The organism is Shimia marina, from assembly GCF_001458175.1.
In the GTDB taxonomy this organism is placed as follows: Bacteria; Pseudomonadota; Alphaproteobacteria; order Rhodobacterales; family Rhodobacteraceae; genus Shimia; species Shimia marina.
In genome coordinates this window covers 625554-682275 of the sequence record NZ_CYPW01000006.1, presented here as the reverse complement: position 1 = coordinate 682275, position 56722 = coordinate 625554, and the positions used below count along the sequence as shown (strand labels likewise).

Here is a 56722-nt window from a genome sequence, read left to right as displayed (position 1 = left end):
AGGACAGCCTTGGCGACTGGGCCCCGGCCAGCCCCACCGGCTGGCTGATCCACGACACATTGACGGGCCGTATGTTCCCGCGCCGCGCCTGTGCCGCGCTGGCCGCCGCGCTTATCGCCAAGGGTGCAGAGATCGTCCAAGACGGCATGCCGCAGGGCAAGGTGATCTGGGCCACGGGGTATGAAGGCTTGCTGGCGCTGTCAGACGAGATCGGCAAAGCGGTTGGCAATGGCGTGAAAGGTCAGGCGGCGCTGTTGCGGCTGGACCAATCAAAAGCGCCGCAGCTCTTTGCCGATGCGGTGCACATCGTACCCCATGCGGATGGCACGGTGGCGATTGGTTCCACCAGCGAGCGCGACTTTGCGGATGCCACCAGCACCGATGCGCAACTTGATGACGTGCTGGCGCGTGCCTATGCGGCGGTGCCAACACTGCGCGATGCCGAGGTGATTGAACGCTGGGCCGGGGTGCGCCCGCGTGCCAAAAGCCGCGCGCCGATGCTGGGGGACCACCCCACGCGCAGCGGAGACTTCATTGCCAATGGCGGCTTTAAAATCGGCTTTGGCATGGGGCCAAAAGCGGGGGAAGTGATGGCGGATCTGGTGCTGGAGGGCAAAGACGCCGTGCCCGACGCCTTCCGCCCTGAAGCCTCGCTCTGAGCTTTACTGGTTCTGCCCGACGTCTTCTTTGAGCGCCTCCATCAAGGCGGTCAGGGAGGCGGTGTAATGCGCGCTGGTCAGGCGACCCTCCGCATCAAACTCGTTGCTGCTGTTGGCCAGCCCAAATTCAGAGCCAAGGGCGATGCGCGGCCGGAAAGCCACCAAGCAGCTGCGCAGCATCATCTGCGCCCGCACGCCGCCTGCGCGGCCCGCCGCCGCGCTCATCAGCGCCGTGGATTTGCCCACCATTGGTTTCTCAGAGTGGCGACTGATCCAATCCAAGGCGTTTTTCAAAACACCGGTGACACCCGCGTTATATTCCGGTGTGGAGATCAGCAGCGCATCCGCCTCCGCAATCTGTGCCACAAGGGTGTTCACAGCTTCGGGCAGGCCGCTTTCGCTTTCCAGATCCCCGTCATAGAGGGGCAGATTCAGATCCGCCTCCACATAGTCCGCAGCCCCATAGAGCCGCGCCGCTTCACGCAGCAGCATCTTGTTGGTGGAGCCCGCGCGCAATGCGCCGGAAATACCAAGCAGTTTATGGGGCATGATCACATCTCCTTGTTCGCCATACCCTCAAGCTAAAGCAAAAGGCGCCGCACACAAGCGACGCCTTTCCACAAGGTCTGTGCATCTACACAGATATTACGCGTTGGGCAGGATGACGATTTCCACCCGACGGTTCTGACGGCGGCCCTCTTCGTCGAGGTTGGAAGCAATTGGCTGATCCTCACCCCGACCGATGGCCTGAATGCGGCCAAAGGCGACGCCATTGTCCAAAAGCACATCCGCCACCGCATTGGCGCGGCGCTCTGACAGTGTCTGGTTGTAACTGGCGGCCCCGGTGTTGTCGGTATGGCCCAGCACCTGCACGGTGGTGTCGGGATAGGCGTCAAGGCTGCGCGCCACTTTGGCCAAATCATCTTTCAGGCTGGCGTTGACGGCAAAACTGTCCACATCAAACAAAATGTCCTGCGGCATGGTCAGGATCAGACGGTCACCAGTGTTTTCAATGCGCACATCCTCATCAAGCTGCGCACGCAACTCCGCTTCCTGTTTGTCCAACTCATTGCCAATCAGCGCGCCGGCACCGGCCCCGATGGCCGCTCCCGCCAGCGCATTGTTGTCAGTGGCCACAGCCAGACCCGCGCCGATGATGCCGCCAAGAACCGCACCGCCTTTGGTCTGGCGATAGGCATCACGCTCCTCAGAGGATCCCGCCACATAGGCCGGATCGGTACAGGCGGTCAGCGCAAGGGTCGACAGCGCGCAGATGGACAGGGTGATTTTTTTCATGGTCTCGCCTCAAATCTCTATGCCGGTGGTCCGGCTTTTGTCTGATTTATACGCCAAGCACGGCATGCGCCCAAGTCACAGCCCCTCACAAATCGGCAATTTGACGCCGAAACGGGGGCTCAGGCCTCTGCGCGGGCCGATTCATAGGCCAACATCGCGCGTTTGACCGGCACGCCCCAGTGATAGCCCCCCAGCCCCCCGGATTTGCGCATGGCCCGGTGACAGGGAATCAGCCAGCTCACAGGGTTGCGCCCCACCGCTGTGCCCACCGCCCGCACCGCGCGCGGGTTGCCGATGACACGGGCAATCTCCGAATAGGTGGTGACCTCTCCCGAGGGGATCCGCATCAAGGCTTCCCAGACTTTGATCTGCAACGCCGAGCCGATCATATAGACCGGCACCTTGCTGTGATCCACCTGCTGCGCCTGATAGGCGGCCAACACCCAAGGGCGCAGAAACATGGGATCTTCGACAAAATTTGCCTGCGGCCAGCGCGACATGAGGTCTTCAAAGGCGGCGGCCTCCCCTGTTTCCGCCGCGAAGGCAATGCCGCAGATGCCCTTCTCCGTGCCAGTCACAAGCGACAGGCCAAAGGGGCTGTCAAACCACCCCCAATAGATGGTGAGCCCGGCGCCACGTTTGGCATAGTCTCCCGGGCTCATGGCCTCCCAGCGCAGGAACAGATCATGCAGCCGCCCGGAACCCGACAGGCCCACCGCATTGGCCGTATCCAGCGTGGTAAACCGCTCCTGCAAAAGCGCCTTGGCATGGCCCAGCGTCAGATATTGCTGAAAGCGTTTGGGCGACACCCCAGCCCAGCGGGTGAAGAGCCTTTGAAAATGCGCCGGGCTCATCTCCATGGCGCTGGCCAGATCCTGAAGAGAGAGGGTCGCACCCTCTGCCTCGTCAATCAAAGCAATCGCACGCCGCATCACGTGATAATGGTAGCCTTCAGTCATATCGGTCATTTGGGGCTCCTGTGTTGCGGGCACAGTAGGCACGAGGCACCGCCCCGGCGACCCGAAAATTGCGCTTTCTCGCGACCGCCTCTTGATTCTGCGCAAAAATGAGACATCTTTGTCTCATGATGAGAAAAACACATAACCGTATTTTAGAGGCCGGCTTCCGCGTTTTCGCCGCAACCCCCACTGCAACCCTGCAAGACGTGGCAGATGAAGCCGGCATCGGTCGCGCGACGCTGCACCGTCACTTCAAGGGACGCGAGGAACTGATGGCTGCGTTGGCGCTCACCGCAATGAAAGAGCTGGATACGGCCATTGAGGCAGCCACGCAGGATGCCTCAAGCCACACAGAAGCCCTGCGGCGCAGTCTGGATGCGATGATTCCATTGGCCGACCGCCAGATGTTTCTGGCCAATGAGCCGCTGGATCATGTGCCCGAAGTGCTGGCCGCCTACACCCAACAACTTGACGAACTCGCCGAGGCCATCGAGGCCGCCAAAGACGAGGGCGGGTTTGACCGTGCCGTGCCCACCGCATGGATTGTGCAGGCTTATGAGACGCTCACCTACGCCGCCTGGGCCGTGGTGCGCGACGGCAATGTCACCGCCACGGAGGCTGCAGAGCTGATGTGGCGCACCCTGCAATCTGGACTGTCAGGAGGACAATCATGATACCGGAAAGCTTTATCACCCTGGCCATGCAAGTGGACGAAGTGTTCCTGCTGATCGGCGGGGCGATCCTTGTGATCGAAATCGCCGAAGCCTGGTTCAAGGGCAATCTGAAAGGCAAAACCTGGCTGGAGATGCTGGCCAGCGCCTCCACGCAGGTGCCCTATCTTTTGCTGGAAACCACGATGATGACGGCGCTCTACTTTGGGCTCTACATCTTCAGCGCAGAAATCGTCACATGGCATCTGCCCACAAGCTGGCCATGGCTGATCGCCGCTATTCTGCTGGCGGATCTGACCTACTACTGGGAACATCGCATCGCCCATCGTGTGCGCCTGTTGTGGACACAGCACGCTGTGCACCACTCCAGTCGGGACTATAACATTGTCACCGCCGTGCGCTTTGGCCCGCTCGAAAGCCTGTGGTCTTTCATCGCGCATCTGCCCATGGTGTTGGTCGGGTTCAGCCCGGATGTGGTGCTCGGGTCCGTCATTCTGGTGCAGGCCTATCAGACCTGGCTGCACACGGAACTGATCGGCAAGCTTGGCCCGCTGGAGTGGGTGCTCAACACCCCGAGCCACCACCGGGTCCACCATGGCTGTGACGCGAAATATCTGGATAAGAACTATGGCGGCATCCTGATCCTCTGGGACCGGCTCTTTGGCAGCTTTCAGGTGGAAGAGGAGCGCCCACGCTATGGGCTGACCACGGATTTTGACAGCCAGAACCCCGTCAAAGTCTGGTTTTCAGAAATGCCGGCTTTGTGGCGCGACATCAAACGGGCCAAATCCGCCCGCGAACTGCGCGGACGTCTGTTTGGACCACCCGGCTGGAAGCCCTAGGCTGATCCTTGCCGAATATGGGCCGCGGGTTGCGAAACACCGCGGCCCTCCCATATGAAGGCCCGTGAGCCACATTCCAACGCGCAACCGCGAGACATATTTCATGAGCCTTCGGGACAAAATTGGCGCCTTTATCGCGCGCCCGGCCTTTCGTAACTCCATTCTTGGCGTGATCCTGTTCAACGCCATCATTCTGGGTCTGGAAACTTCAAAGCCGCTGATGGAGGCCATGGGCCCGCTGCTGATCACATTGGACAGCCTGTGCCTTGCGGTTTTTGTCTTTGAGATCATCGCCAAGCTTTACGTGCAGCGCGGACGGTTTTTCAGCGATGGCTGGAACATCTTTGATTTTGTGATTGTCGGCATCGCGCTTGTGCCAGCAGCACAGGGGCTGGCAGTGCTCAGGGCGCTGCGTATCCTGCGCCTTTTGCGCGTGGTCTCTGTCGCGCCCTCGCTGCGGCGGGTGATCGAGGGGCTGATCAATGCCCTGCCCGGCATGGGCTCGGTTTTCCTGTTGATGGCGCTGGTGTTCTATATTGGAGCGGTGATGGCCACCAAACTCTTTGGCACTGCCTTTCCAGAGTGGTTCGGCACGCTGGGGAAATCCGGCTACTCGCTGTTCCAGATCATGACACTGGAAAGCTGGTCCATGGGCATCGTGCGCCCGGTGATGGAAGTGTTCCCTTATGCGTGGATGTTCTTTGTGCCGTTTATCCTGCTGACCACATTCGTTGTGCTCAATCTGGTGGTTGGTCTGGTGGTGAACTCCATGCAGGATGCACATCACGTCGAAGCGGAAGCCGAAACCGGCAACTATCGCGACGAAGTGCTGGCCCGGCTGGCGGATATCGAAAAGCTTCTGAAAGAGCAGACCCCGCGCTGACCCAACATCGGTGCCGCGCGCTGTCTTCAAGAAAAAAGCCCCGCAGACTGTTTCTGCGGGGCTTTGTTTTGCTCTGCTAAGTCTGGCTCACATCTTCAGATTGCGCGCCGAATCCTTGATGGCGTCATATTGGCCTGACGGGCGGAAGCGCCACAGGTAATCCGCCATGATCGCTTCAGGCGCCAAGGGACGAATGCCCAGCGCCTCAAAACCTTTGGCCGCGTCAGACACCACATTGTCGCTGCGCAGCAGGATCAGCTGATCGGAGGTGATCACAGAATTGTGCCACAACCCCAAGGTCAGCTTCTGCAAAAGGCCAAAGCCAAAGGCCATCAGACGCCCCACAAAGAACGGCAGATTGATCACAATCTTGCGGCGGTGGATCACTGTCAGCATTTCATCAATCCAGCCGCGCAGGGATTTCACCTCCGGACCACCCAGCTCATAAAGGCCGCTGGCCTCCCCCATGATGCCCATGACAGCAGCCTGCGCCACATCATCGACATAGACCGGCTGAAATTTGGTCTCGCCGCCCATGATCGGCAGGAACGGGCCAAGGCGCGCCATGCTGGCAAACCGATTGAAGAATTCATCATCCTGACCAAAAATCACCGAGGGGCGCAGGATCATCGCATTGGGCATATGCTGCAACACGGCGGCTTCGCCATGTGCCTTGGAGCGCGCATATTTGCTTTTACTCTCTTCAGAGGCGCCAAGTGCGGAGAGATGCACCATCGTGGCAACCCCTTCGGCTGCGGCGATCCGTGCGATCCGCTCTGCGCCTTCGTTCTGAACAGCCTCAAAGGTATTCTTGCCGCGATCCGCCAGAATGCCCACACAGTTCACCACCGCATCAGAGCCCTGCATCACCGCCTGTACCGAGGCATCATCGCGTATGTTGCAGAACACTGGCTCCACCTGACCGACAGCGCCATAGGGCTTTACGAACATCGCTTCATTGGGGCGCCGGACGGCCACCCGCACCAACCAGCCTTCTTTTGCCATGCGCCGCGCAATGTGACGCCCCACAAAACCGGATCCGCCAAAGATGGTGACGAGTTTGGACATGGGAAGCCTCCGCTGTTGCCTAGTCCCCGCTGAAATACCGCTCAGAGCCGCTCAGAACAAGCATCAAAGGTGCTTCCGCGACAAGAAAGCCCTGACAAATTGGTGGATTAGCGCCAACGCTGCGATCACCCCCACCGAGAGCCGCGAAAAAATTTTGAAAAAAATTCGGAATCGCGTTGACACCCCCCGCCCCTAGGCTTAAACGCCTGCCTCACCAACCCGTGCCCAGATGGCGGAATTGGTAGACGCGCTAGCTTCAGGTGCTAGTGTCCGTATGGACGTGGAGGTTCGAGTCCTCTTCTGGGCACCATTGGTTTTCCCCGAAAATCCCAGCATAAATTGTGGTTTAAACCGCTGATGTCGTGCTGCGCATGTGCTCTGTGATGCGCCGTGCAAGCCCCTGTTGCAGGCGCGCGTGGCGCTCCACAATCAGGCAGGCAGGGCTGTTTCACATCCTACCCACATGGTTGTGCTGGACATTTCCGGCCTCTGCCCCCTAGGTTTTGCCGCAAGACATCAACCTGGAGGGGGCCGCAATGTCCAAACACCTACTCGCCGCAACCGCAATCGCTGCACTGTCCGCAACCACCGCCTTTGCCGATGGCCATTGCGCCGATGGCAAAACCCTGACCGATGGCGCACTGACCATCGCCACCGGCAACCCCGCCTATTTCCCATGGGTGCTGGACAACGCACCGGAAAGCGGTGAGGGCTTTGAAGCCGCCGTGGCCTATGCCGTCGCCGCAGAAATGGGCTTTGCCGCAGAAAATGTCACCTGGGTGCGCTCATCCTTTGATCAGGCGATTCAGCCCGGTCCGAAAGATTTTGACCTGAACCTGCAGCAGTTCTCCATTACCGAAGACCGCGAGAAGATGGTGGATTTCTCCGCACCCTATTATGCCGCCCCCATGGCGATTCTCGCCGCCGGCTCTGTTGCCGATACTGACACCAGCATCGCCGCCCTGCAGGGGCTTGTCTGGGGCGCCATGGGCGGCACCACGGCGGTGCCCGTCCTGATGGAGACCATCGCCCCCAGCAGCCAGCCGCTTTTGTATGGAGACAACGCCGATGTGACAGCCGCCATGCAGGCCGGGCAGATCGACGCGGCGCTGTTTGACCTGCCCACCGCGCTTTATCTGAGTGCCGTGGTGGTGGAGGGCTCCAAGGTGATTGGCCAGTTCCCCGCAGACCGCACCGAAAACCCGGATCGTTTCGGCATGTTGATGGAAGAGGGCAACCCCTTGAAGGCCTGTGTGGATGCGGCTATCGACTCGCTGACGGAAACTGGGAAACTGGCGGAGATCGAAGCCCAGTGGTTGCAGCAGACCACAGGCGTTCCGCTCATTAAATAACATGACACACGACAAAGCGGCGGGCAAAACCCGCCGCCAGATCCACGAAGACCGCCTGCGCCGCCGCGCCCTGCGCGTGGCCGCCAGCAGCACTGCGGCGGTCTTTCTGGCGATTTTCCTGCTGGTGCCGATGGCCCCGGGCTGGGATCGGGTCAAAGCCAGCTTTTTCAACTGGGAGGTCTTTGTCAAAACCTTCCCAAAGCTGCTGGACGCCTTCAAACTCGACATCGCGATTTTCCTGTGGTGTGCGCCAGCCATCACCGTGCTGGGCCTGCTCATCGCGCTGGCACGGGACACGCGCAACCCCGCGCTGTTTCCGCTGCGCATTCTGGGGGCGGCCTATACCGATATCTTTCGCGGCGTGCCGGTTGTGCTGACCGTCTATCTCATCGGCTTTGGCGTGCCCGGCCTTGGCCTGCCTCGTCCCTGGAATTCGCCCTATATCTGGGGCTCGCTGGCGCTTATTCTGACCTATGCCGCCTATGTTGCGGAAATCTTCCGCTCCGGCATTGAAAGCGTACACAAAAGCCAGCGCGCCGCCGCCGCATCGCTGGGCCTGTCGGATGGCGACAGCATGCGCTTTGTGATCTTGCCGCAGGCGATCCGCCGCGTGATCCCGGCGCAGATGAACATGCTGATCGCGCTACAAAAAGACGTGGCCCTGCTGAGCTTCATCGGACCTGTGGAAATTTTCCGCCAAGCCGGGGTGTTCAAATCGCTGATGGCGAATTTCACCCCCTATGTGGGGGCGGCTGTGATCTTTCTTGCGGTCACCATCCCCGCGACCCGCTATGCGGATTACCTGATCGCCAAACAGAACCGGGAGCGTTCCTGATGCCCAAACTGGCTTTGCATGGCGTGGAGAAACGCTTTGGCGAGAACGTGGTCTGTGACGGCATCGACCTCACCATTGAAGAAGGGCAGATGGTCTGTCTGATCGGGGCCTCCGGCGCGGGCAAATCCACGCTCTTGCGCTGTATCAACCTGTTGGAACCCATCGAGGATGGCGAAATTCTGCTGGATGGCAAAGATATTTCGCTGCCCGGACTGGATCCACAGCCCGTGCGTCGCCGCATTGGCATGGTGTTTCAAAGCTTCAATCTGTTTCCGCATATGACCGCAGTGGAGAATGTGATGCTGGCCCCGCGGCGGCTCTATCGCAAAAGCCGCAGTGCGCTATTGCCGGAGGTGACGGAGCTGTTTGAGCGCTTTGGCCTCAAGGAGCGCATGGGGCACTACCCCGATCAGCTGTCAGGCGGCCAGCAACAGCGCGTCGCCATCGTGCGCGCCTTGGCCATGAAACCCGAAGTCATGCTGTTTGACGAAATCACCTCGGCGCTGGATCCGCAGCTGGTGGGCGAAGTGCTGGACGTGCTGCGCCTGCTGAAAGACAGCGGCATGACCATGGTTCTGGCAACCCATGAGATGGCGTTTGCCCGCGAAGCCGCAGATAAAGTCTGCTTCCTCAAGGACGGCAAAGTGATCGAAGAAGGTGCCCCGGAGGCACTTTTTGACGCGCCCCAACACCCAGACACGCAAGCCTTTCTGGCGCGCGCCCTCAAATAGCAGCCCCCCAATAACACTACAGCCCGCTCAGCGCGGCGTCAGGAAGAGATCCATCACCACAGGGATAGCGCTGAACTCTTTGGAGCGGCCATCCTTGCGGTTCTGAATGGGCTTGGTCAGCCAGTCCGCCCATTTCATACGACGGCACCAGCGCTGTGCCAGCGGCCAGATTCCCACTGGTGCACCATCCCGATAGACCCGCATGGCCTCATTCAGGCTGTCGCGCACTTTGGGAGAATGCGCCGCAACATTGAAGGCAAAGACCACCAGATCGCGCGCCTGCCCGTTGGGGGTGTTATTGCGCGGCATGTAGCGCTCAAAATCCAGCAAAAGCACATGCCCCTCCACAAGGCACATGTCCTTGGGGCTTGGCCGCCCATGGGCAAACCCAAGACGGTGAAACGCCCCCAAAGCACCACTGGCATTCATCAACAGGTCCCGAAGCTCCCCCGCCGCCCGGTCTTGATTGAGCTGGGCGCGCAGATCAGGACCACAATCCGGCAACACCAGAAAATCATCGCCATCCGCAACGACCTGTGGCACCGGGGCGCCCGCAGCGTTCATCTCCTGATAGGCCAGACGCTCGCGCGCAAAGGCTTTTTGGGGATCACCCTTTTGCAGGCGATATCGCAAACCAAGAATTTCAGGACGCTTAATCCAGAAGGTTTTGCCCTCCGCCTGCATCTTCTCCACACGCGGCCCCGCCTCACGCGCGCGGGTTTCCACAAGCATTTTCAGCTCATCATCAACGGAAAGGGGTGCTCGATAATCCATCTCAGCCATGTAAGATGTCACAAAACCTTCGTAAAGGCATCACCTGCCTCTCACGTTGGTCATTTGGCAGTCTTTGGCCGATATGGCTCAGAGACCCGCAAAACATTGAAACATCCCATGGAAGACCGTAAGTGCGTGTCATCCGGAAAGCTGAGGCAAAAATGGCGAATTTTCTCTATCAGAATGACCTGCCCGATGGGCTCGATCTGGGCCCGGTTGTGGCCATCGACTGTGAAACCATGGGGCTCAATCCGCATCGCGACCGGCTCTGCGTGATTCAGATGTCTGGCGGGGATGGCAACGCCCATATGGTGCAGGTGGCCAAAGGTCAGACCAGCGCGCCCAATCTGGAGAAAATGCTGACCGATCCGAATGTGTTGAAACTGTTCCACTTCGGCCGTTTTGACATTGCCGCAATGTTCAACGCCTTTGGCGCACTGACCGCACCGGTCTATTGCACCAAAATCGCGTCCAAACTGGTGCGCACCTATACCGATCGCCACGGGTTGAAAAACCTGCTGCAAGAGCTGGTCGGCGTGGATGTCTCCAAACAGCAGCAGATGAGCGACTGGGGGGCTGAAACCCTGACCGAGGCGCAGCTCGACTATGCCGCCTCCGATGTGCTCTACCTGCACGCGCTGAAGGAGAAACTTGATAGCCGCTTGGCGCGCGAAGGCCGCACCGACATGGCGCAGTCCTGTTTTGATTTCCTGCCCACACGCGCGCAGCTTGACCTTGCAGGCTGGCCTGAACAGGACATCTTTGCCCACTAACCCTCCCCCCCCACCGCTTTCTAAGTCAGAAAGACCACGGAAGACCTCATGACAGACGCAGACAAGCAGACCTTTCTCGAAACCGCTCGCCGGGTGATTTCCATTGAGCAAAACGCCCTCGGAGCGCTGGCAGACAGCCTCGGACAGAATATCGGCGAGGCGGTGTCGCTGCTGCTGCACGCCGAGGGCCGGGTGATTGTCTCTGGCATGGGGAAATCCGGGCATATTGCCCGCAAGATCGCCGCAACCTTCGCCTCCACCGGCACGCCGGCACAGTTTGTGCATCCCGCGGAGGCCAGCCACGGCGATCTGGGCATGGTGGCAAAGGGGGATGTGGCGCTGGTCCTGTCCAACAGCGGTGAAACCCCAGAGCTCGCCGATCTGATTGCGCATACGCGGCGCTTCAACATTCCGCTGATCGGTGTGGCAAGCCGCCCGGAAAGCACGCTCATCACCCAAAGTGATGTGGCCCTGATTCTGCCTCAGGCGGAAGAGGCCTGCGGCACCGGCGTGGTGCCCACCACCACCACCACCATGACGCTGGCCCTTGGGGATGCGCTGGCGGTGGCTCTTATGGAACATCGCCGTTTCACACCAGAGAACTTCCGCGCCTTCCACCCCGGTGGCAAACTTGGGGCACAGCTCACGCTGGTGCAAGATCTGATGCACACCGGTGCCAAAGTTCCGTTGATCGCAGAGAACACTGCGATGCCCGCTGCTCTCAATGAGATCAGTGATAAAGGATTTGGCGTGGTTGGCATCACCAATGCCAATGGCGCCCTGACCGGGATCATCACCGATGGGGATCTGCGCCGTAAGATGGACGGCATTCTGCAGCAGACCACAGATCAGGTCATGACGGCAGACCCAATGACCATTGCCCCCGGTGCCATGGCTGAGGAGGCTGTGGGCATCATGAACCAGCGTCAGATCACCTGTCTGTTTGTGGTGGATGCAGAGCAAGGCGGCAAGCCGGTGGGCCTGCTGCACATCCATGATTGCCTGCGGGCGGGTCTGGGCTGAGCGGGATGCGGCGGCGGCTGACATATTCCAATCTGGTCGCCGGGCTGAAGGTGATCCTGCCGCTGGCGGCGCTTGGCATTCTGTCGACCCTGTTTCTCGTCTCTCAGGAAGTGGATCTGGAAAGCGCCATTCCTTTTGCTGACGTGGAACTGGAAAAGCGTCTGCGCGACCGCCAGATCACCGCACCCTATTTTTCCGGCCGCACCGAACAGGGCCACGACATCACTGTGACCTCGGCCACGGCCCGGCCTGACCAAGAAGACTCATCGCGCATCATTGCCGATCAGATCGGCGCGCTACTGACAACGCAGGATGGCACCGAAGTGACCATCCGTGCCGAAGCAGGCGATATGGACGGCAGCTTTGAGGAGGTGATTCTGGAAGGGGATGTGGAAATCATCACCAGCAATGGCTTCACCATTCTGACCGACGAGATGACCTTCGGCCTGACCGATGCCCGCGCGGACACCGCAGGCGACGTGCGTGCCGAAAGCGCGCTGGGCACGCTGACGGCAGGGCGCATGGCGCTGCGGCCCTCCGGGGAAAACAATGAAATATATTTGTTTTTCACAAAAGGCGTGCAATTGGTATACACGCCCACAAAGACCAAGAGGTGACCTGTGCCATTGTTCCGACTGTTGATGATGATTTTGCTGGCCTTAACGCCGGTCGCAGGCACAGCCCAGGGTTTGCAGCTGGGCTTTGGCAAATCCGAACAGGACACGGGCCTGCCGGTGGAAGTCACCGCAGAAAGCCTGTCGGTCAACCAATCAGACGGCAGCGCCGTATTTGAGGGCAAGGTCGATATTTCTCAGGGCGACATGCGCATGACTGCGGATCAGGTCAATGTGCATTACACCGACGACAATCAGGCCATTGAACGGCTGGTGGCGGCCGGCAATGTGCTTTTGGTGCAGGGCACCGATGCGGCTGAAGCCGATGAGGCGGTGTATAGCATCGAAAGTGGCAATGTGGTGATGACAGGCAATGTGACTGTGCTTCAGGCTGCGACCACCATTTCCGCTGACAAAATGATCCTGAACCTCAACAATAACACCGCCCAGTTGGTCGGTCGTGTGAAAACCGTTCTGAAGTCTGAGTAACCATGTCCAAACCTGATCTCTCTGTCACAACAGGCAGCTCCGGCCTGCACGTGGAAAGCCTGCGCAAAGCCTATCGCAAGCGGGTTGTGATCCGGGATTTCAGCATGGAATTGCAACGCGGCGAAGTGGTCGCTCTGTTAGGCCCAAATGGTTCCGGCAAAACCACCACATTTTATGCCGTGGCGGGACTGCTGGTGCCCGAAGGCGGGCGCGTGTCCATTGATGGGCGCGATGTGACCACCCTGCCGATGTACCGCCGCGCCAAATTGGGCATTGGCTATCTACCGCAGGAAATGTCGATTTTCCGCGGCCTGTCGGTTGAAGACAACATCACCGCCATTCTCGACATCACCCACAGGGACCGCCACAAACGCCGTGAGCGCCTTGAAGAGTTGCTGTCAGAGTTCTCCATCGAACACCTGCGCCGCGCCCCTGCGCTGGCTCTTTCCGGTGGGGAGCGTCGTCGCGTGGAGATTGCACGGTGCCTCGCAGCAGATCCAAAATACCTGTTGCTGGATGAGCCTTTTGCCGGGGTGGATCCGATTTCGGTGGGCGATATCCGCCATCTGGTCGCGGATCTGAAGAAACGCGGCATCGGTGTTCTGATCACCGACCACAATGTGCGTGAGACCCTCGAAATCGTGGATCGCGCCTATATTCTGCATGACGGCAAAGTACTGATGTCGGGCACCCCTGAAGAGGTGGTGGAGAACGAAAATGTGCGGCGGGTTTATCTGGGCGAGAACTTTCGCATTTCCTGAACCGCGCCAAGCACGTTGGCAGCGCTTGTCTCTGTCTGCCAGTCTGCGGGCCATCTGCGGAAAATCGCACAAACTTACGCTCGGTCATTGACTCTTACCCCCTGTGCTACTCAAATACATGTATGACATTTGATCGACTCCCCGCTGTGATGATGGCGGCCTTCTTACCAAGGCCGGATCACTCGCAAGGAGCACAAATGTCCAATTCCAGCATTCGGACCTAACTGATAACGGGCAGTTCAAGCTCGTGGTCCGACATGTCATCGAAAAGGAGACAGGATGCGCTATCAGATTACCGGAAAACAGATTGACGTTGGCGACGCGTTGCAGACACATGTCAAAACAGAGCTTGGCAGTGTGTTGGAAAAATACGCAGGCCGCCCAACCGACGCGACCGTCACGTTTTCAAAACACGCCCATGAATACATGTGCGAAGCGACTGTCCACCTGTCCACCGGCCTGACCGCGCAAGCCAAAGCGCATTCTACTGAAATTTATGCCGCTTTTGACGGATGTGCAGAAAAAATGGACAAACAGCTGCGCCGTTACAAGCGTCGGCTTAAGGATCACCATAAGGAACGTCAGGATCCGGTTGAACTTTTGGGGGCATCCTCGTATATCCTCGCGCCTGAAGCTGAAGAACATGAGGCCGAGCCAGATACGCTGCAACCTGTCATCGTCGCTGAGATGGAAACCAAAATCCCATCTCTGAGCGTTGGTGAAGCGGTGATGCAGATGGAACTCGCGGGATCGCCGGTACTGGTCTTCAAGAATGAAAGTAAAAACGGATTGAACGTGGTCTATCGCCGGGAAGATGGCAACATAGGCTGGATTGATCCGCAGGCATAAGCGATTGCGCACAGACCGCGCACTCCGGAGACACAGGCAAGATGGACCTTTCTACGATCCTCAAGCCAGAGGCGGTACGTGTTATCACAGCCGCCTCAAGCAAGAAGCGTTTGCTTCAGGAATTTGGCGACCTGGCGGAATCCGCCTATGGGCTTCCTGCCCAACCGGTTGTGGAAGCCCTGCAAGAACGTGAAAATCTCGGCCCCACAGGTGTGGGGCACGGGGTGGCTTTGCCACATGCGCGGTTTGACGGGCTGGACCGGGTGGTCGGCGCGTTTATCCTGTTGGAAAAACCTGTGGATTTCAATTCTGTAGACCGTCAGCCAATCGATGTGGCTTTTGCGCTTTTTGCGCCAGAAGCCGCCGGTGTCGAACACCTCAAAGCCTTGGCCCGCGTGTCACGCCAACTGCGGGAGCCGGCCATCTGTGCCAAACTGCGAGCCAATCCGGATCCGGCCAAGCTGTTCATGATCCTGACAGAGGCCGACAAGGTTCAAGCTGCCTGAAACAGGCCGACTGAAATCAGGGCTCAGGTCAAAAATTACGCGCCGCAGGATCCCCCTCGCGGCGCGTTTTCATTTCCAGCGGTCATAGCCAAAGGCGATATAATCCCGTTTGTAGATGTCCTGCACCATGCGCTCGATCTCTTCATCGTAGATGGCCTCAAGCGAGACCGGATGCCGTGGTGCCACCTCCTCCGGATCCGGCGCATCCAGACGCCCCACCTGCATCGCCAAGGCCGGCAAATAGCTCACCAGTTCTTCTTCCCGCAGAATCATATCCGGCAAAGCCAGATCCGCGAATCCCTGCATGGCGGTGGATTGGCTCACCCAATGGGCATCTTGGCGAATGCTGGTTTGCCCCGCGAGATTCGCCTTCACAAATTCCAGATAGGCCACAAAGGCGGCGCGATGCTCCTCGACGCCATAGTCTGACCCCGGCAGATCTCTTGGCATGGGCATCTTGTAAATCCGCCGCAGCATTCGGCGGATCTTCTTATACACGCCCTCCTCTGCCGCCAGCAGACAGTCACAGAAAGCCGCATGGGCCCGCACCACTGGATGGCGCACAACGGTAAAGCTGCGATGCCCTTTATGCGCTTTTTTCCACTGGCGCAGGGTCTTCTGACTGAAATCATGGATCAGCCCGTCATGCGCCACATGGTCCAGCGCCGCCATCCACTGTGTCACCGTCTCCTGCGGGCCAGAGCGCATCGGCAGATACAGCAAAGGCGCAACGGCACAGGCCACATAGCTGGGCACAGCCGCGCCCCGACGTGGCTCAAAGTTCGGCGTGCGCGTCAGATTGAAACGATCCATATCTGCCAGCGCCAGAGAGATTTCGCCAAAATTGGACACTTTGTCTGACAGCGGGCTTGGGTTTTGCCGCTTCATCTTGTCATCCAGCGCATCAAGCGTACCGGAATGCCCCAGAAACCGCGCCAGCCCATTCATCACGTCCAGATCATGCAGATCTTCATAGGCCACATAGAACGCCGTCTGCCCGCTGATCTGCAGGGCCCGCATCAAGGTGACCTGAAAATCCTGCAACTCTTCGACATGCTGTTTGAACTCGGGCCCATCAAACCGCACCTTGCTGTCTTTGCGGCGACGCACGTCGGTCAATTTCCACTGGCCCGTAGCGCGTGCGATCTTCCAACTGACATAGCTGTCCAGCGGATTGCGCGTCAGTACGATCTTGGCGCAGCGTGGATCAGACAGGATGGTCTCCAACACGCGGGGTTCATGATCGTGAAAAAACCGAAAGCCTGACAGCCCCTCGGTGGCTTTCACCGCTGTGATCAGGCGATGAGGATCTTCTGTGCGCTGCTCAAGCGTGATGTCCAACAGCGCGTCTTTGTTTGGATAGCCGATGAAATAAGGGTTGAAGGCTTCACCGTGACAGCTGAGGCCATCAAACCGATTGATATTTGCCTCAAGAAAATTGGAACCGGTGCGCATCTCTGCAAACACCACAAAATAGTCAAACGCTTTGGTCATACGTAATTACTGCACCAAATAAGGTTTGCGGGGTGGTTTTTTCTGATCGGTCTCACCATGAGACACCGGAAAATCTCCCATCAAATAGGGATGCATCCCCTGATTTTTCAAATTCTGTAGAAACTGCCCAAAGCCGGTCAGATCTGTCATGCGCGGCGCCTCACCCAGTCGGCGGGCCTTATCCGGGCCGATCTCATCAATGATGGTCTGCAAAGGCTCCATCGGTGCTTCAATGAATTCCGCCAAGGTCCAGATACGCACCCGGGCCTTGGCATAGGGGCTGCGCAGGGCAAAGAGCTGATCATTCTCAAGCTTTTGAAGCCGCGCCGCCTCTTTACGAATATCCGCAAAATTGAGGTTGGATTTGAACAGGGGAATCGCCCAGGCACCGCTGATCACCGACACCTGCGCATTGGGATCTTTTGCGAAAAACCACACCGGCGCCCCTTCATCGCGCGGCCCCACCTGAAAGCACTGACGCTCACCACGCGTGTTCCAGATCAGATTGGTGAGAAAGGCAATCGAATTATAATCCCGGTTCTTGGGCGCATCGCTTAGCGCGCCATTGATCACCCGCTGCCCCCCCTCAAACTCCGCGCGCTCCGGTGCAAAAAGATGGCCATGCACCCGTGCCCCTGTGGCCCGCGACAGCCAGGGTTCGAAATCCTCAAACAGCTCAGCAAAGCCGTGAAACACGGAATAGCGCCCAAAGGTCATGCCGTTTTCCCAGCCTTCATTGGGGTGCCGGCTTTGCATATAGAGGCCCGTGCGCCCCTTGGTGCGCCGCTCCACCGCCTTGGCAAAGATCCGGTCGATCTTGGCCGGATTGGGCTCGCTCATCTTGATGGCCCCTTCGGGGCTGCGCAGGAAACCATTGTACAGCTTATTGGCATGGGGCCAGATCTTGCGCGCCACAAAACAATCGGATCGCCGCAGCAACTGCAGGTGATCGTCATAGAAAATATGGGGCTTGCCCTGAAAATCAAACTTGCTGAGCGTCAGCGAGCGACTCTCGATATTGCTGGAATACACCCGCACCAGCGTTTGAAAATAGCTTTCATCAGGAATCCACACGCGCTTGAAAAACGCGTCAAAACTCTCCCGCTCAGGGTCTTGGAGGATCGCGGAAAGGGTTTGGCGTGTCAGACACCACCACTGGCTGCCCATATGCGGCACGATCCCATTGGGAATGCGCCGCTTGACCCGGAAAAACCGCTGAATGTCGACCCATTTGTCAAAGAGATAGCGGTGCCGCTTCCACGAGAAGGGAAAGTGCAGCGTGAAGCGTTCATGATCCAATCCGCCCACTGTCCAGGGCACATCCGCCGTGGTCGCGCTCTCAATAAAATCCGTGCGCGGACGGGCGGCAAGATAATCTTTCAATTCCTGCACCGGGCGCAGTGGCAGACAGGAGCCTGAGGACAGGTAGACATGGCGCACCTGAGGGAAGTCCGCCAGCATCATCTCCCCTGCGGATTGTGAGGCGGCCACAAGCCCCCATCCGCCCCATTCACATTTGTGCCGCTTGCAGAAGCGCACGTCGGGCACATCCGCCAAAGCGCGTACAAATTTCTTGTATTGCTTGGACTTCACCGTGGCGTCCACATGGATCACAACAGGACAGCCATAGGCCACCCAGTGGCGCGCCACCTGTTCGGCCCGCCCAAAGGCCGTGTGCACCAGCATCAGGATCCCGACACTCATGCCCAGTTCCCCTTGGACATCAGGCCCAGAATCTCAAGCTGACGCCAGTTGATGTATTTCTCGCTCCATTTACACCACAGCTCCGGGCTATTGCGCAGGCGTTCGGCATAGGCCTTATATTCCACGCTGGCCGAATAGTGTTCGTTGCGCTGCAACTCTTCTTCTGCCTTTGCGGTGAACGTATCCAGAAACTTGGCATGCAGCAGCAGGCCGGAGGCTTTCTCACCGCCCCATTCATCAAAGACCTGATTGAGCCCCCGCGGCAGCAACATATGCGTCGAGCTGGCATAGCAATATCGCCGGTTCCATTTCACCAGCGGGATCTTATTGAGTGCGGGCGCAAGCTCCGGCTCATTGGGAAAGAACACCCGAGAGCGTGGCCCGCCCTGAATCCACAGGTTGCCATAAACCGGGTTCTTCGTGGCCGTATAGTTGCCCGCGTCAAACCAACAGGCAATCTCAAGCGGATCCTGCCCGGATTGATAGGGCTGTTCCGTGATCGGTCCGCGCGGATACATGTCCAACAGCATCGCACTGAACGATTTGATCGAACTGGCATCCAGCCAGTCCGTCAACGCGCGGATCGGGCGCGTGTCACAAAAGGGATAGATGAAGAACTCATCCGGATCGACCACCAGACACCAGTGATTGTGCCCATAGCGAAATTGCAGCCAATTGAGCCAATCCACCCCAAACTTGGAGCGCTTGTAGCTCTTGCGGGTGTGCCAGATCGACACATCCGGCTGTTCCATCAGATACTCAAGCGAACCATCATCACTGTCGTTGTCGACAATCAGGAAATGATTGATGCCCTTGTTGCGGTAATACTCCAGAAAATAAGGTAGCCGGATCAGCTCGTTGCGCAGCGTGGAAAACACCAGAAGATCGCTGGATCTGATCTGACCGGTGCGGTCAACCATATTGCGCAGCTCACGGCGCTTGCGGATCGCCCGCGCAAGCCGATGGCGGCGCCTGACCCGAAGCCGATATGATTGCAACGCGCTCACCTGGTGTCCTTGACCTTCTTGTATCCCCAAAGGCTCCGGACCAAAGAGGTATCACGTGACCCTTAAGACCGCGTTGAAATGGGCCTCCCACGTCGGAGGGCACACAGGCTTGCGCAGATCAGGATCCGTTGACCCTGCGGCGGGATCCGCCGCGACCAGAGACCAAACGATTGTTTCCCATGAATAAACATCTGAAACGCTTGCGTAAATGGGATAATCCGCAAGAACTTCCTGCATAACCGGAAGGTTATCGGAAACCACCGGAATCCCCAGTGCAGCGGCCTCCAGCGGGGGCAAACCAAAACCTTCCGCGCGACTGGGAAACAAAAGCCCCTGTGATCCGGCCAGCGTCGCCGCCAACGCCGAATCACTAAGCTCATTGAATTCCAAAACAAATTTCCCGCGCAACGGGGTGTTGTCCAACCGATCCAACACCCGCTGGCTTTCCCATCCACGTCGCCCACAGATCACCAGACGGGGCATCTTCTCCGGGTCTGCGCTGCGCGCCATCTGCTCCCAGAGCGTGAGCAGAAAAGGGATATTCTTGCGCGGCTCAATCGTACCAATGCAGACAAAGTAAGGCGCCGCGATTTCCAACCCCTGCGCATTGTCCACAAAATCGAAAAAGTCTGCCTCCAAGCCAAGATGCGCCACCGTGATCGGCGGCACCGGCCCCAGCTTGGCCATATGTTTGCGAATGCCAGCCGCAGAGGTCTCTGAATTGGTCAGGATCTGATCCGCCTGAGCACTGCACCGCCGCAGGATCGCGGCCAGCTTATCCACAGCCTCAGGCGTCTGGTAATGCGGATGGTCCAGCGGGATGGTGTCATGCAAAAACACCGACACGCGCGCCTCAGGCACGGATTTCACCGCCGCAAGCACACGATCTGTCAGCTGGGTCTGATCCACATTGATATAGGCCACCCCCGCGGGCAGGTGCCGCCGCAAGATATGCTTTAAAAACCGAGGACGCGCACGGGCGATTGCATGGCGTCGCACCAGTGTGTCTGTGACCTGTCGCCGATCTCCCGCACCGTGGCGCAGTCGGGAGAGGAGATCCGGTGCAGGCCAGGGTGCCTCCCCCTCCAGACAGGCCAGCACCGCCTGCATGCCCTTGCGATCAAGCAGGATATAGCCCAGCCACGTGCGCACCAGACCAAAGCAGGGCAGCTCATCGGCCACAATCGCGCGCAGATAGGCGAGACAGACCCGATCCACGCCAGAGGGGCGGCGTCCCTGCAAAGCAAGGACGCGGGTCATTTCCAACAGACGGGCCGTTGGGGGATTTTCGGTAAGGGCGTCGGGCCTACTTGTCGTAGTGCCCGTTCTGATGCCACTTCCATGCATCGGCAATCATCAGGTCCATAGTTGAGCGCTTTGGCTCCCACCCTAACTCTTTACTCGCCCGTGTCGAGCCTGAGACCAGTTTGGTGCAATCACCGGGCCGACGCTCGCCCTCATTATAGGGCACCTCACGGTTGGTAACCGCGCGGGACTGATCAATCACTTCGCGCACAGAGAAACCGGTGCCGGTGCCGAGATTGAAAATCCGGCTGCCACCACCATTCAGTAGGCGCTCCAGCCCCAACACATGTGCATCCACCAGATCGCAGACATGCACATAGTCGCGAATACAGGTGCCATCAGGCGTGTCGTAATCCGTGCCAAAAATGGTCAGCGCATCACGTTTGCCATCAATTGCATCCAGCATCAGCGGGATCAGATGGGTTTCCGGCCGGTGGAACTCGCCCACCTCTGCGTCTGGATCTCCGCCCGCCACATTGAAGTAGCGGAAGATCACCGACTGCAGGCCGCTTGCCCCTTCAAAATCGCGCAGCATATCCTCAATCGCCCGTTTGGACGCGCCATAGGCGTTGATCGGCAGCTGTTCGACCTCTTCATCAAGGGTCACATTGTCATGGTCGCCATAGGTGGCACAGGTGGAGGAAAACACAAAATTGCGCACCCCCGCATCCACCGTCGCTTCGATCAGGTTGAGTGAGCCACCCACATTGTTGAGCCAGTATTTGCCCGGCTCTTTCATGCTTTCACCCACCTGCGACAAGGCCGCAAAATGCATCACGGCGATGGGATCATATTTGGCAAAGACCTCATCCAGGCGGGCGCGATCGAGCAGATCGCCTTTCTCAAACGGGCCAAATTTGACCGCATCTTCCCAGCCCGTGACAAGGTTATCATAGGTAACCGGCACAAACCCGGCCTTGGCCAGCGCCTTGCAGGCATGCGAGCCAATATAGCCAGCGCCGCCGGTGACAATCACGTGTTGCACGTTGGTCTCTCCTAATGGGTTGCGTCTGGCGCTTATTCAGCGGCCCGTCGCGAGGCGACCAGCTCTTCAAGATAGGTGGACAGCTCATCACGCAGCTCATCACGCGCCAGGCCAAAGGCCACGGTCGCCTGCAGGAAGCCCGCTTTGGAGCCGCAATCATACCGCTGCCCTTGGAAGCGATAGCCATATACGCCATGCTCTTTGGCAATCTCGGTCGCAATCGCATCGGTCAGCTGAATTTCACCGCCTGCGCCTTCGCGCTGATCCGCGAGATTCTGGAAGATCTCCGGCGTCAGGATGTAACGGCCAATTACCGCCAGATTGGAGGGCGCCTCGCCTGCGGGTGGCTTCTCGACCATACCCTTTACCGAGACCAACGCGCCCATGTCTTCCTGCACATCCAGCACCCCGTAAGATGAGGCCTTCTCATGCGGCACTTCCATCGCTGCGACCATGCAGCCGCCAGTGTCCTGATAGGCATCCACCATCTGCTTCAGACAGCCGGGTTCACCGGCGATCACGTCATCCGGTAGAATCACCGCAAAAGGCTCATCCGCCACCAGACGGCTGGCACAGGCCACAGCATGGCCAAGCCCAAGCGCCCGGTGTTGACGGATATAAGCAATGGTGCCGCTTTCCATGTTGGTGGCTTCCAGCTCTTCCAACAGGGCCGTCTTACCCTTTTCGCGCAATGTCTGCTCAAGCTGAGGCGCGTGATCGAAGTAATCCTCCAGCGCGCTTTTGCCCCGCGACGTGACAAAAATAAACTCGGTGATCCCGGCCTCCCGGGCCTCATCAATCGCGTATTGGATCAACGGGCGATCCACCAATGTCATGATTTCCTTCGGCACCGATTTGGTGGCAGGCAAGAACCTTGTTCCCATCCCAGCAACCGGAAAAATGGCTTTGGTCACCTTTCGTTGCATGCGCAGCTCTCTTTCAATTTTTTCAACGCTTGTACCATCAACTTACAAAGAATGAAGGCAAATACTCTAAATCAAATTCACACTAGCGCGATACCATGATCGCTTTTCAAATACCACATGCGCTGGATGAAGAATTTGACAAGACTGCACATTCTCCATCCTTGCTGGGCATTCCCTAGGCAAACTTCCGCTGCATTGATCAGTTGAAGGCATTGGAAATCGCGAACAGTGATCCAACCAGTGCGATCACAGCTTGCGCCGGTTTGACCGCAGATTCACTGGCCACCACGATATCGCCGGGCTGAATCTCAAATTTGCTTGCGCCAAACAAGCTGTCAGCCTGCGTCAGGTCGAGCGCAAAGATCACATGCGACTGCTTGGGGCCAGTCCCATCGCTGCGAATCGCGTCCTGATCATAGCGCCGCAGAACGAACACCCCCTGCGGGTTCGCCCTTTGAGGATCCAATCCACCAAGCTGAGCCACAGCTTCGGTTGCCGTGATGGTCTCTTCATTGAAGTAGACCTGCTGTTCCTGCAACGTGGCGCCAAACGCGATGTAATAGCGCTCGTCCTCTTCGACGATAATCTGATCACCGCCGTTAACGATCACATTTTTCTTTGGGTCCTTCAGAAGGCTATCGAGCGGTATTTCATAAGACTTCCCATTGCGCTGCAGCCGCACCAGCGGGTTTTCCACACTGTCCTGAACGCCACCGACCTGCGCAATCACCGACAGAATCGACACATTCCGATCCGTCAGCTGCAAACGCCCCGGCTGGGCCACGCCTGTGACCACATCAACGGAGTTCTGAGGGCCGCTAGTCACGTCAATCTGCACCTGAGCAGAGGGCGCAATCGGCGACAATTGGCCCTGAATTTTCTCACGGGCCTGATAGGGCGTCAGCCCGGCCACCATGATGTCATTCACGTAAGGCACAAAAATCGTCCCGGCATCGGTCACCTCAACAGGGCGCAGCGGCACCGACCGATCCGTCGGACCCAGCAAAAGCGAGTTGTCCTGATTGTCCCACACCGTCAGCGTGACCTGATCACCGGGTTTGATCAGCCGGCTCTGAGGACCGGGCGTGCGCGCGAACCAGTGGTAATGCCCATGCCAGCCAGACTTCGGCCATTTGGAAATCTGTGCCACAGAGGCCCGCGTGACCGGCTGCACCATAATATCTTCGGGGACTTTCTGATCACCCACAATCTCAGAGGCAATCGGCCCACCGCGCGGCAAAGAGCAGGCCGCAACGCTCGCAAGTGCAAGCACTGCTACTATCCAAGTCAATCGAACCCGCATGTCAAATCTGCCTCATTGGTGTAATTAAGTTTGTAGTTGCGCGCACCCGGCATCAGCAACTGTCCCCCAAAAATTTCTTCCGGGACCGTGCACAATTAACCACATGACGGCCCCAAACTGTGTTAAATTTCAAAAATCGACTATAAAACACTCAATCACATTATAAAAATACGCAGGACCCTGCACCACGTTAACCAACATCTACGTTTTCTATACCAAGAACTGGAAAGCATTTAAAAACTGATTTTAATAGAATTGTGCCTGCGCTAACATATGCCCAGATGACCGTGCTCATGAACTGAGCATTCTTCGATTTCACTGTTAGGTCTCCTGGGCAAGAATGCCCGTTGTTTTAGAGCGCAGATAGTAACTGGTTTTGCCATTCCGGCGTTGTCTGGGTGAGAAAAGATTATGTTTTACAAATTATTAACTACGCTCTCTCATGAGCGCAAAGCTCTTGTCCTGCTGACTGTTGATCTGATGATGATCGCAGTCGCGCTCTTCTTGTCTCTCGGCCTCTCCAACGAATCGCACAGCTTCCTCACAGCCCTGTGGTATCTGCCCCCACTTCTTCTGGTGGCGGGCGGTGTGATCCATCTTCTGGGTCTCAATCGCATCAAACTGAACACCTACGGGATGGACGATATCACCAGCACGTTCATGGTGGCGGTGGCCTTTGTTCTGACAGGCCTCGCGCTTGGCGTGCTGTTGGGCGCACAGCAGATGCAGGCCTATACGCTGGTGCAAGCTGGCGGTCTGTTCATGCTGCTGTCCATCGCCAGCCGGATCGTGATGCTCAAAATCGTCCAGCGCACCTATGCCAAACAGGTGATGCGCCGCCGCGTTCTTATCTATGGGGCCGGACAGACTGGTCAGCAGTTGGCCGCCGCCCTGCAAACCGACGATGAATTTGCCGTCGCCTGCTTTGCAGATGATGATACCAATCTGCAAAAGCTCACCATTCTGGGGCTGCGCGTGCATTCCCCCAACAAAATTCCCATGCTGGTGCGCCGCATTGGCATTGAGCGCATCATTCTGGCGATGCCTTCGGCGGATCAATCCGTACGGATGCGACTGGCCAAACGGCTGTCTGGCCTGGGCTGTGAAGTGCTGGCCCTGCCCTCCTTTGCCGACATTGTGCTGCGCGGTGAAGAATCCACCGCTGCTGCCCCCGTGGCGCTCAACAGCCTGCTGGGCCGGGATGCCGTGAAAGACGAGCTGCCGGAAACGAAATCGACCTACCATGGCCGTCGCATTCTGGTGACCGGTGCAGGTGGCTCAATCGGGGGCGAGCTCTGCCGTCAGCTGGCGCGCTGCAAACCGGCGGAACTGGTGTTGCTCGATCACAGCGAATTTGCACTCTATCAGGTCTCCAAATCCCTGCGCGAAAGCCATCCCAACACGAAATTCTCTTCGGTTCTGGGCTCTGTGGAACACCCGGAACTCGTAGCAGACGCGCTGACCACCTATGACATCGACGTTGTGTTTCATGCCGCCGCCTACAAACATGTCGGCCTTGTGCAGGAAAACATGTTCGAAGGCGTGCGTAACAATGTGATCGGCACACGCGTGGTTGCCGAAGAGGCCCGCCGCGCCGGGGTAGAGCGTTTTATTCTGGTCTCCACCGACAAGGCCGTGCGCCCCACCTCCATGATGGGCAGCTCCAAACGTCTGGCAGAACTCTTGATTCAGGATCTCGCCACACGCTCGGAACACACCAAGTTCTCCATGGTGCGCTTTGGCAATGTGCTGGGCTCCTCAGGCTCTGTCATTCCTCTGTTTCAACAGCAGATCCGCGAAATGGGGCCTGTGACGGTGACCAACAAGGACGTCACCCGCTATTTTATGACCGTGGATGAGGCGGTGCGCCTTGTGCTGCTGGCCGGTACGTTTTCTCGTGGCGGCGACGTGTTTGTGTTGGATATGGGCCAGCCGGTGTCCATCTATGCCATGGCGCGCAAAATGATCGAAGCCGCCGGACACAGCGTGCGTGATGAGCAAAATCCAAACGGTGATATTGCCATTGTCTTCACCGGCCTGAAGGAAGGCGAGAAAATGCATGAAGAACTGCTGATTGGCAGTGACATGCTGACCACGCCCCACCCCAAAATCATGCGCGCACAGGAAAACCAGATCTCACGCCTTGCCGTCGCAGGTGCGCTTCAGGATCTGCGCCGCGCCATCGACACCCGCGATGAAGAGCTGCTCAACGCAACCCTGACACGCTGTATCGCGGCGGATGCAGTCTCCTATCCTGATGTCAATAAACCGACACTCAGCGTGGTGGGCGAAGGTTAACCCCCGCCCATCCGTGCCCGTCTGTCGGTGGGTCAGATCACACTGCGTAGTAATCCCGATACCAGGCCACAAATCTGGCCACGCCCTCTTCGACCGGTGTCTGAGGGATGGTGCCGGTCAACTGTTCCAGCAGCTGCGCATCCGCCCATGTGGCAGGCACATCGCCGGGCTGCATATCCATGAAGTTCTTCTCAGCTTCTTGGCCCAAGGCGCTCTCAATGGCTTTCACAAAGGCCATCAACTGCACCGGTTGGCCATTGCCGATATTCACCACGCGCCAGGGCGCAACAGGACTCAGACTGTCACCGGTCCGCACCTCATCCCGCGCCTCTGATGCCTCCGGCACCGCCGCAATCAAATTCACAATCCCCGTCACCAGATCATCAATATAGGTGAAATCCCGGCTCATATCGCCGTGATTGTAGATGTCGATCGGGCTGCCTTCCAAAATCGCCTTGGTGAATTTGAACAACGCCATATCCGGACGCCCCCAAGGGCCATAGACCGTGAAGAAACGGAACATGGTGGTCGGCAGGTGATAGAGATGCGCATAGGAATGCGCCATGACCTCATTGGCCTTTTTGGTCGCGGCATAAAAGGACATTTGACTGTCGGCCTTATGAACTTCCGCATAGGGCATCTCCGTGTTGGCCCCGTAAGCCGAGCTGGTGGAGGCCAGCAGCATATGCTGCGGCGGATAGGCGCGTGCGGCCTCCAGCAATTCAAAGGTGCCCACCAGATTGGCCTCAACATAGGAACGCGGCGCATCAATGGAATACCGCACCCCGGCCTGCGCTGCCAAATGGATCACCACATCCGGTCTGTGCTCCGCAAAAAGCGCCATCAGCACGCCCTCGCCCTCAAGCCGGTCTTCCACAGCCGTGAACCCTACGTGTTGTTTCAGAATGCTGTGGCGTCGCTCTTTCAGAGTGACATCATAGTAGTCGGTCATCGCATCCAGACCGACCACACGCCAGCCCTCCTGCAACAGCCGCTGTGCGGTGTGAAATCCAATGAACCCGGCGGTGCCTGTCACCAAGGCGGTGCGCTGCTCTTGTGTCATTGCCTTTGACCTTCCTGTTTCGTGACGCGCCCAGCCATTTCTGGCGCAGTTTCCGTCAGCAATCTCTGTGCTCTGATACGCACGACTTCCTGCTTCAGACGTGCGGAAAACCCGCTGAGGCGGAACAGTTTCTGACGCCGTTCTGAGCGCCCAAACAGCCCGCCAATCTGCACCCAATAGCCTTTTGGGTGAAAGCGCACAGTATGAAAAAGCGCTGTGCGCGAAAAAATGAAAACGGAAGGCCGCTGCCCCTGCGCGACAGCCTGCGCCGCCGCTGCCAGAAGCGCGCGTCGCCGCCAATAGCGCCCGGCGATGATCACCTGAGCCCCCGATTTGGCAGCAAAAGGGCGCAATGCCTCTGGAGACGGGCTAATCACGGGCATCTGCCCCGCCATGCGGGCCTGACCTTCCGCAAAGCCCTGATCCAGACCGCGCAGCAGCCGCCTCACATCACCGGGCATCATCTGGCCGGCCACCATATGGGTTAACAGGCGCCGCCGCTGCCCCTCCCGAAACCGCGACCAGACCGTTTCCACCTGTGCCGCGTCGCAATGTTTGCCCAAAAACACCGCCATGCTCGCGGCAATTTCGGAAAGATCACGCGGCACCCGCGCCTCTGTGCGCCAGCGATTGGCGGAGAACCCGTGGTGCACCTCTGCCAGAGGCGCGATGGCGGTTTTATAACCGGCCTGCGCCAGCCGCAGATTGAGATCCGTCTCGTCCAAATAATAATGCAGCGCCGGATCAAACCCGCCCAGCGCCGCCAAAACCGACCGGCGCACCGCCATATTGGTGCCCTCTGTTTTGATCCCCCGCCCGCCTTCCGGCGTCAGCACCACCGCATCTGGCCCGGTAATATCCAGCGGCGTCGTCTGGCCGCGCCCGTCCACAGTTTGGGCGCGCCATTGAAAGCTGATGCCATTGCGCCCGCGCACAAACCCACCTACTGCCGCCACATCCGCACGGGCAAATGGCGCCATAAGATGCTGCAACCAGCCCGTCTCCGGCACCGCATCGTCATCCAGAAAGGCGACAATCTCGCCAGCGGCCAAGGCAATGCCACGGTTGCGCGCCGAAGAGATATTGGCCAACTCATAGGGCGCAACTTTGATCTGGTCCGCAAAGGACAAGGCAGACAGCGCGGCCTGCCCTTCCTGATCGGTGACAACCACCACTTCAAACGCAGGGTAAGACAGCTGCGACACCCCCACCAGCGCACGCTGCAAGGCGTCCGGCCGTCCCCGACTCACCACCACCACACTGACCGTGAGATGTGCGAGTGGGGGCGGTGTCATGGAGTGCCCATCTCCGCCATCATGGCCTCAATACGTGGCACATCCTCAGGGTTGTTGAGCTCCCAGAACTGACGCCCACGCGCCTCGACCTCAACACAGAGCACCTGTCGCCCGTGCTCCATGAACCGCAGCTGTTCCAGCCCTTCAAGCTGTTCCAGTGGCCCAGCCTTCCAGCCCGCATAAGCGCCCAGCGCCGCAGGGCGATAGGCATAGACACCCACGTGGTGAAACACGGGGGTGTCATCGTCATCCGCATAGGTTTCAGAGGTGAAAGGCACCACCTCTTTGGAGAAATAAAGCGCGTGATGCGCGGTGGTAAACACGGCCGTGGTGCCGCCCACACGCCCGGCCTTGCGGTCCTCCAGAAAGCCGTTCAGCGCGCGGCCATCACAGCGCAGCACCGGCGTGGCCACCTCTGCAGCAGTGTCCTGACGCAGGCCGCTCACCAGATCTTCGACAAACCAGGCCGGGGTCAGAGGCGCGTCGCCCTGAAGATTGACAACGATGTCATAGCCGCCGCCCAGAACATCAAAGGCCTCGGCACAGCGTTCGGTGCCATTGGCGCATTCTGGCGAGGTCATCACCACCTCTGCGCCAAAGGCTTCGCAGGCTGTCTTGATGCGATCATCATCCGTGGCCACAACCACCCGGTCCACGCCCGAAACGGCACAGGCCGCTTCCCAGCTGCGTTGCACAAGGCTTTTCACATCGCCGCTGGCGCCTTTCAAGGTGGCCAGAGGTTTGCCCGGATAACGGGACGAGGCATAACGGGCCGGGATGACGATCAGGACAGACATCAAGCTTCTTTCAGGTCCACTTTTGGCGCATAGGCGATGAAGAACGGGTTGGCGAAGTCTTCTTTGCCATAGACCAGCGGGCTGTGATCATCAAAACGGACCACCTGACCACCGGCGCCAAGCAACACAGCATGACCCGCAGCAGTGTCCCACTCCATGGTGCGGCCCACACGCGGATAGATATCCGCTTCGCCGGTCGCCACGAGACAGAACTTCAGGGAGCTGCCTGCGCTCTTCATGTCTTTGACGTTGTATTTGTTGATGTAGTCATCGGTGGCCTGATCGCGGTGAGATTTTGAGGCCACCACAAACAGCGCAGCATTGTCGCTGTCGGCCACATTGATCGGCGTGATGGTGCCCACTTTCTTAGGGTCAAACATCCCGGTTTCCTCAACCGCCTGACCGTTTTCCTGTGTGAAGAACATGCGGTTGCGCGCCGGAGCATAGACCACACCGCGCTGCGGCACACCATTTTGCACATAAGCGATGTTCACGGTGAAATCGCCACGGCGGTGGATGAATTCTTTGGTGCCATCCAGCGGATCCACGATCAGGAAGGTGTCACCTTTGGCTTTGTGGCTGTCGGACTGTTCCTCAGTCACCAGCATCACATCCGGAAAGGCCGCCCGAAGACCGGCAGAGATCAGCGCATCCGCCGCTTCATCTGCTGCTGTCACCGGGCTGTCATCGCTTTTGACTTTGACGTCAAAGTCATCTGCTTCGTAAATTTCCATGATCTTCTCGCCGGCCAAAATTGCCAGCTCACGCATAACGGGGATCAGTGTTGTATAATCCAAATCATTTCTCCAAATGACGTTTGTTGTCTAACAGGGACGCGCCCCTTATGATGACTGCGTAAGGGAACAGCAAGATTTCCATGCCATGGATTGAGCATAGATACGTAGATTAGGCAATGTTTCAGCAAACCGCTCCAAAAACGACTCTTGCTTCGGCGCTCAACATCTTCGAGTTGGTCTACCACTCGATTGTGCGGAGCGTGCGTAAGTCCCATGGCAATGCGCTGATGTCGATTGTCATGAACATGCTGCAATCCATCGTCTTTGTGATGGCCTTTTATGTCATGTTCAGCGTGCTGGGCCTGCGCGGGGCGGCCTTGCGGGGCGATTTCATGATTTACATCATGTCCGGCGTCTTTCTCTTCATGACCCACACCAAAACGATGGGAGCCGTGGTTGGCGCAGAGGGACCCTCCTCCCCGATGATGAAACACGCGCCGATGAACACGATCATCGCCATCCTGTCTGCCGCGCTGGGAACACTCTATATTCAGGTCCTGTCGCTGTTTGCCATTCTGTTCATCTACCATGTGGCCTTTACGCCCTTTGTGATCGACCAACCGATGGCGACCTTTGGCATGATTCTCGTGGCCTGGTTCACCGGTCTGGCCATCGGCACGGTCTTTCTGGCGCTCAAACCCTGGTTTCCGACCTTTGTGCAAATCGCCAACACGGTCTATTCACGCGCCAATATGATTGCCTCGGGCAAAATGTTTGTCGCCAACACCCTGCCGCCCTTCATGCTGGCGATGTTTGACTGGAACCCGCTGTTTCACGCCATCGATCAGGCGCGCGGCTTTGCCTTCATCAACTATGTGCCGCGCAACTCTTCTGTTACCTATCCCATTGTTCTGGGGATTGTGCTCTTGATGATTGGCCTGATGGGTGAGTTTTACACCCGCAAACACGCCTCCCTCAGCTGGAGTGCCCGCCGGTGATCCGGATCATCATTGCGCTCTGCCTTTGGCCACTGTCGCTTTGGGCAGACCCGCTGCCCGCGCTCTATGACGTCGTCGGTGTGGAGGTCGATGATACGCTCAACATCCGCCGCCTTCCCAATGCCAGTGCCGCACAGATTGGCGCCCTGCCCAATGATGCACGTGACATCGAAGTGACCGCACAAAATGACGGCGGCACATGGGCGCGCATCAACATCGGGGAGGGACATGGCTGGGTCTCTGCACGCTACCTCACACGCAGCGCAAACCCGGGCAAAGCCCTGCACTGCTTTGGCACGGAGCCCTTTTGGTCTGCAAAGCTCAGCGAAGGTCAGCCGCTCCGCTACACCTCTCCGGACGAGCAATACCGGACCTCAGATTTGGGGAAACGCATTCGCAGCGCGAACCTCACCGACCGCTTCGCCCTGCAATTCGGTCCAACCCTTGCCATGATCAAACGGGCGGAATGCTCTGATGGCATGTCAGACCGCCTGTTTGGCCTGGAGGCGGATCTGCTTCTGAACAGAGATGGCACACCTGCGCTGCTGTCAGGCTGTTGCAGCATCGTCCCCTGAAACCCTCCAAAAGATCGCCGCAACAGTAACTGACCTCAGCTCGGCTCCACCACTCTGAGCGTGATGTTGATCCGGCCGCCCTCTGGCAGAAGAGATGACGATTTGAAGCGGATCCGGTCCACCCCGTGGTAGGCCAGCCGCGCCGCGCCGCCCATCACCACCACATCCCCGGAGTTGAGCCAAACCGACTGCGTCTTGCCGCCGCGCGCAGCCCCTCCCATGCGGAACAGACCATCATCCCCCAGCGAGACCGAGAGAACCGGATAAGAAAAATCCCCCTCATCTCGATCCTGATGCAGCCCCATACGCGCGCCCTCGCCGTAAAAATTGATCAGACAACAATCCGGCTGTCGCGCAAGCCCCGTGAGTTCCTGCCAGAGGCTCAAAATCCGCGCCGGGATCGGGGGCCAACCCATGCCATCAGGATGGTGCGGCTCATAGCGATAGCCCCGCCGGTCGCTGATCCAGCCAAGACGCCCGGCGCTGGTCATTTTCACGCTCATCTGCTTGCCACTGCGAGTCACGGGATGTCGCATTGGCGCGACCTGCGCCACCGCGCGCAGATCCGCCACCCAGGCGCGCTGATCCGCACCGCTCAGACAGTCTTTGAAGATCTCAAAACCCGCAATTTTTAACGCTTCCGTCAGTTTCCCGGCCCCTATCAATAAAATGCCTCATAAAATGTAGCGAATCCGCCACAATCCCCCAACCGAGAAGCTTGCAGGCTTTTTTCATGCTCCCTATATACGCTTCGAAGCGCATTTCAGCTCACCGCTGATGTGCCAATGGATCGAGGCGTGGGCGCCATAACGGGTCCGGCCTTGAATTATCGCCTTAAGTAGAAGGGATCAAAAATGAGCAAAGTGATTGGTATCGATCTCGGTACAACCAACTCCTGTGTTGCCATCATGGATGGCTCTCAGCCAAAAGTCATCGAAAACGCCGAAGGCGCGCGCACCACGCCGTCCATCGTCGCATTCACGGATGACGAGCGCCTCGTGGGCCAGCCGGCAAAACGCCAGGCCGTCACCAACCCGGAAAACACCGTTTTTGGTGTGAAGCGCCTGATCGGTCGTCGTCGCGATGACGCGGCTCTGGCCAAAGACCTGAAGAACATGCCGTTCTCTGTTGTGAACGGCGGCAATGGCGACGCATGGGTCGAAGCCAAGGGCGAGAAATACTCCCCATCCCAGATCTCCGCTTTCATCCTCGGCAAGATGAAAGAAACCGCTGAGAGCTACCTCGGCGAAGACGTGACACAGGCTGTGATCACCGTTCCTGCGTATTTCAACGACGCACAACGTCAGGCCACCAAAGACGCGGGTAAGATCGCGGGCCTCGAAGTGCTGCGCATCATCAACGAACCAACCGCAGCCGCACTGGCCTATGGTCTGGACAAAGAAGACACCCAAACCATCGCGGTCTATGACCTCGGCGGCGGCACCTTCGACGTGACCATCCTGGAAATCGACGACGGCCTGTTCGAAGTGAAATCCACCAACGGTGACACCTTCCTCGGTGGTGAAGACTTCGACATGCGCATCGTGAACTACCTCGCGGATGAGTTCAAAAAAGAGCACAACGTCGACCTGACCAAAGACAAGATGGCGCTGCAGCGTCTGAAAGAAGCGGCAGAGAAAGCCAAGATCGAGCTGTCCTCCTCTTCTCAGACCGAGATCAACCAGCCGTTTATCTCCATGGATCCGGCCACCGGCACCCCGCTGCACATGGTCATCAAACTGACCCGCGCGAAGCTGGAAAGCCTGGTGAACGACCTGATCAAAGCCTCGCTGAAGCCTTGTGCCGCTGCGCTGAAAGACGCGGGCCTGTCCGCCAACGAGATCGACGAAGTTGTTCTCGTGGGTGGTATGACCCGTATGCCGAAGGTGATCGCAGAGGTGACCAAATTCTTCGGCAAGGAGCCACACAAAGGTGTGAACCCTGACGAAGTTGTGGCCATGGGTGCCGCCATTCAGGCCGGTGTTCTGCAAGGCGACGTGAAAGACGTTGTTCTGCTGGACGTGACCCCACTGTCTCTGGGTATCGAAACCCTCGGCGGCGTGTTCACCCGTCTGATCGACCGCAACACCACCATCCCAACCAAGAAGTCTCAGATCTTCTCCACAGCCGAAGACAACCAGAACGCTGTGACGATCCGTGTCTTCCAGGGTGAGCGTGAGATGGCGGCGGACAACAAGATCCTCGGTCAGTTCAACCTCGAAGATATCCCACCGGCGCCACGCGGCATGCCACAGATCGAAGTGACCTTTGACATCGACGCCAACGGCATCGTGTCTGTGGGCGCGGCGGACAAAGGCACCGGCAAAGAGCAAAAGATCACCATCCAAGCCTCCGGTGGTCTGTCTGATGCGGACATCGACAAGATGGTTCAGGACGCCGAAGAGAACGCGGAGGCCGATAAAGAGCGTCGCGAGCTGATCGAAGCGCGCAACCAGGCCGAAAGCCTCGTGCATGACACCGAAAAACAGGTGGCAGAGCACGGCGAGAAAGTGGATCCATCCACTGTTGAGGCGATCGAGCTGGCCGTGGCCGCCCTGAAAGACGATCTGGAAAAAGACGACGCCACAGCTGAAAAGCTGAAGTCCGGCATCCAGAACGTTATGGAAGTGGCGATGCGTCTGGGCGAAGCGATCTACAAAGCCAGCCAGGATGAGGCCGGTGGCGCAGACATGCCTGACATGGACGAAGGTCCGGCCGCTGACGATGATATCGTTGACGCCGACTTCGAAGATCTGGACGACAACAAGCGCTGATCACAGCGCTCCCGGACATGAAAATCGGGCCGGTCCGCTTTCCGGATCGGCCCTTTTCATTCCGACCAAAGGAGTAACCCATGGCAAAACGTGACTTCTACGAGGTGCTTGACGTCAGCAAAGGGGCTTCGGCGGACGAAATCAAAAAAGCCTATCGCAAGAAGGCCAAAGAGCTGCACCCCGACCGCAACGCGGACAACCCCGAAGCAGAGGGCCAGTTCAAAGAGGCCAACGAAGCTTATGAAATCCTCAAGGATGCGGAGAAAAAAGCGGCCTATGACCGTTTTGGACACGCGGCCTTTGAGGGCGGTATGGGCGGCGGTGGCCCGCGCGGTGGTCATCCCGGTCAGGGTGATTTTGCCTCTGCGTTTTCCGATGTCTTTGATGACCTGTTTGGCGACTTCATGGGCGGCGGTGGCCGCGCAGGAGGCGGTCGTCAACGTGCCTCTCGCGGGGCTGACCTGCGCTACAACCTGCGTGTGACGCTGGAAGAAGCGTTCTCCGGCATGCAGAAAACCATCAATGTCCCCACCTCCGTCGGCTGCGACAGCTGTGATGGATCCGGGGCCGAAGGTGGGGCCGAGCCCACAACCTGCCCAACCTGTTCGGGCATGGGCAAGGTGCGCGCGCAGCAGGGCTTTTTCACGGTGGAACGCACCTGTCCGACCTGTTCGGGCCTTGGTCAGATCATCAAAAACCCCTGTAAGAAATGTGGCGGTCAGGGCCGGATCGAAAAAGATCGCGCCCTCTCGGTGAACATTCCCGCCGGTGTGGAAACCGGCACCCGCATCCGACTCGCTGGCGAAGGCGAAGCGGGCATGCGCGGTGGCCCATCCGGTGATCTCTACATCTTCATCGAAGTCAGCCCGCATAAGATCTTTGAGCGTGACGGTGTGAACCTCTACTGCCGCGTGCCCGTCTCCATGGCGAGCGCCGCGCTTGGCGGGGACATCGAAGTGCCCACCATCGACGGGGGCCGTTCCCGCGTGAAGATCCCTGCAGGCTCACAATCTGGCCGCCAGATGCGCCTGCGCTCCAAGGGCATGCCCGCCCTGCGCGGCGGTGGACAAGGTGACATGATGATCGAACTGGCGGTGGAAACCCCGGTCAATCTCACCAGTCGTCAGAAAGAGATCCTGCGCGAGTTCGAAGATCTGTCTGAGGAAAACAACCCTGAAAGCAGCAGCTTCTTCAGCTCTGTCAAAGGCTTCTGGGACAGCATGAAGGGGTAATACCCCACATCCGATCACCACCCAAAAGCGCCCCACGTGGGCGCTTTTTCATTGGGCACGCCAGTTCCCGTGAAATCTAGAAAGCATGGATCGGCACCTCTCTGTCCCAATCGATAAAAGGCATTAAAGCCCGCATCTGCTCAACCACTTTGATATTCGCCTGCAGTATTGCGATGGCTTCTTCTCGCGACAGATGATCATCAAACCCCCGCAGGTTTCGAATAAATCCAATACCCACCAACGCATCACTCTCCGCATCTTTAAGATCGGCACTCGGCCACCATCCAATAACCTGTGAAATAAAGGTCACCTCCGTACGATCCCAATCCATCAGGTCAAAGATGTAATGCGGGGGGTCTTCGGCGTGTTCGACAACAAAATTGATCCAGCTTTGAAACTCTTCAAAGGAGATCGCCCCTGCCGTTAAAGCAGTGCTCGCAAGACCAATATCCGCACTGTCGTTCTTAGTTAGACTAAATTTCATCGGTCCGGCTCAGGTAAGCTGATATCTGAGAAGAGTGTTTGCAACACGTAGGCTGCCACGCAGTTTCCTTTACCGGCGGGGCGTGAATATCGCCTCCTGAGCCGGTAGAGAGGAGCGCGCCTGGCGCTCTTCTCAACTTTTACAGACCCGATGTGTCTCATTTAGTTCGGGATCGGCGCCAGCGTGAACATCGCTCGCAGAATTTCACCCGGCTGAATGCCCGGCATGGTGGCGCCAAAGATCTTCTGCATCACGCCCTGTGCGTAGAGCTGGGAAAGAATCGCGTCGACCAGAAGGCGGAAATCTGTATCTCCACGCGCCATAGCCAGCCCATGCTGTTCGATACTCAAAAGGTTTTGGCCCAGTCGCAGATTCTGTTGTTCTGGACTGCTCAGCCACAGACCGGCCAGAATGGATTGATCCGCAAAATAGGCATCCAGCTCTCCACTTTCCATCGCCTTCATGGCGGAAACGTGATCTTCAAAACGCACCACCTCCGCAAGAATCGCAGCGGCGGTCAGCGTCGCGGACAGCGCGGCTTCCGTGGTTGTGCCAGTGCGCACGCCCAGTTTCTTGCCAGCCAGATCCGCAAAGCTCTCAGATCCGTTCAACGGCAGCAGCACAGAGGTGCCATCGGCAAACACAGGAATGGAAAAATCCACCAGGTTGCGCCGCGCCAGTGTGATGGTGGCGGCCCCACACAAAAGGTCAATTTCTCCCTTGGCCACTTTCTCGAAACGATCTTCGGTCGTGACCGGCACAAATTCCACATCGAGATTTTCGATCTGCAAAATCTGCACAATCCCCTGTGCCACTTCAACACAGACATTGGGTGTATATCCGTTCGGGCTCCCATCCTCTGTGGCAAAGGACAGCGGCGCCGCATCCGTGCGATATCCCAGTTTGAGAATTCCGGTCTCCTTGATCCGGTCAATCGTCTGCGCCCCAGCGGCGCTGGCAATCAAAACACCGGCCAAAAGGGCGGTCATGAAAGACTTCATACTGTGTCCTGTCAAAAACATAAGAATTTGCGCAACCATCCCAGCTTCGCACATCCGCCACAAGGTACTTTTCTCAACAGTTGCGTCACATGCTCTCACAGGGGCGTTGAAAGACGTAACGACCAACAAAAATTATCGTTTGGTGTCGCTACAAAAGCTATTCAAAACTTGGAAACGTTAACGCGAAACACACCTCCGTGTTACCGACGCGATACCGCCCGGATACCGACGTGCCATTTCCGGAAAATATCCCTGATCTTAACTTTTCCGCACACGGATTAACCTTTCGTTCATGATTTTTAAGCAGGCTTAACAAATGATCAAAGCCCGCGACGTTGAGGAAGGCCGGCTTCCGCTGTTTGAGGCGGATGAGGCCCCTGTCGCACCACTCACATCTGGCAAGGTGCCTTCCTATCTTGCTGATCATCGTAAGCGCCTGCGTGCCCGGTTTCTTTCTGGTGGCGCGCAGGCGCTTCCTGATTACGAAATGCTAGAATTGCTGCTGTTTCGGGCCATTCCGCGCCAAGACGTCAAACCCTTGGCCCATAAACTTCTGGAAACATTTGGAGATTTCAACGCGGTGATCAGCGCGCCCATGACACGCCTCACTGCGATCAAGGGCGTGGGGGAGGCCGTTGTCTGTGAGTTGAAGATTGTCGAAGCCGCCGCTCACAGGCTGGCCCGCGCCAAAGTCATAAACCGGCGCATTCTGTCTGACTGGGACAGCCTGCTGACCTACTGCCACACCACCATGTCACACCGCGACACAGAACAGTTCAGGGTTTTGTTTCTAGACACAAAAAACACTCTGATCGCAGATGAAGAACAGGCGCGCGGGACGGTAAACCACGTGCCTGTCTACCCCAGAGAGGTGGCCAAACGCGCGCTCGAACTCAATGCCAGCGCCCTGATCATCGTCCACAATCACCCCTCCGGTGATCCGACCCCGTCAGAGGCAGACATTGCCATGACGCATCAGATCAACGCGGCCTGCCATGCCCTCTCGTTGACACTGCATGACCATATAATCATTGGAAAATCTCGCGAGCTGAGCTTTAAGGCCGAGGGCCTGCTGTAGCTCACCGCACCCAAATCTCCACCCGCCGGTTCACCTGCCGCCCCCAAGCCGTATCATCACAGGCCATCGGCATTGCCTCCCCAAAAGCATGCACCTGAATATCGATCCGCTCTGGATTGGCGGTTTCCGCCGCGGCCAAAACCGCCGACTTCACAGCCTCCGCCCGGCGCAGGGCAATTTTATGATTGGTTTCCGCCGGGCCATCTCCATCGGAAAACCCAACAAAATAAAGGGTGCGCGCATCATAAATGCCCCCCTCGAACGCCCGAGCCAATTGTTGAACATTGGAGCGGGATTGCGCATCCAGTCGGCTCGAACCGGTTTGGAAACGGAATGAAGTGGACAGACGCTTCATTCCAGACAGCGTCGTGGTCAAACTCTGTAGGGTTTCAAGCGGTACCTCTTCGCCTGCGCTGGAAATGGCATTGGCAAAACGATCCCCCTGTAGGTTGATCGCAATCTCTTCGGCTGTTTGATCCACAAATCCCGCCCGCCGGATCACAATCTGTGCAGAAGCACTGCGGGTATATGCCAGAAAATCGCGCGCAATCTTTGGCAACCTCCGCGCTGGAAAATATAGAAACATCGGAGCGTTAAGCGGATAGTCCTCTGTTTTGATCGTCCGACGCGACGCCGCCAGAGAGAACCCACAGCTGCCTGCCAGCGTCAAATGTTTGGCGTTGCCCGTATCGGCATAAGAGGCAATCCCAATCGCAAAGGGATCCCGCTCCACAGCTGCAACCAGTGCATCATTGCGCCCATGACGCAGCACCGTCTCAACCGTGGTCAGATTGGCACGCTTCATCAACTGATCTTCGACCGCCTGGGCAAAGCCAGACTGTGTGTCCATCATATGCAGGGTGATTGGGGCATCCACGCCGCCAAGCGCCTGCCAGTTCTGAATTTTTCCTGCGAACACTTCGGCAAGCTGCTGCAGCGAGATCGCTGAAACCGGGTGTCCCGCCGATACAATCGGCACCATCCCATCAAGCGCCAGAACCCGGCTTCTGTTGGCATCGGACATATCACCTAGCCCAGCCTCATATCCCAACTCAGATTCCTTCGGGCGAATTTCGCGCAGGGACATGACGATATCAGCTTCATCCGCCAGTAAGTCAGCAAACCCTTCGTCCGCATTGCTAGCATGAAAATGAAACCGGGCCAGGACCTGACCATCTTTACCGGAAAGCACATATGTGAAACGCTGAAGGCTCTCTGGCTCTCTCTGGACAACATAACCTTCATTGCGTGCAAAAGCTTCCAGCAACGCCGGGAGCAAGATGTCGGCCATCGTGGCGGAGCCTGAAATAGACACATCGGCGACAAAATTCAAAAGACTGGGACAACCTGGCCCCTCACACAAAACACCTGAGCCATCTACGGTAAGCTCTCCGTAAACCGTTTCAACACGATAGAACTCACCGTCAAACCCAAGCAGGGTACCGGAAATTTCCACTTCACCATCATGCGATTTGAGAAGCACATCCTGCGCCATCGCTGAGGGCACGCCAAACAAAAGGAAAAGTGCGGCGAATACCGCCGCACGAAGCTGAAACATCTGAGTGTCCTGACCGCCGGTTATTTTTGCGCGATTGTCAGGTCTTCTACGAGGTTTTTCAACAGCAGAAATTCACCAACCGCATCGCAATCTGGCATCTGCATGCGCAACTCGCGGGGCGCGCGCAGATTGCCCTGATGCAAAGTCATGCTGGACAGCGCCATATCCTGTCCGCAGTTGCCCTGTGTGACTTCGGTTTCAATGCTGATCGCAATATCACCCCGGGCATTCGCAAGCCCGGTGGGAAACGTATAGACCTCTGCCTGTGCTGCTGACAGCATGCCAACCGCCTCAAAGCGCATCAAGAAGCCACCCGTCCCTCCTGCAAGCGCACTGAGGTCACGCGGTGCCTCCCGCCAGACATGACCAAGCTCACCGTAGTCAGCCCCAAATTCACGCGCATGCAGCTCTGGGCCACGCGCTCCCTGCCATTGCAGCACCACCCTGTCGTAAAACGGCAGAGACTCCACATCAGCAGAGGCAAATGCACCATCACCATTCGGATAAGAAACTGAAAAATTAGCCGTTTCTGACAGCGCGGGTACCATCAGCTGCAAAGAGCCATCCTGGGGTGTCTCAACATGAAACCGCAGGCCCGCATGTTCGATCAACGCCAGTTCCCCGCCGTGACAGGGTGCAAGCGCCGTGAGCGCCACCAATGCACCAGCGGTTGTCTCCGTCTGCAGCGAGACAGTGCAACCAAGGCGCGGCGTGTGCTCTTCTGCTGGCAAAAACCCACCCGGCTTATCATCAGCGACGGCAACCAATACCGGTCTGCTAGGCAGTGAGGCGCCATGACCACGCTCCTTTGGCATGATAGGCAGCGTGCTGACGCCTCCCAAAACCGGCACATTCATGTCCTGTGGCAAGCGTAAAGGCGTTCTGCCTGAACCCGGGGCTTCAGCCTCCTCTTCTACCAGAATAGCAGCTTCGCTGGTTTGCATGGCAAAGCCGATGCAAATTGCGGCAGAGGATGTGGCGAAAGCCAAGGCATATCTGCGGTATGCGTTTCGTAGATCCTTCATCGTTTCTCCTTGCCCCACGCACGGCTCTTTCATGGCAAGGTCCCAAAGAAAAAGGGCGCCGATAAGGCACCCTTTGGATCATTCTCTGTTCGTTTCGGGCTGCACTCAGGCGAGTTTGCCATGACAGTGTTTGAACTTCTTGCCTGATCCGCAAGGGCAGGCTTCGTTGCGCCCCGGGTTGCCCCAAGTGCTCGGATCGTTCTCATCAAACCCTTCGCGCGCTTCGCCAACAGGCGCCGCAACTTCCTGTGCGGGCGCAGTGGCCTGCATGGACTCCATTTGCGCTTGTTGACGTTGGGCCATTTCCAGTGCGAGCTGTTTTTGCTCATCTTCAGAAATCGGACGCACACGTGACAAAGTTGTGGTCACATCGATCCGCAGGCTGTCGAGCATGCTTTCAAAAAGCTGGAAGGATTCGTTTTTATATTCATTGAGCGGATCGCGCTGCGCATAGCCACGGAACCCCACCACAGAGCGCAGATGCTCCAGCGTCAGAAGGTGCTCCCGCCACTTGCTGTCAATCGTCTGCAGAAGAACCTGCTTTTCGATCATGCGCATGGCATCTGGGCCAAAGCTTGTGGCCTTGGCCGCCATCATTTCATCGGCAGCTTTTTCAAGCCGTTCCCGCACGCTGTCGTCGTCAGCCCCTTCTTCTGCGGCCCATTCGATGACTGGCACATCAATGCTCAGATGCTCGATCACAGCCGCATAAAGGCCTTCTGTGTCCCACTGATCCGCATAGGTTTTGGGCGGCAGGTGACGCTCCACCAGCTCATCAATCACGTCATGGCGCATATCCTGCACAATGTCGGAAAGATCTGCTGCTTCCATGATGTCGCGACGCTGAGAAAAGACCACTTTACGCTGCTCATTCATCACATCGTCAAACTTCAGAAGCTGTTTGCGGATGTCGAAGTTGCGCCCCTCGACTTTCGCCTGCGCGCGTTCCAGAGATTTGTTCACCCATGGGTGCACAATCGCTTCCCCCTCTTTCATGCCAAGAGAGGAGAGCACTTTGTCCAGACGGTCAGACCCAAAAATGCGCATCAAATCATCTTCAAGGCTCAGGAAAAAGGAGGAGCGACCAGGATCCCCCTGACGACCGGAGCGGCCCCGGAGCTGGTTGTCAATCCGGCGGCTTTCATGACGCTCTGTAGCCAAAACAAACAAACCGCCAGCCTGTTTTACAGCCTCTTCGTCATCTTTGTGCTGCGCTTCGATCTGCGCACGGATCGCCGCGTGATCACCTTCAGGCGCTGCTGCGATGGCCTCCAGCACCTTGAATTCAACATTGCCGCCAAGCTTAATGTCCGTCCCGCGCCCGGCCATGTTGGTGGCAATAGTCACCGCGCCAAGTTTTCCGGCATCCGCAACAATCTGCGCTTCCTGTTCGTGCTGGCGCGCGTTCAGGACGTTGTGTGTCACACCCGCCTTGTCCAACAGCCCAGACAGGAATTCGGACTTCTCAATCGAGGTTGTCCCCACAAGGATCGGCTGGCCTTTGGCATGCGCCTCTTTGATGGTTTCGACGATAGCGTCAAACTTTTCACGCGCCGTGCGGTACACCGCATCATCTTCGTCGATTCGCGCAACACCACGGTTGGTTGGTACTTCAACCACACCTAGGCCATAGATTTCCTGAAATTCTTCAGCCTCAGTTGCGGCCGTCCCTGTCATGCCACCCAGCTTGTCATAGAGGCGGAAGTAATTCTGGAACGTAACCTGCGCCAGCGTCACATTCTCCGGCTGAATCTGACAGCCTTCCTTGGCTTCGATGGCCTGATGCAAACCATCAGACAAGCGCCGGCCGGCCATCATACGGCCGGTAAATTCATCGATCAGAACAATCTGGCCGTCACGCACAATGTAGTCTTTATCCCGTGTGAACAGCTTATGCGCCCGCAGGCCTTGGTTCACGTGATGCACAATTGTCGTGCTTTCAGGATCATACAGGCTCTGTTCACCTTCCAGCAGACCACGGGCTTTCAAGTGCTCTTCAAGAAACTCGTTACCCTCATCGGTGAAAGTCACATTGCGGCTCTTTTCATCAAGCGAATAGTGATCGTCCTGCACATCCGGGATCAGCTTATCAATCGCAACGTAAAGGTCTGTACGATCCTGAGACGGGCCGGAAATGATCAAAGGCGTCCGGGCTTCGTCGATCAGGATACTGTCCACCTCATCCACAATCGCAAAATTGTGGTCGCGTTGGGCCATATCCTTGAGTTCGCCCTTCATATTGTCACGCAGATAATCAAACCCAAGCTCATTGTTGGTCGCATAGGTCACATCACAGGCATAGGCCGCGCGTTTCTCATCTTCGGGCTGCTGTGGGTAAACAACACCGGTTGTCATCCCAAGCGCCGCAAACACATTGCTCATCCACTCGGCGTCACGACGCGCCAGATAGTCATTGACGGTGACCACATGCACACCCTTGCCGGTCAGCGCATTGAGGTAGGCCGGGAAGGTCGCAACAAGCGTTTTGCCTTCGCCGGTCTTCATTTCAGAGATATTGCCCTGATGCAGGAAGATGCCACCCATCAACTGCACATCAAAAGCCCGCAATCCCAACGCACGCTTGGCAGCTTCGCGGCAATTGGCAAAAGCTTCCGGCAAAAGCGCATCAAGAGACTCACCGCCCTTTGCGCGCTCAGCAAGCTCTTGCGTCTTGGTTTTGATGTCTTCGTCTGAGAGCTTCTGAAACTCTGACTCCAGCGCATTGATTTTTTCAACGATCGGACGCGTCGCCTTGATCTTGCGATCGTTAGGCGTGCCAAAAACCTTTTTGGCGATTTTTCCGAAACCCAGCATATAACTTGTCCTTCGTTGACGCTTTCTTGCGAGGCTAATTCTTGCTGTCTCGGCCCAGTACTCCTAGAAACGAGAAAACAGCCTGTTTGCCTTGATCTCAAAGCGATGTAAGGGGCGTCAGGAACAGTGTCAACGCCGCCATAGGATGCGGCACAAGCCAAGGACAATTCGATGTCAAAACACCTCAATTTCTTGTGCGCAACTGCGGCTGCTCTTTGCTTCGCCCTCCCCGTCGCTGCTCAGGACACCCCGTCCTTGGACACAGTGATGGCAACCGTGAACGGTGAAGTGATCACTCTGGGCGATATGATCTCTGTTCATGCGGGGCTGCAGCCGCAGTACCAGCAGTTGCCCGTTGACACACTGTTCAGCAGCATCCTTGACCAGCTGGTACAACAGACCGCACTCGCACAGAGCCTGAACGGCGAAGTTCCACAGCACGTTGAAATAGCCTTGAATAACGAACGTCGCACTTTGTTGGCCTCAGAAGCGCTGGAAGCCTTTGTTGCAGGAAATGAGGTGAGCGACGAAGACTTGCAGGCTGCGTATGACGCGCAGTTCAGCAGCTTTGTCGGCGAGGACGAATACAACGCCAGTCACATTCTCGTGCCAACCGAAGAAGAAGCCAAGGACATCCGTAAAGAGCTGACCGACGGAGCGGACTTTGCTGAAACCGCCAAAGTGAAATCTACCGGCCCTTCGGGCGCGTCCGGCGGCAGCCTTGGTTGGTTTGGTGCAGGTCAGATGGTCAAACCTTTTGAGGATGCGGTTGCCGAACTGGCCGTGGGCGAAATTTCCCAGCCCGTGCAAACACAATTTGGGTGGCATCTGATCATCCTCAACGATGCGCGCAAAAGCGAAGCCCCCACTTTTGAAGAAGCCCGTCAGGAGCTTTTGAACAACGCACAACGCACCGCCGTTCAGGCCTTCATTGCCAAACAGGCCGCGGCCGCCGAAGTGGATCAATCCGGCGCCGATGCGGTGGATCCAAACCTGCTTCTGCGCAAAGATCTCCTCTTCCCAAGCCAAGAGCAGAACTAAGCCATGGGTGAAATTACGCATGTCTCCCCGCTCGCTCCTGAGGCGTTTCCGGATCTCCCAGTGATTGAAGGGGTCTCTTTTGCCGCTGTGGCAGCCGGGGTGAAATACGCGGATCGCAAAGACGTTATGTTGGCGCATCTTGCCCCCGGCACAGCAGTGGCCGGAGTCTTCACCCGTTCCGCAACCCGCTCAGCCGCTGTACTGGATTGTCAGGAAAAAATCGGACATGATAGCGCGGCAGGCGCCGCGATTGTTGTGAACGCGGGCAATGCCAACGCCTTTACCGGCAAGAATGGAGCCACGGCCACCAAAGCGGTGACCAATGCGGTTGCTGCATGTCTTGATGTGCCAGAAGGCCGTGTCTTCTCCTCCTCAACCGGGGTGATTGGCGAGCCTCTGCCACATGATCGGATCACCGCCAAATTGGAGGCTCTGAAGGCGCAACTGGACCCGACCGCCATTGATCAGGCGGCTGAGGCCATTCGCACCACAGACACTTTTGCCAAGGGAGCAACACGCACCATTGAGGTGGATGGGAAGGCTGTGAAGATCGCTGGCGTCGCCAAAGGGTCTGGTATGATCGCCCCAGATATGGCGACCATGTTGGTCTATATCTTCACTGATGCGGCCATGCAGCGTGCAGATTTGCAATCCCTGGTGTCAGAGCTCAACCAGAGCACGTTCAACGCCATCACGGTCGACAGCGATACCTCCACATCAGACACGCTGTTGGTCGCGGCAACCGGGGGCTCTGGCGTGGAGGTCACAGCCGACAGCGCGCCATTTAAGCAAGCTTTGCACGACGTTATGCAAGAGTTGGCGCATCTGGTTGTGCGCGACGGAGAGGGCGCGACCAAATTTGTTGAAGTTCGCGTCACCGGCGCAGCCTCCGCAGATGATGCGCGGATACACGCCATGGCCATCGCGAATTCACCTTTGGTCAAAACAGCCGTTGCAGGCGAGGACCCCAACTGGGGCCGTGTTGTCATGGCCATCGGTAAGTCCGGCGCTGCAGCAGACCGTGACCTTCTAAGCATTCGCTTTGGCGACATTCTGGTGGCGGAGCAGGGCTGGGTCTCTCCCACCTATAAAGAAGAGGATGGGGCAAACTACATGACACAGCAAGAGCTGCTCATTCATGTTGATTTGGGACTCGGGGATGCAGAGGACACCGTGTGGACCTGCGATCTCACCCATGGATATATCACAATCAACGCGGATTATCGCTCGTGAAAACTGTACTTGTCGCCGCTGTCACCCTGATTGACCCAGAAGGGCGCATTCTTCTGGCACAGCGCCCAGAAGGCAAATCCATGGCGGGTCTTTGGGAATTTCCGGGAGGCAAAGTTGAAGCCGGAGAAACACCCGAAGCCGCGCTGATCCGGGAATTGCAAGAGGAACTGGGGATCGACACCTGGGAGAGTTGCCTGGCTCCCCTGACCTTTGCATCACACTCATATGAGGACTTTCACCTCCTGATGCCGCTATTTGCTTGTCGCAAATGGCAGGGTATTCCCCAAGCGAAGGAAGGTCAGACTCTCAAATGGGTCCGTGCTCAAAATTTAAAGGATTATGAAATGCCGCCCGCCGACATTCCATTGATTCCGATGATTCGAGACTGGGTTTGACGCAAAAACCGCGCAAAACACCTATTTTTGAGCGGAAAAAGCGTGCGCTATACGAAAGAATATCTTCTTTTTTTAATAGCGCACGTTAATATGACATATGCATGACAGAAGTTGTGCACGAAAAATTAACCAAACCGATGTGTATTGGATGTCAATCAAATGGGGATTTTTGACATGCTTAAGACTATCACTGTAGGCAGCTGTGTTTCGATCCAAGGTCCGGTCGTAAAGAACCTTCCTGATGGACGTGTTTCCATCCGCGTGGGTGACAAAGTTTACTCCGGTAAGCCGATTTCTTAATCACAGCGACACGAGCAAGAAAAAAGGGCCGCCCTGAACAGGCGGCCCTTTTTCTATGTGAGCTCTCTCGCGGCGCGTACGCTGGATCAATCCAGCGTACGAGTCACTTCTTCGCGTTCGAAAATCTCGATCACATCATTTGGACGGATGTCATCGTAGTTTTCAAATGCCATACCACATTCCTGACCGGACTGAACTTCAGGCACTTCGTCCTTGAAGCGTTTCAGTGTCTTCAGCGTGCCTTCGTGAATCACCACATTGTCGCGCAGCAGACGTACACCTGCGGAACGACGCGCAACGCCCTCGGTCACAAGACAACCAGCCACCTTGCCAACACCGGTCACTTTGAACACTTCTTTGATGTTCGCATACCCAATGAAGTTTTCGCGGATCTCCGCGGAAAGCAAACCAGAGGCTGCCGCTTTCACATCATCCACAAGGTCATAAATCACCGAATAGTAGCGGATCTCCACACCTTTTTGGTTGGCAGTATTGCGGGCGGAGGCGTTTGCACGAACGTTAAAGCCCATGATCGGCGCGCCACTGGCTTCGGCCAGCCCAACATCCGTCTCGGTGATCGCACCCACACCGGAGTGCAGCACGCGCACGCGCACTTCGTTGTTCCCGATTTTTTCCATCGCCTGAACAATCGCTTCAGCGGAACCCTGCACGTCAGCTTTCACAAGGATCGGCAACTCGGCGACGGTTTCGTCTTCCTTGGCCTTCTGCATCAGTTGTTCAAGCGTGGTCGCTGCACCCGCGGCTGCGCGCTTGTCCTTGGCAACCTGAGCACGGTATTCCGCGATCTCACGCGCCTGCGCTTCGGTCTCGGTCACGTTCAGAACGTCGCCTGCTTCCGGTGTGCCGTTCAGACCCAGCACCTCAACAGGCACAGACGGACCGGCCTCTTTGACGCGCTCACCCTTATCGTTGATCAGCGCACGGACCTTACCGTATTGCTCACCCACAACAAAGATATCACCTTGGCGCAAAGTGCCTTTCTGAACAAGAACGGTCGCCACGGGGCCACGGCCCACATCCAGCTGAGCTTCGATGACAGCACCCTGTGCGGCACGATCTGGGTTCGCTTTCAGCTCAAGAATCTCAGCCTGCAGCGCAATGGATTCCAACAGCTCGTCCAAACCTTGGCCAGTGTGTGCAGACACTTCCACATCCTGCACTTCACCAGACATCGCTTCCACGATCACTTCGTGCTGCAGAAGCTCCGCGCGCACTTTGTTGGGATCTGCGGCTGGTTTGTCGATCTTGTTGATCGCCACGATCATCGGCACTTCGGCCGCCTTGGCGTGGTTGATCGCCTCAATGGTCTGCGGCATGACGGAATCGTCTGCGGCAACTACCAGAACAACAATATCCGTCACCTGTGCACCACGCGAACGCATGGAAGTGAAGGCCGCGTGGCCCGGAGTATCAAGGAACGACAGCGTCACGCCATCATCGGTTTTCACCTGATAGGCACCGATGTGCTGGGTGATGCCACCCGCTTCGCCAGACACAACCTTGGCATCACGAATCGCATCCAGAAGCGAGGTTTTGCCGTGGTCCACGTGGCCCATGATGGTGATCACTGGCGGACGGGACTGCAACTCTTCGTCTTTGTCCTCAACATCGGAGATCACATCTTCCACGTCCGCATCGGAAACGCGCACAACCTTGTGACCAAACTCTTCGATGATGAGTTCCGCAGTATCCGCATCAATGGTCTGGTTCTGCGTGACCATCATGCCCATTTTCATGAGCTCTTTCACAACGTCAGCAACACGCTCGGCCATACGGTTGGCAAGCTCAGAGACCATGATCGCCTCTGGAAGCTGCACATCACGCACAACCTTTTCGCGCTCAACCGCGCTGCCCATGGCTTTCTGGCGCGCACGCTCTTGCTTGCGCTTCATCGCAGCCATAGAGCGGTGACGATTGTTCTCACCACCGGTGGCCTGGCCCAATGTCAGCTTACCAGAACGGCGACCGTCATCACGCCCCTTGCCCCGACCACCACGCTGTTCGCGCTCGCGGTCTGCCTTACGCTGTGTTGGCTGTGGCGCAGGTTTGTTGGTTGGCGCACCACGACCTTGCGGCGCAGCTTCTTTCTTGGGTGCGGCAGCTTCGGCAGCTGCGCGTTTCGCGACCTCTTCGGCCTCTTTTTTCTTACGCTCTTCGTCTTCGGCCTTTTTGCGCGCACGCTCTTCGGCTTCACGCTGTTCGCGCTCTTTGGCTTCTGCTTCCAGACGGCGACGCTCACGTGCCTCGGCACGGGCTTTTTCTTCCGCCTCACGTTTTGCGGCGTCTTCCGCTTCACGTGCTTTCGCGGCCTGCAGCGCCTTCAGGCGGCGCTCCATTTCCGCATCTGAAATGCCAGCTGGCCGACGGTTGGGATCACCACCGGCTTTGGGAGAGCCACCGCCCGTTTTCGCCGCACCGGGTTTTGGCACCACAACGCGCTTGCGCTTGGTTTCCACCACGACATTTTTCTTGCGTCCGTGGCTGAAGCTCTGCGTCACGTTGCCAGGGCGGTTGCCACCGCGCAGACCCAAGGTTTTTTTACCGTCGTTATCGCTCATCTGGCTGTCTTGTCCTTCCCGGAGGCCGATGCCACCGTATTTTCCCGTACGCCTTTTAATCTTAGGGCTTCCTCTACAACACGATTTGTGAGTCCGCCAGACGCAAGCGCTCCATGTATCACAGTTTGTCGCCCAAATGCCAAACCCAACTCGGCGGCAGTGAGCCAATCTATGTGGTGCCCCCCATAGGGAGGCCTCAATTTTGTTTTGCCACGTTCAGAGCCATCGCTCGCCTGCAGCAGGACTTCGGCTACATCTTTGGTCAGCCAGTCCTTTACTTTTTCAAAGCCCGTCACCGCCTCGCCCGACTTTCGCGCCAGGCTGATCAAATCAACGGTGCGGCGCCCCAATTGGCGAGACACCTCTTCGACCAAATCTTCCGGCACAGTGACCTGCTGCTTGGCAGCACGGGCAAACACACCTTTCTTTCCTGCCTTTGCGAGCGCATCAGCTGAGGCTGTGACCCACATTCCGCGACCGGGCAGCTTGCCGGTTACGTCCGGCACAACTTGTCCTTCCGGGCCAACCACAAAACGGATCAACCCTTCTTTGGGGGCCACAGCGCCGGTGACAATGCACTTGCGCTCTGGCGTGTCTCCCTTTTTGCCGGGACGGCCACCGCGGCTCATCGCGTGTCCTCTGAGACCTGAGATCAGGCCTCAGCCTCCTCAGAAGCACCCTCTTCGCCGTCTTCTTCGGCCTGAAGCTCCTCAGGATCAACCCAACCCAACACGATACGTGCGGTCATGACCATATCCTGCGCTTCTTCCAGGCTGATGCCAAAAGGCTCAAGCACCCCGTCATCCTTCACACGCTCGCCATTTACGGAAGTCCAGCCACCGGCAAGCTCCCAATCGGCACAGGTCGCAAAATCTTCGAGATTCAAAACGCCATCTTTGGCGAGCGCTTCGATCATCTGGGGTGTCAGACCCTCAAATGCAACCAGGCTGTCCTGTACACCAAGCTCACGGGCCGCATCCAGAGCCGCTTTGTTCTGTGCATCGATGTAGTCACGGGCGCGCGCCTGCAGCTCATTGGCAGTGCCTTCATCCACGCCGTCGATGACCAGAAGTTCATCAACTTCGACGTAAGCCACTTCCTCAAGGTTGGTAAACCCTTCGGAAACCAGAAGCTGTGCAAAGAACTCGTCGAGATCCAAAGTGTCCATAAACAGCTTGGTGCGCTCTTCGAATTCTTTCTGACGACGCTCGGATTCTTCCGCTTCGGTCATGATGTCGATGTCCAGAGCAGTCAGCTGGCTGGCAAGACGCACGTTCTGACCACGGCGACCAATCGCCAGAGACAGCTGCTCATCCGGCACCACAACTTCGATTTTGCCCGCTTCTTCATCAAGCACAACCTTGGACACTTCTGCCGGTTGAAGCGCGTTCACCAAGAAGGTTGGCTGATCTTCGTTCCATGGAATGATGTCGATCTTTTCACCCTGAAGCTCGTTTACAACCGCCTGTACGCGCGATCCACGCATACCAACACAGGCACCCACTGGATCAATAGAGCCGTCGTGGGAGATCACGGCGATCTTGGCACGAGAGCCCGGATCACGTGCGACAGCCTTAATGTCGATAATGCCATCATAGATTTCTGGCACTTCCATTTTGAAGAGCTCAGCCATGAACTCGGGCGCGGTGCGGCTCAAGAAAATCTGATGGCCGCGCGGTTCACGACGCACCTCTTTGATATAAGCGCGCACACGATCACCGGAGCGATAGCTTTCACGGCCAATCTTGTCATTGCGGCGCAACACAGCTTCGGCACCGCCCAGATCAACAATCACATTGCCAAACTCTTCGCGCTTTACAGAGCCGTTGATGATGCTGCCTGCACGATCTTTGAACTCTTCGTATTGGCGATCACGCTCAGCTTCGCGGACTTTCTGCAAAATCACCTGTTTGGCGGATTGCGCCGCAATCCGGCCCATTTCAACTGGCGGCACTTCTTCCACAAACACATCGCCCACTTCGGGGTTTTCCATGTATTGCTTGGCCTGCTCTACGGTGAATTCCGCCTGATAGTTCTCCAGCAGCTCGTCTTCAACCACCGTACGCACCCGCGTGAAAGTTGCCTTCCCGGTGCGGCGGTCAATCGAAACGCGAATGTCCATCTCCGCGCCATAGCGGCTCTTGGCAGCGCGGGCGAGCGACTCTTCCATCGCCTCAACCACGAGACCCGGGTCGATCATCTTTTCGCGTGCGACCGCTTCGGCAGTTTGAAGCAGCTCAAGCTGGTTTGCAGAGGTGATTGCCATAGTCTTTACTCCTCGGACTCGCCGGACGTATCCTCGCCGGTCTCGATGTCGTCAAATTCGTCTTCGTTCAAAATGCCCGCTTCCTTGCGCGCCTTGAGCATTTCCTTGATCAATTCATCAGTCAGCACCAGTTTGGCATCCGCCAGCCAGTCAAAGCTCAGGCCAACCGTGACGGTTTCGCCCTGATTTTCGATATTGATCAGAACGTCTTCGCCCTCAATGCCTGCAAGCACGCCTTTGAAACGCTTGCGCCCATCGATCAACTCACTTGTTTCTATTTTGGCCTCATAGCCCTCATAGGCTTCAAAGTCCTTCAAGCGGGTGAGCGGCCGATCCACTCCCGGGCTGCCCACTTCCAGAGTGTAGGAATCCACCAGTGGGTCTTCCACATCCAGAATAGCGCTGATCGCATTGGAGATCTGGGCGCACTCATCCACTTCGATGCCACCGCCGGGACGCTCCGCCATAATCTGCAAAGTGTGAGTCTTGCCACCCATCAGGCGCAGACGCACCAGTTCAAAGCCCATGTCTTCGATGACAGGGGTCACAATATCCGCCAGCTTGCGGTCAATCGCCGCTTTGGCAATCAGGTCACTCATAGACGTGTTCCAAACACAAAAAAACGGGCCCGCGGCCCGTCGATCTTTCCCGGTGGTGCGCTCTGAAACTTCAAAGCACGCCGCTGTTGGGATGGATATACGTCGAAGGGCCTGAGTCTGCAAGGCCCAATCGCATTGGCCCTAGGTGCGCCACCAACGCTCCGCAAATCGCGCATTGTCGAGCCCGTACTGTGCCCCAACGGTTTGGGGCGCGGATACATTAGACCGAACCGCCTGAAGATGCTTGGCAAAGGCAGGAATAATCAAGCCACTTCTTTGCTGCACAAGCCTTTGCAGATCATCGTAATGTGTACGACGTTTCGCGGCATCGAGCTCCGAACGTGCGGCCCGCAACACAGTCTCAAACTGCGCATCTTGCCAACGAGAGTGATTCCAAAGCGCACCCGGTGCCAAATAGGTCGACATGGCCCAATCTTCGGTAGCGCGGCCTGCGGCAGCTTGCACTGAAACTTGACCTGTCTCCGACGCCACATCAACCACAACGCCCAGCGCAGCCAATTGAGAGCGAAACTCCGATACCATCAAAGCGGCGTTTTGGGAGCTTGCTGCCGAGACGTTGAGCGCCAATCGATCCACGCCAGCCCGCGCAAACAAGGCGCGCGCCTGCTCTGGATCATGGGCAACGGTAGAGGTTTCAATGTCAAAAAATGGATTGGCCGGACCAATAGGTGAGTCGGCTCCAACCTGACCAAAACCGGCCAGCGGGCCTGAGACGAATTTATTTCGGTCCAGCCCCAGTTTAACTGCACGGCGCACCAGCACTTGATCTCGAGCCGGCAGGCCATCCTGAAGGGCAAAGCTGTAGTGCTGATTGCCCTGAAGCGCCTGCAATGACACCCCGCTCAAATCATCACATTGACTCGCATGCGCCGGAGCAAGCTGCCCAACAACATCCACCATGCCTTCTAGCAACATATGGGTGCGTTCGGCTGGGTCACTGGAGTTGTGCAACACAAGATCGTCAAAGAAACCTGCCTTGCCGTCTTTGTAGTGCGACGTCACACGCTCCGCATGCAGCATGTCACCCGCGCGAAATTCACGCACACGATAAAGACCGGTCCCAATACCGTTCTGCATAGCCAGCTCAACATAGCCCGCAGGGTAGATCACCAGATGGTAATCCGACACAAGATATGGGAAATCCGCGTTGGGCGCCGAAAGAACAAACTGAATCTGATGTTGTGTCAGCACCTTTATCTCTGTGACATCACGCAACAAAGGTGCCGCCGGCGATCGGCTTTGGTCCCCCATATGCAGCGCGAATGAACGCACAACATCCTTAGCCACAAAGGGCTTTCCGTTGTGAAACGTCACACCCTTGCGCAGGGTGAATGTCCAGGTTTGCGCATCCGCGCTGGCATCCCAGCTTTCCGCCAGCTCTCCGCGCAGCGCGCCATCTGGCCCAATTTCAGTGAGACAATCAAAAACGGCCCCATGCGCCGCAGCCATCATAAAGAGGCTGTCATGGCTGCGCGTGTCCCAAGTGTCATTTGGACTGCCACCAGATAGAACGGCACGGAGCATTCCACCAGATTTGGGCATGTGCGCCGCCACAGACATCCCAGACGCCGCAAGCACACCTGCGGCGGCACCGGAAGTCAAAAGGCTACGTCTACTGATGCGTGACACAGGCACACTCCATGAATCTGGACATCGATCAGACGCGCTCAGGCCAGCAATGTCCAGCCGTTTTGCTAAATACGAGCCAATTCATCCATGATGCGCACGAGTTCTGCGCTGATACCGGGCTCTGACAAGGCGTGGCCCGCATTGCGGATCATGCGCAGGTCCGCCATTTGCCCCCAGGCTTTCGCGAGATCATGCGCCGCCTTGGGCGGACAGATCATGTCATAGCGCCCCTGAACGATGTAGCCGGGAATATCCTGCAGCACCGCCATGTTCTTCAGAATATGGCCATCCTGTTTCAGGAAGCCTTTGTTGCGGAAATAATGGTTCTCCAACCTAGAAAACGCGCGCGCATATTCTGCTGGCGGTTCCCCTCCGGCACCGTTTGAATACACGGAAGCCAGCGCATTTTCCCAACTGGCCCAGGCGCGCGCATATTTGATCTCTGTCGCACGATCCCCGCAAAACAAGCGGTGATGATAAGCCTCAATCAGATCATCCTGCTCTTCTTCAGGGACAAGATCAGCAAAGCGCGCCCATTGATCTGGCCAAAAATATCCTGCCCCGCCGCCATAGAACCAATCCAACTCACGCTTGGTCATCAGAAACACCCCGCGCAACACGAGACATACTGTCTGTTGCGGATGGGATTGCGCATATAGCAATGACAGTGTTGCCCCCCAACTGCCGCCAAAGACGATCCATTCGTCAATGTCCAGCGTAGTACGAATACGTTCCATATCCGCCACAAGGTGCCAACTGGTGTTGTGATCCACCCCAGCATGAGGGCGGGAGTGCCCGCAACCGCGCTGATCAAAGAGGACAATACGATAGACTTTGGGGTCAAAATAACGACGCATGGGCGGGCTGCTGCCGCCACCCGGGCCCCCATGCACCACGACAACCGGCAATCCATTTGGATTTCCCGATTGTTCGACGTAAATGCTATGCCCGTCGCCTACGTCCAGCATCCTCTGGTCAAAGGGTTCGACCGGAGGGTAAAGGTAGTGCACTGCGCGCTTTTGGCCCGAGTTTTTATCCATGTCCTACCTATATTGGTTGCGACGCCCAAATGAGCATGGAGAGTTCAAAATGCAAGCCACCAATACAACTGTAGACCCTGCAGAAGTGGCAAAATTCGAAGCCATGGCTGCGGAGTGGTGGGATCCAAACGGCAAATTCAAGCCGCTTCACATGCTGAACCCATGCCGATTGGACTATATTACGACCCAAATCGCGGCAGAGTTCAATCGCGACCTTTCTGCTGACTTGCCTTTCCAGGGCCTGCGCATCCTTGATATCGGCTGCGGTGGCGGCCTCTTGTCAGAACCCATGGCGCGACTGGGGGCTGATGTTGTCGGCGCAGATGCTGCAGGAGGCAATCTGCCCGTGGCCCGCCTGCATGCGGAGCAGTCTGGACTCACAATCGACTATCGCCACACCACTGCGGAAGATATGGCCGCCAATGGCGAACAGTTCGACGTGGTTCTAAATATGGAAGTGGTCGAACATGTCGCTGACCCTCTGAGTTATCTCACAGCCTGCCAAGAGCTCCTGAAACCTAGTGGGCTTCACATATGCTCAACCATCAACCGAAACCCGAAGAGTTTCGCTGTGGCGATTGTCGGTGCAGAATTCGTGATGCGCTGGCTGCCCAAGGGCACGCATGAATGGAATAAATTCATCACGCCAGACGAACTTTTTGCACTCATTGAAAAATCAGGGCTGTCCCCTGTTGACCGCAAGGGGTTTGTGTTCAACCCGATCAGCTGGCGCTGGTCAATTTCTGATCGCGATCTGAGCGTGAACTACGTCACCACCAGCATTAAATCTTAGACAACTCTTAATGCGTCTCTTCGAGCTTGAGGCGCAATTCACGCAAGATCGGGAGTGCAGCGCGCACCCGATCATCTCCCAGCTTACTGACCATATCATTGATGATCGGCGCCATACTTGCGAGCGCAGCATCCCGCGCCTGTCGCCCGGCCGGGCTGATGGCAACCATTTTGCGCCGTGCGTCATCCCAATCAGGACGGATGTGCACATAGCCCGCTGTTTCAAGCTTGTGCAGAGTGTTCGTCATCGCACCCCGCGTGAGATGGAAGGTTTTGGCCAACTGCGCAGGACTGCGTTCTGCATTGGAGCGGTCAAGGTGGTTGAGCACAGAAAAATGCGACAGCTCCATGCCCTTGGGTAAGACTTTTGACAAGCGGGAGCGGGCAAGCTGATCCACCATCAGAATTTCACCAAACAGGGTGATGGCCAATCCGCTCTTGTCGTTCATTCAGGGCCCGTCAAAATCTCGATCATGTTGCAGTGAAGGCACTTGCCTGCGCGCTTTCTGAACCAAAGACAGGTCGACATCAACAAGTGTTACACCCTTTGCCTCTCCGGCATCGGCCAAAACCTCTCCCCAAGGCGCAATGACCATAGAATGCCCATGTGTGCGGCGTGATTGACCACGCGTTGTAGGGTGCTGTCCCGTTTGCGCAGGCGCAATCACAAAACAGCCTGTCTCAATCGCACGGGCCCGCAGCAAGGTTTCCCAATGCGCGCGACCCGTCACGTGAGAGAAGGCGGCGGGCACGGTTAAAATTTCCGCGCCATGTTGCGCCAGTGTGCGATGGAGCGCGCCAAAACGCACATCATAGCAGATGCTCATGCCAAATGCGCCAAAGGGTGTTTGCGCAACAACCGCCCGGTTGCCCGGCCGATACCCATCTGACTCCCGATAGGTTTCCTCAGGTGTCACATCCACATCAAACATGTGAATCTTGTCGTAACGTGCAACAATCTCGCCTTTGTCAGACACCACAAAGGAGCGGTTGGCAAAACGCCCATCTGCATCTTCGGTTTTCAAGCCCAAACTGCCGACAAGTAGCCAGATGTCCAATTCCGCACACAGCGCCTGCAACGCTTTTAATGTGGCATCATCTTCTTCCGTTTGCAGTACCGCCTTCTGATGAGACCGGCTTGTGGACAGGCAATTCATCACTTCCGGCAAAAAGGCAAAATCCGCCCCCGCTTCTTTGGCCTCAAGAAGCATGCCTCTGGCCTGTCGAAGATTGTCTTCGGGCAGGTCAGATGAAGTCATTTGCAAAAGAGCTGCACGCATCTGATTAAA

At 57.2% G+C, this 56722-nt stretch carries 55 protein-coding genes and 1 tRNA gene (1 of these 56 running past the window's edge); 26 read left to right on the top strand and 30 right to left on the bottom strand.

Annotated features, from left to right (window positions below; genetic code table 11):
• Positions 1 to 659, top strand: partial view of an NAD(P)/FAD-dependent oxidoreductase gene (locus tag SHM7688_RS05090; protein ID WP_058239021.1) — the 3' portion only. The gene continues 376 nt to the left of window position 1, outside the view; only the last 659 of its 1035 coding nucleotides appear in the window; its start codon lies beyond the left edge, outside the window; it ends in the stop codon at positions 657 to 659.
• Positions 660 to 662: 3 nt separating this feature from the next.
• On the opposite strand, the gene SHM7688_RS05085 is transcribed toward SHM7688_RS05090, so the two are convergent.
• The 3 genes from SHM7688_RS05085 to SHM7688_RS05075 all read right to left on the bottom strand — a co-directional run bounded on the left by SHM7688_RS05085 (position 663) and on the right by SHM7688_RS05075 (position 2923).
• Positions 663 to 1208: an NADPH-dependent FMN reductase gene (locus tag SHM7688_RS05085; protein WP_058238882.1), complete on the bottom strand. Its 546-nt coding sequence runs from the start codon at positions 1206 to 1208 to the stop codon at positions 663 to 665.
• 96 nt (positions 1209 to 1304) lie between these two features.
• On the bottom strand, positions 1305 to 1955 hold the full coding sequence (locus SHM7688_RS05080; RefSeq protein WP_058238881.1) for a YiaD family glycine zipper/OmpA-like lipoprotein: 651 nt from the start codon (positions 1953 to 1955) through the stop codon (positions 1305 to 1307).
• 119 nt (positions 1956 to 2074) lie between these two features.
• A complete protein-coding gene (locus tag SHM7688_RS05075) occupies positions 2075 to 2923 on the bottom strand; it encodes a bifunctional helix-turn-helix domain-containing protein/methylated-DNA--[protein]-cysteine S-methyltransferase (protein WP_058238880.1) in 849 nt (282 codons plus the stop codon).
• Positions 2924 to 3039: 116 nt separating this feature from the next.
• Here SHM7688_RS05075 and SHM7688_RS05070 point away from each other — a divergent pair, with 116 nt between their 5' ends.
• From SHM7688_RS05070 to SHM7688_RS05060, 3 genes are all read left to right on the top strand, one after another.
• Entirely contained in the window at positions 3040 to 3588 is a 549-nt protein-coding gene (locus tag SHM7688_RS05070; RefSeq protein ID WP_058238879.1) for a TetR/AcrR family transcriptional regulator, read from the top strand.
• Entirely contained in the window at positions 3585 to 4427 is an 843-nt protein-coding gene (locus SHM7688_RS05065) for a sterol desaturase family protein (RefSeq protein WP_058238878.1), read from the top strand. Before SHM7688_RS05070 ends, SHM7688_RS05065 begins: the two co-directional genes overlap by 4 nt.
• Positions 4428 to 4530: 103 nt before the next feature.
• A complete protein-coding gene (locus tag SHM7688_RS05060) occupies positions 4531 to 5310 on the top strand; it encodes an ion transporter (RefSeq protein ID WP_058239020.1) in 780 nt (259 codons plus the stop codon).
• Positions 5311 to 5397: 87 nt separating this feature from the next.
• Here SHM7688_RS05060 and SHM7688_RS05055 read toward each other — a convergent pair whose 3' ends face one another.
• Entirely contained in the window at positions 5398 to 6378 is a 981-nt protein-coding gene (locus tag SHM7688_RS05055; protein ID WP_058238877.1) for a complex I NDUFA9 subunit family protein, read from the bottom strand.
• A gap of 223 nt (positions 6379 to 6601) precedes the next feature.
• On the opposite strand from SHM7688_RS05055, the gene SHM7688_RS05050 reads away from it, so the two are divergent.
• The 4 genes from SHM7688_RS05050 (at position 6602) to SHM7688_RS05035 (ending at position 9296) form a co-directional block, all read left to right on the top strand.
• A tRNA-Leu gene (locus SHM7688_RS05050) sits at positions 6602 to 6688 on the top strand.
• Positions 6689 to 6914: 226 nt separating this feature from the next.
• On the top strand, positions 6915 to 7730 hold the full coding sequence (locus tag SHM7688_RS05045; protein WP_058238876.1) for an ABC transporter substrate-binding protein: 816 nt from the start codon (positions 6915 to 6917) through the stop codon (positions 7728 to 7730).
• Position 7731: 1 nt separating this feature from the next.
• Positions 7732 to 8565 carry an amino acid ABC transporter permease gene (locus tag SHM7688_RS05040; RefSeq protein ID WP_058238875.1) on the top strand — a complete coding sequence of 278 codons (834 nt, stop codon included), beginning with the start codon at positions 7732 to 7734 and terminating at the stop codon, positions 8563 to 8565.
• Positions 8565 to 9296, top strand: coding sequence for an amino acid ABC transporter ATP-binding protein (locus SHM7688_RS05035; protein ID WP_058238874.1), 732 nt, complete (start codon positions 8565 to 8567; stop codon positions 9294 to 9296). Before SHM7688_RS05040 ends, SHM7688_RS05035 begins: the two co-directional genes overlap by 1 nt.
• Positions 9297 to 9323: 27 nt before the next feature.
• Here the strand turns inward: SHM7688_RS05035 and SHM7688_RS05030 are convergent, their stop codons facing one another.
• Positions 9324 to 10079, bottom strand: coding sequence for a BUD32 family EKC/KEOPS complex subunit (locus SHM7688_RS05030; protein ID WP_058238873.1), 756 nt, complete (start codon positions 10077 to 10079; stop codon positions 9324 to 9326).
• 152 nt (positions 10080 to 10231) lie between these two features.
• Here SHM7688_RS05030 and SHM7688_RS05025 point away from each other — a divergent pair, with 152 nt between their 5' ends.
• The 7 genes from SHM7688_RS05025 (at position 10232) to SHM7688_RS04995 (ending at position 15085) form a co-directional block, all read left to right on the top strand.
• Positions 10232 to 10843, top strand: coding sequence for a ribonuclease D (locus SHM7688_RS05025; RefSeq protein WP_058239019.1), 612 nt, complete (start codon positions 10232 to 10234; stop codon positions 10841 to 10843).
• 48 nt (positions 10844 to 10891) lie between these two features.
• Positions 10892 to 11866, top strand: coding sequence for a KpsF/GutQ family sugar-phosphate isomerase (locus tag SHM7688_RS05020; RefSeq protein WP_058238872.1), 975 nt, complete (start codon positions 10892 to 10894; stop codon positions 11864 to 11866).
• 5 nt (positions 11867 to 11871) lie between these two features.
• Entirely contained in the window at positions 11872 to 12483 is a 612-nt protein-coding gene (gene lptC / locus SHM7688_RS05015) for an LPS export ABC transporter periplasmic protein LptC (protein WP_144432490.1), read from the top strand.
• Positions 12484 to 12486: 3 nt separating this feature from the next.
• Positions 12487 to 12969: a lipopolysaccharide transport periplasmic protein LptA gene (lptA, locus tag SHM7688_RS05010; RefSeq protein WP_223229149.1), complete on the top strand. Its 483-nt coding sequence runs from the start codon at positions 12487 to 12489 to the stop codon at positions 12967 to 12969.
• A 2-nt stretch (positions 12970 to 12971) separates the two neighbouring features.
• Entirely contained in the window at positions 12972 to 13730 is a 759-nt protein-coding gene (lptB, locus tag SHM7688_RS05005; RefSeq protein WP_058238869.1) for an LPS export ABC transporter ATP-binding protein, read from the top strand.
• Positions 13731 to 14009: 279 nt separating this feature from the next.
• Positions 14010 to 14579, top strand: a complete 570-nt coding sequence (gene hpf / locus SHM7688_RS05000) for a ribosome hibernation-promoting factor, HPF/YfiA family (RefSeq protein ID WP_058238868.1) — start codon at positions 14010 to 14012, stop codon at positions 14577 to 14579.
• A gap of 41 nt (positions 14580 to 14620) precedes the next feature.
• Entirely contained in the window at positions 14621 to 15085 is a 465-nt protein-coding gene (locus tag SHM7688_RS04995) for a PTS sugar transporter subunit IIA (RefSeq protein ID WP_058238867.1), read from the top strand.
• Positions 15086 to 15154: 69 nt separating this feature from the next.
• On the opposite strand, the gene SHM7688_RS04990 is transcribed toward SHM7688_RS04995, so the two are convergent.
• The 7 genes from SHM7688_RS04990 to SHM7688_RS04960 all read right to left on the bottom strand — a co-directional run bounded on the left by SHM7688_RS04990 (position 15155) and on the right by SHM7688_RS04960 (position 23809).
• Positions 15155 to 16579 (bottom strand): sulfotransferase family 2 domain-containing protein, encoded by a 1425-nt coding sequence (locus SHM7688_RS04990; RefSeq protein WP_058238866.1) that lies wholly within the window; start codon positions 16577 to 16579, stop codon positions 15155 to 15157.
• Positions 16580 to 16585: 6 nt separating this feature from the next.
• Entirely contained in the window at positions 16586 to 18283 is a 1698-nt protein-coding gene (locus SHM7688_RS04985; protein WP_058238865.1) for a DUF5927 domain-containing protein, read from the bottom strand.
• Positions 18280 to 19290 carry a glycosyltransferase family 2 protein gene (locus tag SHM7688_RS04980; protein ID WP_058238864.1) on the bottom strand — a complete coding sequence of 337 codons (1011 nt, stop codon included), beginning with the start codon at positions 19288 to 19290 and terminating at the stop codon, positions 18280 to 18282. The genes SHM7688_RS04985 and SHM7688_RS04980 overlap by 4 nt, the downstream gene beginning before the upstream one ends.
• 51 nt (positions 19291 to 19341) lie before the next feature.
• A complete protein-coding gene (locus SHM7688_RS04975; RefSeq protein WP_058238863.1) occupies positions 19342 to 20550 on the bottom strand; it encodes a glycosyltransferase family 4 protein in 1209 nt (402 codons plus the stop codon).
• Positions 20551 to 20596: 46 nt separating this feature from the next.
• Positions 20597 to 21580, bottom strand: coding sequence for a UDP-glucose 4-epimerase GalE (galE, locus tag SHM7688_RS04970; RefSeq protein ID WP_058238862.1), 984 nt, complete (start codon positions 21578 to 21580; stop codon positions 20597 to 20599).
• Positions 21581 to 21612: 32 nt separating this feature from the next.
• Complete coding sequence (gene galU, locus SHM7688_RS04965; RefSeq protein ID WP_058238861.1) at positions 21613 to 22506, bottom strand: UTP--glucose-1-phosphate uridylyltransferase GalU; 894 nt, start codon at positions 22504 to 22506, stop codon at positions 21613 to 21615.
• A 199-nt stretch (positions 22507 to 22705) separates the two neighbouring features.
• Positions 22706 to 23809, bottom strand: coding sequence for a polysaccharide biosynthesis/export family protein (locus SHM7688_RS04960; RefSeq protein WP_083498925.1), 1104 nt, complete (start codon positions 23807 to 23809; stop codon positions 22706 to 22708).
• Between the two features lie 411 nt (positions 23810 to 24220).
• Between SHM7688_RS04960 and SHM7688_RS04955 the strand changes: the two genes are divergently transcribed.
• The gene (locus SHM7688_RS04955; protein WP_058238859.1) at positions 24221 to 26107 is read left to right on the top strand and encodes a polysaccharide biosynthesis protein; all 1887 of its coding nucleotides are present in this window, start codon (positions 24221 to 24223) and stop codon (positions 26105 to 26107) included.
• Between the two features lie 37 nt (positions 26108 to 26144).
• Here SHM7688_RS04955 and SHM7688_RS04950 read toward each other — a convergent pair whose 3' ends face one another.
• Genes SHM7688_RS04950 through cysQ form a run of 4 tightly spaced genes read right to left on the bottom strand, consistent with a single transcriptional unit; the run spans position 26145 to position 30059 of the window.
• On the bottom strand, positions 26145 to 27170 hold the full coding sequence (locus tag SHM7688_RS04950; RefSeq protein ID WP_058238858.1) for an SDR family NAD(P)-dependent oxidoreductase: 1026 nt from the start codon (positions 27168 to 27170) through the stop codon (positions 26145 to 26147).
• A complete protein-coding gene (locus SHM7688_RS04945) occupies positions 27167 to 28465 on the bottom strand; it encodes a glycosyltransferase family 2 protein (protein ID WP_058238857.1) in 1299 nt (432 codons plus the stop codon). Before SHM7688_RS04945 ends, SHM7688_RS04950 begins: the two co-directional genes overlap by 4 nt.
• On the bottom strand, positions 28462 to 29262 hold the full coding sequence (locus SHM7688_RS04940; RefSeq protein WP_058238856.1) for a 3-deoxy-manno-octulosonate cytidylyltransferase: 801 nt from the start codon (positions 29260 to 29262) through the stop codon (positions 28462 to 28464). The genes SHM7688_RS04945 and SHM7688_RS04940 overlap by 4 nt, the downstream gene beginning before the upstream one ends.
• Entirely contained in the window at positions 29262 to 30059 is a 798-nt protein-coding gene (gene cysQ, locus SHM7688_RS04935; RefSeq protein ID WP_058238855.1) for a 3'(2'),5'-bisphosphate nucleotidase CysQ, read from the bottom strand. The genes SHM7688_RS04940 and cysQ overlap by 1 nt, the downstream gene beginning before the upstream one ends.
• A 116-nt stretch (positions 30060 to 30175) precedes the next feature.
• On the opposite strand from cysQ, the gene SHM7688_RS04930 reads away from it, so the two are divergent.
• Together SHM7688_RS04930 and SHM7688_RS04925 are read left to right on the top strand one after the other, a co-directional pair.
• Positions 30176 to 30997, top strand: a complete 822-nt coding sequence (locus tag SHM7688_RS04930; protein ID WP_058238854.1) for an ABC transporter permease — start codon at positions 30176 to 30178, stop codon at positions 30995 to 30997.
• Positions 30994 to 31572, top strand: coding sequence for a COG3650 family protein (locus SHM7688_RS04925; RefSeq protein WP_058238853.1), 579 nt, complete (start codon positions 30994 to 30996; stop codon positions 31570 to 31572). Before SHM7688_RS04930 ends, SHM7688_RS04925 begins: the two co-directional genes overlap by 4 nt.
• Before the next feature lie 35 nt (positions 31573 to 31607).
• On the opposite strand, the gene SHM7688_RS04920 is transcribed toward SHM7688_RS04925, so the two are convergent.
• Complete coding sequence (locus SHM7688_RS04920; RefSeq protein ID WP_223229150.1) at positions 31608 to 32237, bottom strand: alpha-ketoglutarate-dependent dioxygenase AlkB family protein; 630 nt, start codon at positions 32235 to 32237, stop codon at positions 31608 to 31610.
• 189 nt (positions 32238 to 32426) lie between these two features.
• On the opposite strand from SHM7688_RS04920, the gene dnaK reads away from it, so the two are divergent.
• Both dnaK and dnaJ read left to right on the top strand, forming a co-directional pair.
• Positions 32427 to 34346 (top strand): molecular chaperone DnaK, encoded by a 1920-nt coding sequence (dnaK, locus tag SHM7688_RS04915; protein WP_058238852.1) that lies wholly within the window; start codon positions 32427 to 32429, stop codon positions 34344 to 34346.
• A gap of 80 nt (positions 34347 to 34426) precedes the next feature.
• The gene (gene dnaJ / locus SHM7688_RS04910) at positions 34427 to 35578 is read left to right on the top strand and encodes a molecular chaperone DnaJ (RefSeq protein WP_058238851.1); all 1152 of its coding nucleotides are present in this window, start codon (positions 34427 to 34429) and stop codon (positions 35576 to 35578) included.
• Positions 35579 to 35654: 76 nt separating this feature from the next.
• Here dnaJ and SHM7688_RS04905 read toward each other — a convergent pair whose 3' ends face one another.
• Together SHM7688_RS04905 and SHM7688_RS04900 are read right to left on the bottom strand one after the other, a co-directional pair.
• A complete protein-coding gene (locus tag SHM7688_RS04905) occupies positions 35655 to 36062 on the bottom strand; it encodes a hypothetical protein (RefSeq protein WP_058238850.1) in 408 nt (135 codons plus the stop codon).
• Positions 36063 to 36223: 161 nt separating this feature from the next.
• Positions 36224 to 37063 (bottom strand): amino acid ABC transporter substrate-binding protein, encoded by an 840-nt coding sequence (locus tag SHM7688_RS04900; RefSeq protein ID WP_058239017.1) that lies wholly within the window; start codon positions 37061 to 37063, stop codon positions 36224 to 36226.
• 316 nt (positions 37064 to 37379) lie between these two features.
• Between SHM7688_RS04900 and radC the strand changes: the two genes are divergently transcribed.
• Entirely contained in the window at positions 37380 to 38141 is a 762-nt protein-coding gene (gene radC, locus SHM7688_RS04895) for a RadC family protein (protein WP_058238849.1), read from the top strand.
• A 1-nt stretch (position 38142) separates the two neighbouring features.
• On the opposite strand, the gene SHM7688_RS04890 is transcribed toward radC, so the two are convergent.
• The 3 genes from SHM7688_RS04890 to secA all read right to left on the bottom strand — a co-directional run bounded on the left by SHM7688_RS04890 (position 38143) and on the right by secA (position 43538).
• Positions 38143 to 39699: a phosphate ABC transporter substrate-binding/OmpA family protein gene (locus tag SHM7688_RS04890; protein ID WP_058238848.1), complete on the bottom strand. Its 1557-nt coding sequence runs from the start codon at positions 39697 to 39699 to the stop codon at positions 38143 to 38145.
• A gap of 20 nt (positions 39700 to 39719) precedes the next feature.
• Positions 39720 to 40724, bottom strand: a complete 1005-nt coding sequence (locus SHM7688_RS04885) for a hypothetical protein (RefSeq protein ID WP_058238847.1) — start codon at positions 40722 to 40724, stop codon at positions 39720 to 39722.
• A 105-nt stretch (positions 40725 to 40829) separates the two neighbouring features.
• The gene (secA, locus tag SHM7688_RS04880) at positions 40830 to 43538 is read right to left on the bottom strand and encodes a preprotein translocase subunit SecA (RefSeq protein ID WP_058238846.1); all 2709 of its coding nucleotides are present in this window, start codon (positions 43536 to 43538) and stop codon (positions 40830 to 40832) included.
• 267 nt (positions 43539 to 43805) lie between these two features.
• Between secA and SHM7688_RS04875 the strand changes: the two genes are divergently transcribed.
• The 4 genes from SHM7688_RS04875 (at position 43806) to SHM7688_RS20140 (ending at position 46507) form a co-directional block, all read left to right on the top strand.
• Positions 43806 to 44579 (top strand): peptidylprolyl isomerase, encoded by a 774-nt coding sequence (locus SHM7688_RS04875; protein ID WP_223229151.1) that lies wholly within the window; start codon positions 43806 to 43808, stop codon positions 44577 to 44579.
• Between the two features lie 3 nt (positions 44580 to 44582).
• Positions 44583 to 45812 carry a bifunctional glutamate N-acetyltransferase/amino-acid acetyltransferase ArgJ gene (gene argJ, locus SHM7688_RS04870; RefSeq protein ID WP_058238844.1) on the top strand — a complete coding sequence of 410 codons (1230 nt, stop codon included), beginning with the start codon at positions 44583 to 44585 and terminating at the stop codon, positions 45810 to 45812.
• Entirely contained in the window at positions 45809 to 46207 is a 399-nt protein-coding gene (gene mutT, locus SHM7688_RS04865; RefSeq protein WP_058238843.1) for an 8-oxo-dGTP diphosphatase MutT, read from the top strand. The genes argJ and mutT overlap by 4 nt, the downstream gene beginning before the upstream one ends.
• 174 nt (positions 46208 to 46381) lie before the next feature.
• A complete protein-coding gene (locus tag SHM7688_RS20140) occupies positions 46382 to 46507 on the top strand; it encodes a hypothetical protein (protein ID WP_262975163.1) in 126 nt (41 codons plus the stop codon).
• A gap of 86 nt (positions 46508 to 46593) precedes the next feature.
• On the opposite strand, the gene infB is transcribed toward SHM7688_RS20140, so the two are convergent.
• The 6 genes from infB to pip form a co-directional block, all read right to left on the bottom strand.
• The gene (gene infB / locus SHM7688_RS04860; RefSeq protein ID WP_058238842.1) at positions 46594 to 49086 is read right to left on the bottom strand and encodes a translation initiation factor IF-2; all 2493 of its coding nucleotides are present in this window, start codon (positions 49084 to 49086) and stop codon (positions 46594 to 46596) included.
• Entirely contained in the window at positions 49083 to 49715 is a 633-nt protein-coding gene (locus tag SHM7688_RS04855) for an RNA-binding protein (RefSeq protein WP_058238841.1), read from the bottom strand. The genes infB and SHM7688_RS04855 overlap by 4 nt, the downstream gene beginning before the upstream one ends.
• A gap of 23 nt (positions 49716 to 49738) precedes the next feature.
• Positions 49739 to 51352 (bottom strand): transcription termination factor NusA, encoded by a 1614-nt coding sequence (gene nusA / locus SHM7688_RS04850; RefSeq protein WP_058238840.1) that lies wholly within the window; start codon positions 51350 to 51352, stop codon positions 49739 to 49741.
• Positions 51353 to 51357: 5 nt separating this feature from the next.
• A complete protein-coding gene (gene rimP / locus SHM7688_RS04845; RefSeq protein WP_058238839.1) occupies positions 51358 to 51951 on the bottom strand; it encodes a ribosome maturation factor RimP in 594 nt (197 codons plus the stop codon).
• A 141-nt stretch (positions 51952 to 52092) separates the two neighbouring features.
• Positions 52093 to 53601 (bottom strand): ABC transporter substrate-binding protein, encoded by a 1509-nt coding sequence (locus SHM7688_RS04840; RefSeq protein ID WP_144432489.1) that lies wholly within the window; start codon positions 53599 to 53601, stop codon positions 52093 to 52095.
• Positions 53602 to 53666: 65 nt separating this feature from the next.
• Positions 53667 to 54641: a prolyl aminopeptidase gene (gene pip, locus SHM7688_RS04835; RefSeq protein ID WP_058238837.1), complete on the bottom strand. Its 975-nt coding sequence runs from the start codon at positions 54639 to 54641 to the stop codon at positions 53667 to 53669.
• Between the two features lie 49 nt (positions 54642 to 54690).
• On the opposite strand from pip, the gene ubiG reads away from it, so the two are divergent.
• On the top strand, positions 54691 to 55434 hold the full coding sequence (gene ubiG / locus SHM7688_RS04830; protein WP_058238836.1) for a bifunctional 2-polyprenyl-6-hydroxyphenol methylase/3-demethylubiquinol 3-O-methyltransferase UbiG: 744 nt from the start codon (positions 54691 to 54693) through the stop codon (positions 55432 to 55434).
• A 7-nt stretch (positions 55435 to 55441) separates the two neighbouring features.
• Here the strand turns inward: ubiG and SHM7688_RS04825 are convergent, their stop codons facing one another.
• Together SHM7688_RS04825 and SHM7688_RS04820 are read right to left on the bottom strand one after the other, a co-directional pair.
• Entirely contained in the window at positions 55442 to 55882 is a 441-nt protein-coding gene (locus SHM7688_RS04825; RefSeq protein ID WP_058238835.1) for a MarR family winged helix-turn-helix transcriptional regulator, read from the bottom strand.
• Positions 55883 to 56713 (bottom strand): carbon-nitrogen hydrolase family protein, encoded by an 831-nt coding sequence (locus SHM7688_RS04820; RefSeq protein WP_058239016.1) that lies wholly within the window; start codon positions 56711 to 56713, stop codon positions 55883 to 55885.
• Positions 56714 to 56722: the final 9 nt, after the last annotated feature.

Coding starts and splice junctions, on each gene's coding strand:
- SHM7688_RS05085 (WP_058238882.1), bottom strand. CDS start 1,208: ATGCCCCATAAACTGCTTGGTATTTCCGGCGCATTGCGCGCGGGCTCC.
- hpf (WP_058238868.1), top strand. CDS start 14,010: ATGCGCTATCAGATTACCGGAAAACAGATTGACGTTGGCGACGCGTTG.
- lptC (WP_144432490.1), top strand. CDS start 11,872: ATGCGGCGGCGGCTGACATATTCCAATCTGGTCGCCGGGCTGAAGGTG.
- dnaJ (WP_058238851.1), top strand. CDS start 34,427: ATGGCAAAACGTGACTTCTACGAGGTGCTTGACGTCAGCAAAGGGGCT.
- SHM7688_RS04885 (WP_058238847.1), bottom strand. CDS start 40,724: ATGAAGGATCTACGAAACGCATACCGCAGATATGCCTTGGCTTTCGCC.
- radC (WP_058238849.1), top strand. CDS start 37,380: ATGATCAAAGCCCGCGACGTTGAGGAAGGCCGGCTTCCGCTGTTTGAG.
- galU (WP_058238861.1), bottom strand. CDS start 22,506: ATGCAACGAAAGGTGACCAAAGCCATTTTTCCGGTTGCTGGGATGGGA.
- SHM7688_RS05060 (WP_058239020.1), top strand. CDS start 4,531: ATGAGCCTTCGGGACAAAATTGGCGCCTTTATCGCGCGCCCGGCCTTT.
- pip (WP_058238837.1), bottom strand. CDS start 54,641: ATGGATAAAAACTCGGGCCAAAAGCGCGCAGTGCACTACCTTTACCCT.
- lptB (WP_058238869.1), top strand. CDS start 12,972: ATGTCCAAACCTGATCTCTCTGTCACAACAGGCAGCTCCGGCCTGCAC.
- nusA (WP_058238840.1), bottom strand. CDS start 51,352: ATGGCAATCACCTCTGCAAACCAGCTTGAGCTGCTTCAAACTGCCGAA.
- SHM7688_RS04875 (WP_223229151.1), top strand. CDS start 43,806: ATGGCAACCGTGAACGGTGAAGTGATCACTCTGGGCGATATGATCTCT.
- SHM7688_RS04945 (WP_058238857.1), bottom strand. CDS start 28,465: ATGACACCGCCCCCACTCGCACATCTCACGGTCAGTGTGGTGGTGGTG.
- SHM7688_RS04905 (WP_058238850.1), bottom strand. CDS start 36,062: ATGAAATTTAGTCTAACTAAGAACGACAGTGCGGATATTGGTCTTGCG.
- rimP (WP_058238839.1), bottom strand. CDS start 51,951: ATGAGTGACCTGATTGCCAAAGCGGCGATTGACCGCAAGCTGGCGGAT.
- SHM7688_RS04855 (WP_058238841.1), bottom strand. CDS start 49,715: ATGAGCCGCGGTGGCCGTCCCGGCAAAAAGGGAGACACGCCAGAGCGC.
- SHM7688_RS04940 (WP_058238856.1), bottom strand. CDS start 29,262: ATGTCTGTCCTGATCGTCATCCCGGCCCGTTATGCCTCGTCCCGTTAT.
- SHM7688_RS04955 (WP_058238859.1), top strand. CDS start 24,221: ATGTTTTACAAATTATTAACTACGCTCTCTCATGAGCGCAAAGCTCTT.
- SHM7688_RS04960 (WP_083498925.1), bottom strand. CDS start 23,809: ATGCGGGTTCGATTGACTTGGATAGTAGCAGTGCTTGCACTTGCGAGC.
- SHM7688_RS05025 (WP_058239019.1), top strand. CDS start 10,232: ATGGCGAATTTTCTCTATCAGAATGACCTGCCCGATGGGCTCGATCTG.
- SHM7688_RS04985 (WP_058238865.1), bottom strand. CDS start 18,283: ATGAGTGTCGGGATCCTGATGCTGGTGCACACGGCCTTTGGGCGGGCC.
- SHM7688_RS04890 (WP_058238848.1), bottom strand. CDS start 39,699: ATGTTTCAGCTTCGTGCGGCGGTATTCGCCGCACTTTTCCTTTTGTTT.
- SHM7688_RS20140 (WP_262975163.1), top strand. CDS start 46,382: ATGCTTAAGACTATCACTGTAGGCAGCTGTGTTTCGATCCAAGGTCCG.
- SHM7688_RS05075 (WP_058238880.1), bottom strand. CDS start 2,923: ATGACCGATATGACTGAAGGCTACCATTATCACGTGATGCGGCGTGCG.
- SHM7688_RS05065 (WP_058238878.1), top strand. CDS start 3,585: ATGATACCGGAAAGCTTTATCACCCTGGCCATGCAAGTGGACGAAGTG.
- SHM7688_RS04900 (WP_058239017.1), bottom strand. CDS start 37,063: ATGAAGTCTTTCATGACCGCCCTTTTGGCCGGTGTTTTGATTGCCAGC.
- SHM7688_RS05070 (WP_058238879.1), top strand. CDS start 3,040: ATGATGAGAAAAACACATAACCGTATTTTAGAGGCCGGCTTCCGCGTT.
- SHM7688_RS05080 (WP_058238881.1), bottom strand. CDS start 1,955: ATGAAAAAAATCACCCTGTCCATCTGCGCGCTGTCGACCCTTGCGCTG.
- ubiG (WP_058238836.1), top strand. CDS start 54,691: ATGCAAGCCACCAATACAACTGTAGACCCTGCAGAAGTGGCAAAATTC.
- SHM7688_RS04975 (WP_058238863.1), bottom strand. CDS start 20,550: ATGACCCGCGTCCTTGCTTTGCAGGGACGCCGCCCCTCTGGCGTGGAT.
- SHM7688_RS04950 (WP_058238858.1), bottom strand. CDS start 27,170: ATGACACAAGAGCAGCGCACCGCCTTGGTGACAGGCACCGCCGGGTTC.
- SHM7688_RS04825 (WP_058238835.1), bottom strand. CDS start 55,882: ATGAACGACAAGAGCGGATTGGCCATCACCCTGTTTGGTGAAATTCTG.
- SHM7688_RS05055 (WP_058238877.1), bottom strand. CDS start 6,378: ATGTCCAAACTCGTCACCATCTTTGGCGGATCCGGTTTTGTGGGGCGT.
- SHM7688_RS05030 (WP_058238873.1), bottom strand. CDS start 10,079: ATGGCTGAGATGGATTATCGAGCACCCCTTTCCGTTGATGATGAGCTG.
- SHM7688_RS05045 (WP_058238876.1), top strand. CDS start 6,915: ATGTCCAAACACCTACTCGCCGCAACCGCAATCGCTGCACTGTCCGCA.
- secA (WP_058238846.1), bottom strand. CDS start 43,538: ATGCTGGGTTTCGGAAAAATCGCCAAAAAGGTTTTTGGCACGCCTAAC.
- argJ (WP_058238844.1), top strand. CDS start 44,583: ATGGGTGAAATTACGCATGTCTCCCCGCTCGCTCCTGAGGCGTTTCCG.
- dnaK (WP_058238852.1), top strand. CDS start 32,427: ATGAGCAAAGTGATTGGTATCGATCTCGGTACAACCAACTCCTGTGTT.
- SHM7688_RS04990 (WP_058238866.1), bottom strand. CDS start 16,579: ATGACCAAAGCGTTTGACTATTTTGTGGTGTTTGCAGAGATGCGCACC.
- SHM7688_RS05035 (WP_058238874.1), top strand. CDS start 8,565: ATGCCCAAACTGGCTTTGCATGGCGTGGAGAAACGCTTTGGCGAGAAC.
- SHM7688_RS04930 (WP_058238854.1), top strand. CDS start 30,176: ATGTTTCAGCAAACCGCTCCAAAAACGACTCTTGCTTCGGCGCTCAAC.
- infB (WP_058238842.1), bottom strand. CDS start 49,086: ATGAGCGATAACGACGGTAAAAAAACCTTGGGTCTGCGCGGTGGCAAC.
- SHM7688_RS04995 (WP_058238867.1), top strand. CDS start 14,621: ATGGACCTTTCTACGATCCTCAAGCCAGAGGCGGTACGTGTTATCACA.
- SHM7688_RS05040 (WP_058238875.1), top strand. CDS start 7,732: ATGACACACGACAAAGCGGCGGGCAAAACCCGCCGCCAGATCCACGAA.
- SHM7688_RS04820 (WP_058239016.1), bottom strand. CDS start 56,713: ATGCGTGCAGCTCTTTTGCAAATGACTTCATCTGACCTGCCCGAAGAC.
- SHM7688_RS05020 (WP_058238872.1), top strand. CDS start 10,892: ATGACAGACGCAGACAAGCAGACCTTTCTCGAAACCGCTCGCCGGGTG.